This window comes from Chryseobacterium sp. CCNWLW53, from assembly GCF_037083525.1.
GTDB classification, from domain to species: domain Bacteria; phylum Bacteroidota; class Bacteroidia; order Flavobacteriales; family Weeksellaceae; genus Chryseobacterium; species Chryseobacterium lathyri.
This window is the reverse complement of sequence record NZ_JBAOJR010000002.1, coordinates 403,699-461,369: the sequence shown is the minus strand read 5'-3', so window position 1 is coordinate 461,369 and position 57,671 is coordinate 403,699. Positions and strand designations below refer to the sequence as shown.

The window sequence follows — 57,671 nt, the reverse complement described above, 5'->3', positions numbered from 1 at the left end:
TTCCAAACGATATCTGTGCTGCAGATTAAAACGTCCGAACTTCTGTTTCGTAATAAACTGCTGGAAGATCCTGTGCTCGATATTCTCTTTTTTCTCACCGTTTACATAAGGCCGGCTCAAAATAAAACCGTAACCCAGCAAAACGTTATTGTTATTTTCCGTCAGATCATACCCTATTCCCGTACGGATCAATAGCTGTTCGAGGTCTCCTACTGCATCAAAATTCCGGTACTGGACTTCGTTGTGCCAGTTCAGCTTCTTGCTGATCTTATTATTTCCAAAATACATGTACCATGCTCCTAAATCATTTTTCTGCGCAAATGTCGTTATCGACCCCAGACTTAATACTGTAAATACCAGCTTCGTGAAAATCTTTCTCATGTTATTCAATTACTATTATCTATCGTACAAAACAAAATTAATAATTTAAATCAATAATAGCAAACAATAATGAATGGAGAATTCAATTGAAGATATTTTAAATTAATATAGGTATAGTTCTTAATTAACCGGGAATTTGCCTTAGCAAAATCTCATTGCCTTCTGTATCAAAATAATGCATGTCATGACATTAAGATCCATTTTCCAGCCTTTTATTCCGATCTCTGAACAGTCTATTCCTCCTCTGGAATGGAAACCGTATACACCGAAACTCCAAAATTCTTTATGACCCGGATATACTTCGGAAAATCTGCTCCATTTTTCACTTTTGGGTGCCGCTTTAATCTGTTCAATTGTAAATTTCATCACTGCTTTTTTATTTGTTTTAATTATCCATATCCAGATCTCTTCCTACACTCTAAATTATGTTTTTTTTGGAATGAAAATATAAAATAAAACCGGCAGATCTCTCTGCCGGTTATTTTTAAACTTTATTTCGTATAGAATCTTAAGGATGCTGCTGCATTTTCGCAGGATCATCATAGTTTACCATCCAGTTGATTCCGAATTTATCGGTAAACATTCCGAAGTATGCTCCCCAGAAAGTATCTGCCATAGGCATTGTCACCTGTCCTCCGGCAGAAAGTCCACCGAATAGCTTATCTGCTTCTTCTTTGGATTCTGCATTGATGGAAATAGCGAAATTATTTCCTGCTTTGAAATTGGAAGACCATTCACCACCTGTATCACTTCCCATTAAAATGGTTTCTTTAGATATTGGAAGAGAAACGTGCATAATTTTGTTTTTATCTTCTTCAGAAGTTTCTTTGCCTTCCATTGGAGGCATTTCCCCAAAAGTTCCGATGTAAGGATATTCTCCTCCGAAAACTGATTTATAGAAGTCGAATGCTTCTCTGCAGTTTCCATTAAATGTTAAATAAGTGTTTACTGATGCCATTGATTGTTTTTTATGAGTTAAGTTTTAATGAGTTTCTGTTTAAGGTTTTTCAGATAATTCTTTTAATCTCGAAAGTCCTTTCTGGTAATCTTTTCCAATAGCATCTTCCATATTCATAAACAATTTCATTACTGTGAAAGGATAAGGTATTTTTGAGGTAAATCCCCAGGTGGCTTTGCTTCCACTGCCTTCCGGAACAATTTTTACATAAGCATTGGCCTCACTTTCATACGGTGTTAAAAATTTAATCTCCGTATCTATTCTTTTACCTACTGCATCCACTTTTTTTACTTTCTGACATCCTTTTCCGGCAGCATCTTTTTCACTGTCCCAGCATACTTTTTCACCGGGTTGCCCTGTAGTTCCGGTCCAGTCTTTTTTCATAGCCGGATCCAGATCATTCCAGGGGCTCCACTGATCCATAGCTCTTAATGTATTGGTCTGCTGCCATACTTTTTCAACGGGCGCATTAATCGTTATTGATTTTTCATAGACACAGTCTCCTGAAACCAGAGCAGCCACTACCATCCATAAGATAAGGATAGAAGCCAGGACAAGGATAATTCTTTTTAATATTTTCATAATTTGGTTTTTATCTGTGTTGGTCAATTAAGATCATGTTTCCGTCCGGGTCTTTCAGGAAAATGTGTTCAGGGCCAGAAGTGGTTTCATCTGCTGTTTTTTCAAGCGTCACTTCATTTTCTTTTAAATGTTTCTGAATGTCACGTACATCATCAAAAGATTCCAGGTTCCGGGCATTTTCATCCCATCCCGGATTGAAGGTAAGCATATTTCCATCAAACATAGCCTGAAAAAGACCGATCAGGGTACTTCCATTCTTCATGATGAGATAATTCTGCTCCATACTTCCGCCCATAGCGGAGAAACCCAGTTTTTCATAAAAATCTTTAGACTTCTGAAGATCTTTTACACTTAAACTGATTGAGAATGCTCCTAATTTCATATGTGTTTTATTTTTTTAAAGCCAATTTACTTCCTACCAATACCAATCCCCACACAAAAATTCCTAAGATCCAAAACCAAACCGGAGTAGGCAGGGAGAACATCATATATATAGTTATGAACAGGAAAATAACTCCACAAACTATGGCAGAAGTATGTTTTCCATTGCTAGCCACTTTTGAGGCTGTGAATCCTGAAACGAAAGCTGCCAGCGCATATCCGATGATTACAAAGAAAAGCGCCATAAAGGGAGCATGGGCAACATAATCTTTCATGGCTACCATATCACCACTTGCAGCTCCGGCAGGAGGCGGATACAGCTGATGCCCTATTTTTTCAATGATGGTAATGCAGATAATACCTACAATGAGCCCAGCCGGAACGGCCAGTATTCTTCTTAACATGGTTATTGATTTTTTAAACGGGTTTTAAAGTCCAGTTTTCCGTCATAACTTTTCCAATCTCCAATTAATTCTATATACTGTCCTTCTATTTTTTCAGTTTTTTTATTCCACTTGAAGGTATAAATAAATTTACCTTTAAAAATACCGATATGCTTACCTGTGGGTTCTTCCGCCAGTTCATAATCTCCAAATACTACACCTTTTTTTTTGGTGTCCCTATATTTTGTAATGGTTATTTTACCTTCATATTTTGCATAGCTATCATTCACAAGAGAATAGCCGGAAATAAAGTATTCCTGGTCATTTTTCTTATTCTGTTCAGAAATATTGACCTTGAGTTTCAGTTCCTGTCCGCGGTCTCCTATTGTTCCTGTATAAGGTTTGCTGTTATTCAGCCAGACTGTTGAAATATCCGGCATCTGCCCCCATGCAAAATTGCAGGCAAGAATGAGGAACCATAAAAGTTTTTTCATAATGTGTAATGTTTAAACGCCAAATTGGGAAAGATGATGGTTCAGATGCTTGGCAAACATATTGTTCCATTGCTGCGAAGTTAATTTACCAAAAGAAAATGACTCTTTTCCATCGAAAGCTTCTGCCCCCAACTGCTGTGTTTTTTGGATAAAACCGATCAGCCTTTTCTTCTCTTCGTCAAAGTTTTTCCTTCCGGTAATTAAGAACTGGGGAGCTGTAGGGGAATCTCTTGGATAAGCCTTTTCTCCAACTACTTTAGGTTTTACAAAAGTCTTTAAAATAAATTTTGCAATGGAGCCCGGTTTTTTATGTTTTTCAGGTTCATATACCATTTCATAGGATACGCTGCAGTGGGCAAGCATCTGATCAACCGTCATTTTTCCCCACAAACCGTGGGTATCCTCTACCAGCTTATTTATCCTATCAATATAGTTCTGAGCATCTTTTGCATCAAATACATTTTCCATAATATGTCTAATTATCTGAAAGCAAATATATCAGTTTTTTCTTTTGATTTTACAGGATAATGAAAAAAACGGTGTCGTATTTTCGGAATGTGTTTTTTAAAATTCGGAATGTAGGTTTTAGCATAAGGTTGCCCGTTGTAAGCTGCTGGTTACGATCTCAATTGTTGAACAAAGCTGTCGTTTAATAAATATTTTGACATTATTCTCAATAATTATTATCCCTCTCAAACACTCTCAGCTTCCTTCTTTGCCGTATTTTTAAAAATAATCCAAAGCTTAATCTTTAAGGCAATCCAGCCAAGAACAGCATAAACCAGAAGCAGAATACTTAAATGCTTTAAATAGGGAAATGTAAGCTCTACAGAGCCTTTCTGGATCAGTAAAATTTTAAAGGCCTGCAGAAAGGGAGTCAGGGGAATAATGTTAGCAATGTACTGGACAAAAACAGGCATTGCGCTTAACGGCCATGTAAATCCGCTGATGATGAATGCCGGTGAGGCAATAACCATTAAAATCTGTGTTGCCTTCAAAGCATCCGGGATCAATATACTGATGAAAACGCCTAGAAACGAAGCGGAACCAACAAATACTGCAGTCAGAAGAATAAAATTAAGTATTCCTTCGGGCATCGGAACCCGGAAAATCATATGCATAAAGTAATAGACCCCGACAATAAGAATGGAGAAAACCCATATCGGGATGACTTTGATCAGCATGGTCGGGAAAGCCCATTTTTTCATTTTAATGTATTCTTTTGCAAAGGAGCCTCTTTCAAACTCAGCAGCAAAACTTACCGCCATTGCCAGGAGAATAACCTGCTGAAGAACTACAGCCAGCATTGCGGGCCACATAAAGATCAGATAATTTCCTGTGGTGTTGAAAAGTGTGATATAGTTGGCCTTGAATGGCTCATATTGCGTTGCAGCCTTTGTAGCGGGCATTCCGGCTTTCTGCAAAGCTTTGATTGATGCCCCGGCAGAGAAAGTTCCTATGGTAAGCTGAAGTGCTTTGGACGCAAAATTGGCAGTAAGAACATTTCCTGTATTAACGTACACATTCAGTTCGGGATATTTTTTCTGGAGCATATCAGCTTCAAACCTTGACGGAATAATCACAACAGCCGCTGCTTCATGCCGGATTACCTCGTCTTTTATGCTTAAAGGTTCCTGAGCATATTTAATGATGCTGATGCTTTTATTATCATCCAGCATATCGGTCAGCTGGCTGGACAAAGGTGTATTATCCCTATCAATAACAAGTACCGGGGTATTTTCTACTTTTCCGCTTTTGTAGACGAAACCCAGCAATGTAGCATAAAATACCGGAGCCAGAAAAAATACGGTCCTCAGGGTAGAATTGCCGATAAAAAGCTTGAATTCCCGTTTTAAAAGCCGAAAAAATTCTTTCATGATTATTTCAGGATAACGTTAGCATTTACCAATATACTTTTAGCCTTATTCATGTCTGCAGGCTTTACTTTGATCTCGTAAACAGCATCCTGCAACTGGTAATCAGGATAAGCGGTTGTAATATCCGCATATCTTGTAAGCTGTTTGATGTATACAACTGTTCCGGTGAGGATTTCCTTATTATAAACGACCTGCATACTTACCTCCTGCCCTTTCTTGTATCTGGCAATAGCACTTTCAGGAACTGTAAATCTGAAATAGGTGCTTTCGGGGATATATCCGTTAAACAATGCAAAACCAGCTGTGGCCAACTCACCTGTATTCAGGCTGATGGTTTCTATTTCCATATCATTGGTGGCAATAATATATCTTTCGGAATAGGCTACATTAGCTTCCTGAAGGGCACCTTTGGCCTGTGAGGCCTGTCCTGCCGCCATTTCCACTTTTTCGAAGCGGGTTCCTCTTTTTACATCATCCAGTTCAGCGACAACGGCATCATACTGCGCTTTAGCACCCTGAAGCTTGGCATATACCTCATCATATGCCTGGGGAGACATGAGACTGTCACGGTACATATTATTAGCTCTTTTAAAAGATTTTTGGGCAAATTCATACTGCTCCTTCAAGCCTTTATATTTAGCCTGAAGCTGCCTCAGCTGATCTGCCGTAGCTCCGTTTTTTGCCATCTGTTCCTGAGCTGTTGCAGCACTTACTGCTCCCTGAGCCTGTGCAATTTTTGCGGAAACCTCCGGGACATCAAGTAACGCAAGGGTATCTCCTTTTTTCACAGTCTGGCCTTCCGTTACATATATTTTGAGGATTCTTCCGGTGACTTTAGGTGCAAAAGAGATCACATCTTTTTTGGTCTTTCCTTCGGAATCATTCAGATTTTCTTTTTTTTCGCTGCAGCTCCCTACTAGAAAAAGAACAGCAAAGAGTATGAGTATATTTTTATGCATCATTTTAATGGTAAGGATTAATACAATTTAGTGATATCAAGCTCCTGAGTCGATCTCATCAGCTCTATTCCGGCTCTTCTCTGGTTGAAAAGGGCATTTTGGTATTCAAGCTCTGCAACCTCCAGATCATTTTCAGCATCAATAAGCTGTGAAGATTTGCTCATTCCGTATCTGAATTCTTTTTCAGCCTGAACCAGAGCATTTTTGGCCAATTCTTTTTCTTTGGCTTTTAAAGCAATCTGGGCAGTGGCAATATCATAGTTGGTCTGATTGTTAGCCAGATTCAGGGTTAATTTTTTTAAAGCATCTTCTTTTTTATTCTGCAGGACTTCTTTTCCGACTTTTGCGGTTTCTTCTGCGTGTTTTCCTTCTTTTCCGTCAAAGATCTCCCATTTAAAGCCCACTCCAGCCGTCAATAATGGAAGTATATTGATATTGGTAGGTCTCCAGTCCAGTTTTGCGCCTTCATAACCCAAGGCAGGAACTGCAGGAATTACATTTTCGGAAGTTTTGATACGGCTCCCGTAAAGCCCGATATAGTATGCAGAGGCCATCAGCTGTACTTTCGGGATCATCCAGGTTCTTTCGGCTTTTATTTTGTAATCTGCTGCTGTTATTCCATGTTCCAGGGCACGAACCTCAGCTCTTTCCTCTATTCCTTTTTCTGAAGATAAAAGTTCTACGGGAGAAAGCACAGGATCAATCATTCTGAGACGTTCTTTACTGATACCTGTCAGAATATAAAGCTGAGTAAGAAGAAGCTCTTTTTTGCCTTCGTATTCCACCATTTTAGCATTCAAAGTGGCCTGTGCCAGTTCTATTTTTTTATGGTCGTATGGCGTAATCAGGCCATAACCGAGAGCTTTATCTGCTGTTTTCCGGTTAATATCCAGTCTTTTTTTACTTTCATCCAATACTTTTTTAGACTGATGAATCAATGCCAGCTGATCGTATGCCTTGGAAATATTAGCCACCACATCATCTTTGGTTTTTTCAAGGAGAATATCTTCAGAAATTTTCTTTTCTTCATTGGCTTTTTTCAGGTATTTTACTTTTCCGCCTGAATAGAGAAGCATTTTGGCATCTGCTTTAGCAATTCCTGAAAAGCCTGAGACATTGAGGTTATTATTGAAACTTCCTTCGGGAATATTGATAAAAGGTGCAAGGTTAATTTCTGGCGACGTTAATCTTGCGGTCGCATTCAGATATCCCACCTGCCCGCTTACTTCCAGAGTGGGAAGAAAGATGTCTTTCAGTTTGTGTCCGTCAAGATCTGTGAGTTTGTTCTGCGTTATCTGCATTTTGAGATCGGAATCCCGGACCATAGCGCTGTCTAAAAGTTCTTTAAAGTCCGGCGCAGACTGTGCCCAGCAAAAAGCAGGAAAAGCCAAAAAACTAAACGTAAAAATCAATAAATTGTTTTTCATGGTTTATGTTTACAACAAATATAATGCAAAAATTTGTTAAATACACGAAGATAATTCGTCAGTATAGTGAATTTAAAGTAAGTTTAAAAAGCGTTTAGTTTTAATCCTCTATTTATGATCAGGATAGCTAATCTGTTTAAGATTAATTTGAGGAATGTTTTAATTGAAAAAAGTTGAATTTTCTTTTATTCATGGGGATTTGCCTTTCTAATTTTATTAAATTCTTTTTTTAAACCTTCACTCATCTTAATGGTTCAAAGCTTTCAACATATCTGTGATAAAAAGCTCTCGTTTACAGCATCATACCTGTTGTCACAAACAAAAACTCCCCACCAATGTGAGGAGTTGTTATTTAAAAATCATTCAGGTTATCTCTGAACCGCTGATTTCATTTTAGCATCAGGACGTAAAATTCTGTAACGAACTTCAAGGTCTTTCGGCACGTAGAATACCAAAGGCAGCTTGCTGTTGTATCTTACGATTTCAGGCTTAAGCGTTACAAACTTCTTAGTTTTCTTCTGATCCGGGCAGGCCATTAATGTACCTCCTGCTTCACCGTTGGACTCTACTTCATAATAGTTATAGCCCCAACCCTGAAGATCCTGTGTTTTCACCTCTCCCATCAGGAAATATTTATTACAGTCCAGCATCTTTTCAGCGCCTACAAAAAACTCTACTTTTAAATCGTTTTCGTTTTTTGCAACAGGCAGCTGAATATATACCTGCTTAAATCCTTCTTTAGCTTTTGGGAACATCTCAATTTCCAGCTTCTCAAACTTTTCTGCCTTCTTTTGTGCGAAAGCATTTACACCTGCAAACATAATCAGTCCCGTCATTAAAGTTTTTGAAAATCTCATCTTATTTTATTTTAAAAATTTTTACTACTTCCCTATAGCCAAAAATCATTCCAAAATCTGAACCTGGGTTCCTTTTGTATGGGCATTCATCTGCGGAGCATAGTAATTCTGCATCGTAGTGATCCCGTTGGAGAACTTACCGGCTGCATTGGAAACAAGGTCATATTCAAAAACATATTTTCCTTTCGGCATGTACTGGATATAGAAATTCGTGGAAGCATCTTTGGTAGACTGATAATAGCCTAAGCTGTTTTTCCACTGGTATCCTGACATCGCATCAGTTGGTTCAAATCCTGCTGCACGCATATCTTTAATATGAATAAATTCCATAGCTCTGTCTGTATTCAGGATCATTCTTACGGTTACTTTATCGCCTACTTTTAAAGGAGTGTCTGCTGAAATTTTCTGAAGTTCTTCTCCATTCACTGTTTTCACTTTTTTGTAAAGTTCCTTGGTGATAGAGATATAGTTTTCAGAAGATTTAATCTTGTCTAAATCTTCATAATACTGCCAGAATAATCCGCCCTGAACAATTCCCGGCCCCGGTTTGGTAACGGTAACAGTTCCTAAATTCTTATTTACTGCATCGGTTTTCACTGTTGATTTCACATAACCTGTAGCCTGGGTTTGTGGAACCAATTCTTTTCCACCCCAAACAATCGTTGCTTTATCACTTTCAGCACTTGTCCATGATTTCCCTGAGTTTAAGATCGTGAAGATCACTTCTGAAGTTCCCCTTGAGCTTCCCCATGAGTTGACTTCTTTCTGTGTGATCAGCCAGACCTTCATGTCTTCAATGAACTTCTGATCATTGGATTTTAATGTATTGAATGCTTCTAAAGCTCCTGCATGATTTACTACTTTAGATCCGAACCAACCCCAGTCGTTTAAGTTCTGTTTCCAGTAAACGCCCTGAGTTTTGGTATCGGTAGAGGTTTCTTTCAGGTAGTTCATTAATTTATCTGAAACGTCTTTTAAGCCGTAATTATTCATCAGTAAAGCAGTACGGTGAAGTCCGAAGAAAGTGAAATCCGTGATTTTAGCCGTTTTTGCTTTCTGTTTCACCAGTGTTTTCAAAGAAGCTCCTTTTCCTTTGAGAGGATATTCTTTTTCCCAATAGTTTCGGGTATCAAGATAATCAATGGCCCAGTTGTTCCAGATATTATCCTTTTTCACATCCCAGTATTTGTCGATCTCGTTGTCTACATACTTAACCAGTTTGGTTACAAACTCCTTCTGTTCTGTTCCCTGATAATCTTTAGCATTATCTTTTAACCATTTGTTGATCTTACCCAGGTTTTTAAGGATGTACAGCGATGTTCCGTAAGAACTTGGATATCCAGGATACCATGAGAAGCCTCCATCAGGATTCTGAAGCTTTCTAAGATCATCCCAGTCCTGACTGATTGAATTTCTCATTGTATTGGCATCAAATAACAGAGCCAGTTTCTGCATCTGCTCGCCTTCGTTTTTACTTTCCAGCACCCAAGGAGTCTCTTCCAGTAAAAGCTGTTTCAGTTCCTGATTTTTTTCAAGATTTGAATTCAGCAGTCCTTTATTCTGATATTCTTCGAAAACAGTTTTCATTTTCGGATTGGCTTTGAATATCTCAGAAGCCAGTACATCTGCGAACCATTTGTTGAAGATCACATCAGCAGAGCTGTTCTGATCATTTTTCAGACTTGGTAATGCAAACATGATTTCCCAGATCGGATTGGTGGTCAGTTCCAGGGTATTGGAAACATTCGTGATGGTCGCAGAGTTTGTATTGGTGAGGTTATCCAGAACAAATGTCTTGGTTTCGCCTTCTTTCACAAACACAGGTACCGCATCTGTTACCAGCATTCTGTTCGGAAGTACAGCAACCGCCTGCTGCTCTCCATCTGAGTAAGCTCCGGCTTTCGCCACCACTTTTAAAATGATGGAAGACACATTATTCGGAACTTTAAGCTTCCATGTTAATGCACTGTTTCCTTTTTCATTTAAATTAAAATTCTGCGTTCCTGCACTGATTCCAAATTTAGACGAAATATTCTCATTCGTAAAAGCGTCTAAGATCTGTAGTTCTGCTGACCCGCTTAATTTTTTATCGGTAAGGTTAGAAAGTTTTGACTGAAGATTCAGCTCATCGCCTTCTCTTAGGAATCTCGGATAATTTGGTGTTACGGAGAATTCTTTCTGTGTTACTACCTGCTTTTCCAATACTGCTGCTCTGGCATCTTTGGTGTGAGCTAAGAACATCAGTTTCCATTTCGTTAATGCTTCCGGAGAGGTGAATTCAAAGCTTACATTTCCTTCTGCATCTGTTTTCAGATCGGGATAGAAGAATGCGGTTTCGTTCAGGTTTTGACGTACTGGAACTTTTTCCAGATCTTTTTTCTCAACTGTCATTTCATTTAAAGATACTGCTGCATCAGCCTGAGCTTCCTGAGAACCTGCGTTTGCACTCACTTTCATTGATCTTTTTTGTACAGCTCCAATCATTACAACTTCTTCTGCCGAAGATGCTTTTGCAATAGGAGAAGGAGGTGATGCTACCATATTTTCAATCTGTAATCCGGCCACTCGTCCACCTAATCCATAACTACTATAATCACCATCAAACCAATTAAAATTCGGTATATCTACATATTTTCCATTGTAATATTTCAATCTTTTCTGATAGTATTGCTGAAGCAGATACTGTCTGATATCATAAGAAGTTACGATAGAATATGGCGTATATAAATTCTGCCAGCTAAAACTATTCACAGCAAACTGATCCAGTGACATATCGTACATATTGGCCAATACTTCAGCATTGACTTTTTCTTTATCGTTTCCTGAAACTTTCACCATCCATTTTTCCTTTGAGTTCGGCTCCAGCTTATCTCTGAAAGTAACGGTTTCAATTTTTAAAGGCTGCTCAGTATTTTTTATTTTTAAAGTAACAGTCTGGGTCTGCACATCATTGAATGCCGCAATCTGGAACTGGATATTCAGTGCTGTCACGCCCTTGTCTTTCGGAATATCTGTTGTGTACTCTAAAACTCCGTTTTTCAGCTGATGAACCTGTGAAACCGTTTTCCCTGATCCGTCCTGAATAAATACATTCACCAGTGCATCGGGAATTGCAGAATACACATATACTTTAGCCTTCTCCCCTCTTGAAAATTCATTTTTAGGTTCAATAACTGTCAGGAAGGTTTTTTGTGAAGGTTTTAAAGCTACTTTATCCCAGATACTAAAATTCTGAGAAGATTTTATCGTGTCTTTTCCTTCGATATTATACAGTTCTAGCTGGTAATCTCCTGCTTCCAGTTTTCCAAGGTCTAATTCTGTAGAAGGCTGCTGTTGTTTTTCAGAAAGTACTTTCTCTGTTTTCCAATTTTTCGTTTCGTCATTTTTATCAAACAGGTCGTGCGGAAATTTGCTGATGAATTCTTCTTTGGAATATTTTGGAAGATTCTGAACTTCTGCAGCAAAGTTATCCCTGAAAATCCTGTTCGGTACCGCCAGTTTTGACAGTTTTACGTTGTATGATTTTTTAAGATCCTGCTCATTGTAATTCAGGGTTTCTACTTTCAATTTTACATTTTCATCACTGAATGTATTCTTGATTCCCTCAGCTTTAATATAGTGAGAAACTGAAGCTACTTTCAACTGTGTATTCGCAGACTGGGTTTCCCCATTAATATCCGTTACCGAAGCATTGATTTCATAGTTATCAATCTGGATTCCTTCCAGTTTTTCATCTTTTTTAAGATCAAGACGGATCACAAATTCTCCTTTCTCATTGGTTTTAGCTTCTCCAAGAATGGAATTTTCATTATCGTCACCCTGAGGGTACCACCAGAAATACCTCCACCTGATATTGTGCTTCCTGATCTCGTAGTTAACGGTTGTATTACTAAGAGCTACTCCTGAGAACATAGTTGCTTTTCCTTTCAGTTCTATGGTTTGTCCGTATTTGTACTCTTCTTTTACCGGATCAAAAGTCACTTCAAATTTCGGTCTCTTGTATTCTTCAACCCTGATGTCTTTATACCCTTGGGATCCCTCGTCTGTTCTCAGGTAAAAAACTCCGTTCAGCTGACCTTTAGGAAGGATAAAGCTTCCATGGTAAGAACCGAATTCATTGGTTGAAAAATTCTGAGAAGAAACTTCCTGACTGTTGGCATCCAGAAGTGTGATTTTCTGTTTTAAACCTGAAATTACAGCTTCTGTTTCTTTATCTATCTTAGTATTGATTACTTTGAAATAAACAGTCTGTCCCGGTCTGTAGATCGCTCTGTCCGTAAAGATCTGTGCCAGGGTGCGGGTCTGCTTGTTTGGGTTATAATCTTCTGCATTTCCGTTATTTCCATACACCTGCATGATCTGGAAATCGTTGGTCTTTGGCTGGCGGATCAGGAAAGTTCTGTAATATTCTTTGCTGTCCGTGGAAGGGAATTTGAAAACGCCGTTCGCATCAGTTTTTCCGTCAATTTTATTTAAAGTTTTATTAGCAACAAATTCATAGAAAGTAAGATTTTCATTCGCTGCAGGTTTACCGTTTTCACTATTGACCAGCTTCAGCGTATTAGAAAGTTGGTTTCTGTCTGTTTTTGTCTGGTAAATTATTCTGTTTCCGGAAACCAAGAAGTAGAAATTCTGTCTGGAATCACTGTCTTTCACCTCAGATCCTGCGACAGCATATTCCACAACGTAAATTCCAGAAGGCAAAGGTTTGATCTCCAATGAAGTTTTATGAACCTGATAGTCTTTGGAATCGCCAAGTTGAAAGGTTTCTTTCCTTACCAGACTTTTTTTAACCTTTCCAAAGGTATTATTGTAAGAATTCTGTACATACTGCATTAATGTTGTAAAATCTTCTTTTACTTCATAGATATTCAGTGAAAATTCTGCCACGTTTTTATGGTCCGCTACAAAATGGATCGGTACATTATTTTGAGTCTGCTGCTCATATTTAATGGTAAGAAACGGATTGGTAATCTGGTTTTCTTTATTTTTTATATTCTCAATGAATGGAGATTTCGGATACTGATTCTTGGCCTGGGCTGCAATGGCCAAAGCTTCTTTATCTTTCTTTTTAGCAATAAGTTCATTCATAACATCTTCCATGATGAGCACTTTATAATCTCCTTCTGTATCAGACTTTAAAAGGCTCTGAAGCTGTTCAAGCTTATCTTTACACTGACTGTAGTTACAGTTTTCAGTAAGTTTTTCCCTCATAAAAAACAGCTTGGGATTTCCGCTGTTCTGCGCAATCAGTTCATCAAAAGTAGCATTGATCTGTGTTCTGTTCTCAGTAAGTTCATTTTTAGTAAAAAGTCCATTTTCAGACAGGAAACCGATCTTTTTCATAGAATACCATTCAAGTAAAGTCGGGAAATAAGTGATATCCTTGATCTCTGTAAAAATATTTTTGTACTTCACCAGAGCGATTTTCTTCATATCCGGTTTCTGCTGATCAAGAGTCTGATAGCTTTTTGTCAGATAGTTTTTAAAATCCAGTTTGCTCCAGGTTTCTATTTGAGACAGATCCTGAGAATTAACATTCGTTCGTCCCTGTATTTCCCAAGAATTCTGGTTGTAATAATCCATAAAGAATCCGTTCAGAAGAACGTCATATACGAGTCTTTCTTCGCCTTTAAGCTTAGTTTGGGCATCTTTAAGTTTGGTGAAAAACTGAGAGGCTGCATCATTTTTATCGTCATCTCCGGTGAGATTCACAATACTGAATTCTGCCTTCAGGGAACGGATAAGCTGGATCGCATTATTTTCTTTCATTGCGTGGTTTTGGATGTCTAAAATAATGGGTAGATTAGATTTATAAGCACCTTTGGTACTATTTTCACCGACTTTCTTCCATTGGTCGTCATAATATTTCTGTGCGGAGACCGCCGAAAAGCTCAGCATTAGAAGCAAAAGCATAAAAATCTTGGAAAATCTTTTCATAAATGTTATTTTTGATAAATGAACTTCTTAAAAATACTGAAAAAAACTGTCATTGACAGCCAAATTTATGTCTCCATTATGGGAACTTTATTTGCAGTATTTTTCATGAAAGAGCAAAACACATTCCGTTTCCCCACTATCTTGTTAATTTTCATCACTTATTTCAGCGGTTATCTTTACACGAAATACCAGTATACCAGACACTTTTTTAAAATACTGATTCTGAATGCAGCAGCAGGCATTGTCTGTGCTTTTCTCATCATTCATAATCATAATGAAATAAGACTTCTGAAATGGTTTATTATTGTGGTCCTGGGATTACTTTACAACAGTTTTTTCCTGGAGGTGTATATCCGGAAGATTCCATTGCTGAAAGTATTTTATGTTGGTCTGGTCTGGGCATTGGTCAACTGCTGGCTTACACTGCCGGAATTCAGTTTTCCTATTTTTCTGAGCAGCTTCTTTTTTATAACAGCACTCGTCCTGCCTTTCGATATCCGGGATATGGAAAGTGATACGGTACAGACTTTTCCAAAGCTGATAGGCGTTCAGAATACAAAATACATTGCCTACGTGCTTGTCTTTATCAGCATGCTTATTGCCACATTTTACCTTAGACCGGTTTACGGGACTGCATTTTTTCTATCGGGAATTATGACCTTTATTTTGATCTATTTCTCTGAAAATAAAAGAGATGACGCATATTTTTCTTTCGGGATAGAAACCTGTTCTGCACTTCCTTTTTTATTTTTACTAATAATGGAGTATTTTTGACGAATGATTATCAAAAAGCTTTCCCTTTACAATTTCAAAAACCATTCGGAGAAGAAGTTTGAATTTTCTCCGCAAATCAACTGTTTTGTGGGAAACAACGGCGCCGGAAAGACCAATATCCTGGATGCGCTGCATTATTTATCGGTAGGCAAGAGTTTTTTAGGGAATACTGATTTTAACAACATCAAAAGGGAAGAAGATTTTTTCACTATTGATGCTGAAGTTCAGAATGAGGACAGTGAAGATACTATCAAGATCTCTCAGCCCAAAGAGGCTAAAAAGATCATTAAAAAGAATGATAAAAGCTATGACAGGCTTGCAGACCATATCGGCTATCTGCCAAGTGTAATGATCTCACCATATGATTCCAACCTGATTTCAGATTCGGGGGAAAGCCGGAGAAGATTTCTGGATTCTATGATATCCCAAACCGATTCGGAATATCTTTTTGACCTGATTCAATATCAGAAAACGGTACAGCAGAGAAATGCATTGTTAAAATATTTCGCAAAAAACAGAACCTGGGACAAGGATTCTCTGGAAATCTATGATGCCCCGATCTCAAAATTCGGGACCAATATTTTTGAGAAAAGAAGAAATTTTGTCGAGAAACTGGGGCCTATTGTTCAGAATTTTTATAAAATTATTTCCGGAGGAAAAGAAATGGTTTCTGTTTACTATCAGTCTGATTTAAGTGAAGGCTTTGACTCCGCTCAGCCTGAGAAAGCTTTTCAGACACTTTTAATGGAAAGCCTTGAAAGAGACCGGATGCTGACTTATACTTCAAAGGGAATTCACAAAGATGATCTTCTGTTTGAAATGGATCATGTGCTGATCAAAAAAATAGGTTCACAGGGACAGCAAAAATCTTTCCTGATCTCTTTAAAGCTGGCACAAATGAGTCTTGTGAAAGAATTGACAAAAAAAACTCCGATCCTTCTTCTTGATGATATTTTCGATAAGCTTGATGACACACGTGTTTCCCAGTTGATCGAGCTGGTTAATCAGGAAAGTTTCGGGCAGATTTTTATTACAGATACACACAGGGAACGTACCGAAAGTGTGGTGAAGAAAATTAATGAGGAAAGTATAATTTTTGAGGTTTGATAAAGTTTTAAGATTATTTCTCGAATATCAGATGCCAAGCCCCAAACCCAGAAAATCACCCTATGAAGAAGAATAAAAAACGTGAATTTCAATCCTCAGAACTTGTAAAATCTTTTGCAAGGATTCATGGTTTTGAACATAAACTGATCGCTTTTGAAATTAAGGATTTTTTGGAAGATTATCTGGATGAAAGCCTTTTTAAGGAGATCAAGAGCGTTAATATTGAAGATAAATGTATTATGATCAGGATTGATTCTCCTTTGCTTAAACATGACTTTCAGATGCGGAAAAGTTTTTATCTTAAAAAGTTTCAGGATAAGTTTGGAGAGGATAAATTCAATGATATTCGCATTTTATAGGTTATTTACCAAAAATATAATTAGAACAACCCGTTAATTTTAGAGCATTTGCTGCGCATGCTGGACACAACTTCCAACAAAGTGTCCAAGATGCTTTAGTCAAAAAAATTAGTGTTCTTCCGGTTTATTAGCAATGGTATTGCTCATCAAATCATCTGCTTTTTTATCCAATCCTGAACTTAAAGGTAAGAAAAACTTAAACGGATGCTTTACAAAATACCTGAAAATCTCCCTGTAAATTTCACTCACCTGTCCAAAGTTCATTTTTCTTGATCTGAACGCTAAAAACATAGACAGACTAAAGCTTACCAGAAAATTGAAGAATCCAATCAGGAAAACTGTGAAGAACGATATCCAGAAGGTATAGGAATCCACTGAAAAGTCTTTTCCGTAAAGTCCTAAAGCAAAATTTCCGGCAGCAAAAGTAATATGCCTGATATCAAGGTCCAATCCGAAAAACAACCCCACCGGAGCTGTTGCCCCTAAAAATACCCCAAACCAGAAGTTGGAAACGATTCCCGGCCAGTTTTTAGCATAATATTTAGATAAGCTTTTCGCAAATTTCTTTCCTAAAAAGCTTCTGATAGAAAGATTTTTTGCAATTCTTTCCGGAATCTGGTAAAATACGGAATTGTTTCCTATATTCCCTGAAATGATCCCTGAAATAAACAGGTAAAATCCAGCAATACTGGCATGTAATATAGCTTTTGACTTAAACGGATCAAGGTCTTTTAATAATTTATCTGATCGTTCTACAGCTAAATTCTGAGAGAAAAAAACATCCAACCCATAAATGATCGCCAGCGCAATCGGAAATGAGAGAAGCACGTTGCCCACAAAGGCAATGAACTGGCTCCTGAAAAGCTTTGATACAAGATGGGCAAATTCAGTATTATTACGTTTGCTGTTGCCCTCTTCTGACAAGACTTTGGTCATCGTAGCAGCAGTCATTGCGGGCTGTTTTGTTGCCAGCGTAAAACCCATCAGATAGATCATGATGAACCCCATAGCATAGTTCATCGAGTATAAAAATGCATGTGAAAAATCGCTTCCGGGAATATAACCGTAAAGCATTTTCAAAACACAAAGCGCACCAACAATAATTCCACCTCCACTGGCTTTATAAAACATGGTCATATACTCCTTCCGGGTAGATGTAATGTAATGGGTACCGGTTTCTGCCGTATGATTGGTAATAAGATGTGAGAGCAGACGTGTGCTGTCGTTAATCAGGTCTGCAATATTATTTTTATGGGATTTATAGTTAAGTATATTAAAGATCAGCTGTTTAGATTTTATAGTAATATCCTGTTCATTATCAATCACTAAAAGCTGTACGATCTCATAGATCCTTTCGGTCTGCTGACGGATCTTCAGCAGCGACTGATTGATCTTTCCGGAAATCCCGTATTTAGCAGAATTTTTAAAAGCAATATTAACAAATTCATGACAGTGCTCTGTATAGATCTTGATCTGCTTGTAACGGCTGTCTTTGGAATGAAGCTGCAGCCCCGGATCATTTTTAAGGTCTTCGGTGAGTGCTTCCAGCTCATTCTGAAGTGCCAGAAAAGGATTATCCAGGTTTCTGTACTGGGGCGCCATTCTTACGACCTCAACTTCCATAGCCATCCCTGTAACACGCCAGGAAAGAATGCTCATAGAGAAGATCAGTTCTTTCTTGACATTCGGTTTAATGATAAAATCTGTAGCTCCAAGAAGATTTAAAAACTCATCAATTTCATTCTCCGGCAGGTTGTGAAGATATTTCAGATCACTTTTGGGCCTGAAACTCACGTTATCAATCATGTACCACACCGTTTTTTCATTTTCTACGGGTGGAAGTATTTTATTAAGGATTCTTTTTTTAAGTTCCGGAAAGAAAGCATTTTCTGACAGAATATTGGCTTCAGTAAGGGAAAGGTTAAAAGGTCTTCCTTTGAAAATATTATGGATGTAATGTTTAAAATTCTCAGCAAAATCCGGATTATTTTTCAGAAAATTAAGGACATCTGTAAAATCTGCCCTTTTAATGCTCTCTAAAAACTCGGCAAATGGTTCTAAAGAAATAGTCTCGTTCTTAAAAGAGAAATATTTTTTAAGAACTGACTCAAAATTTGTGCTGGAATTAAAAAATTTCATTGGGGCAAAGATACTATTTCAAACTCACATTCCTCATCTGTCTCATGATCCAATTGTGTTTCTTTCTTAAATAAGGGGATGGATTTTTAGGATCATATTTCTTTGGATTAGGCAATACGGCAGCAATCCATGCTGCATCCGAAGCACTTAAATCTTTGGATGATTTTCCAAAATAATACTGAGCCGCAGCTTCTACTCCAAATACGCCCTGTCCCATTTCGATGGAATTCAGGTATCTTTCTAAAATGATATCCTTACTCCATACTTTCTCGATAATGAAGGTATAAACAGCCTCCAGCCCTTTTCTGAGCCAGCTTCTTCCCTGCCAAAGGAAAATATTCTTTGCAGTCTGCTGGGAAATGGTGCTTCCGCCACGGATCTTCTTTCCTTTCTCGTTATTCTTCATTGCCTTCTCAATGGCTGTATAGTCAAAGCCGTTATGAGTAAAGAATTTCTGGTCTTCTGAAGCAATGACCGCTTTTTTAACATTATTCCCCATTTCATCATAGGAAATATAATCCCTGTGCAGCTTTCCAAATTCAAAAAGACCTCCAATCTGCGTGATGGTAATCGGCGGATTAAAGAATCTGCCCCAAATAATAAAAACTACATTCAGGACAAGAATAATAAAGATAGCCTGTTTAACTTTTTTCCACATAATTTTGTTTAAAAAGAACTGCAAAAATAAGCAATTCGCCCGAGTTATTGAAGCTCTTTCATATAGGTTAACTGATATTCCGGAAGAAGTTCGGGATGGAAGATTCTGATGTAATCTTTCAGGACAAGATCGGCCCGTACAGCACCACTTTCGAAAAAGTCATTGGCTTTCAGTTTTTCTTTTCCGGCAACGGTATAGATTTTTCCTTTGTTGAATACCTCCAGCTTTCCGTAGAAAGGATTGCCGGCCAACATTTCTTTTTTTGAAGTGTGATTTCCTGCATTCACCCAATACTGTACCTGGCCTGATTTGGCATATACTTCTTCAAAGCTCATCGTCAGAGACTTTTCTTCTTTATTATCTTTCATGATGTAGGAAGCATTGGCATCTGTAATATAGTTGGCCACAGAGGTTTTTCCGCCCGGAAGATACCATACATCTCCGTACATTTCATTGGCCAGCACCATAGGTTTTTCTTTTGCTTTCAGTGCCAGCTGCTTCAGGTGATTATAATTCTTTTCAATTTCCTCATATTTAGCTTGAGCTTCTTTTTCTTTTCCAAAAAATTCTCCAAAAATCTTGATATAGGCTGCTTTTTCTAACGGAAGCTGCTCCATATATTCATCCAGAAAAACCACCTGAATGCCATTATTTTTCAGGAGTTGATAGGCGTTGTCAAAACTTGCGATATAATTGGTGAAAACAGCATCCGGCTTCATGGAAATGATTTTTTCCACATCATATTTCTGTTCACTCCCTACATTCTGGATCTTACCCTCTTTTAACAGATTCTGAATTTTCTCTGAATAAATGTACTCTGGACTTGAGACTCCGACAATCAGATTTTCGGCTCCCAATTCAGAAATGTATCCTGCCATGCTCGCATTTAAAAGGATAATTCTCTTAAACGGAGTCTGACTTGATTTAAAATTATAGGTAAAATTTCCTGACTTCAACTCTAAAAGGCCGTCATGCTCTTTAAATTGGGTCCGACTGGATATGTTGGTCCAGTCCGAGGACGATTTTTTTTGTTCTCTTTTACAGGAGATTAGCGCTATAACCGTAAATAAAAGTAAAATTCTCTGTTTCATCTTTCAAAGAAAAGAAAAAAGTGCTATATTTGCAAACCTTAAAACATCAAGGAAACGACGGCCTCGTGGCGCAACTGAATAGCGCATCTGATTACGGCTCAGAAGGTTACAGGTTTGAATCCTGTCGAGGTCACAAGACCGACATTTGAAGATTTCACTCTCTTATGTCGGTTTTTTTTATTTCCTAATCCGTTGTTATACTGGTAGATACACTGAGCAACAATATTCATTTTAGGTGTTTGAAAACTTTTTCCATCAAATTCGACTTTTTGGGGAAATATTAAACACCCAATCGTCCTTTTTGTTTGAAGATCTCCCTGCTGATAAAGGTTTGCAAGGTTTTCCATCCCGTCAAGTGCATTTTCTATTCTTGTTCTGATGTCAAGCTCTTTACTTTCCGAAACCATTTGCTGAAGTTCCTGTTCCAATTGTTCAATTTGTGATTTTGTGATCTTTTTGATCTCTTTATAATCTTCTTCATCTAGTTTATCTTCAAGATATTTATCTCTTGCATTCGCAACCTTTTCATTAAGCAAATTGATCTCTTTTGAAATTGACTTTCTTTTAGCTTCTATATCATAGGTGAATTGTTTATAGTTATCTAAAAGTATCTCCTTCATAAGTTCTTTGATGATCGGATTGTATTCCAGTTTAGAAATTTTAAGCTCAAAGAGTTCATTTAACTTGTCAGAATCAAACCTGAATCCGCATTTATAATGGCAATGATAGTAATAATAGGTTTTAGACTTTCCTTTTGCCCCACTGGCCGTAAGATTCTTTCCACACCTTGGACAGATCAGAAGGCCTCTAAGGGGAAAACGCTCGTTTCCAAGAACTCTTCCACCGGGGCCTTCCACTTTTCTTTTTTTGTCCATAATGTATTGAACCTGCTTAAACAATCGTTCGCTAATCAATGCCTCATGTTTCCCTTCAATGTAATATGCTTCCTCTTGTTTATAGTCTTCAATATAGATCTTTCCACAGTAAACCGGGTTTCTCATCGCTTTAGCGAAAGCACTTCTTGACATCGATACTCCCTCTCTTTTATTCATTTGTAGCCTTACATGGTCAGCGGGAATATAACCTTTGGAAATCTCATTAAATGCCCAAATAATATTGGAAGCCTCCGGATCCTTAATTGCAATATATTTTTTACCATCTTCGTAGCTTCTGTTGATATATCCGTAAGGAGCTATTCCCATCAGTCGCCCCTCTTTTTTTGCTCTTCGCATTCCATGGAAAGTATTTAATGCTCTTCTGTCATTTTCCACTTCAGGAGTTGATAAATAAATAGCCAACATTAATTTATTTTCAGGAACTGACATATCCAAAGGCTGCTCAATCGCCTGAGGAATGATATGATTTTTTTGAAGGAGACTGATCATTTGATAGGCATCACCGGTATTGCGGCTAAATCGATCCCACTTTGTGAACAGAACCAAACTGCTTTTATGGCTCTTTTTTTTGATTTCGAGAAGATATTTTTTCCACTCAGGACGTTCAAAGCTTTTAGCTGAATGGTCTTCATAAATTATTTTGTTGATCGATATATTGTTGTTAGCACAATACTTCCGTAATCGCTCATCCTGATCTCTTTGTGAATAACCTTTTTCAGCTTGTTCATCGGTTGATACCCTTATATACAGATCTGCAATAACCATAATAGTAATAATTTCGTTAAAATTGAGTTAGATTGGCATCAAGACAAAACTGATATGGTAGAAATTCATCATTCCGATATATTGCTAAGATACAAATTATCAGTCAGATGTAAAAAATTCTTTTAAGGTAAGTTTTACAATAATATATAAATTCCATTATTTCTTCGGATTGCTCTTCATTAATATCGTAGCCAGCTTTTCTTAGCAAATGCAATGCTTTTTGAGGAGAAATCTTTTTTAATTCAATAGATGGGATATATTTTTTACTCTCAGAATATAGAACTTTATTGTTTTCTTTATGATGATGTTTCATAATGATTGGCTTAATGATTATAAATCACCATTAATTTAAAATCATCATTCCTGGAATCTTTTGAAGTGTCTTCATCGTGTACTTGATGGCCTTCTTTTACAGTTATTTAACGACAGTATTTTTTATTATAAACTTCTAATTTTTGTACCTTTGAAAATATGAAAGAACAACATCTGGAGCCTAAACAAGAACTTTATCATTCTATTGCCAAAATTATTGTCGATTCAAAATCAAGTCTTTACAGAGCGACCAATACAATATTATTAAATATGTATTGGGAGATCGGTAAACTTATTGTTCAGGATGAGCAAAATGGCGAAAAACGTGCAGGTTATGGAAAACACATACTTAAAAACTTAGCGAACCAGCTATCTCTTGAGTTTGGCAAAGGTTTCAATGAAAGAAATCTGAATAATATGAGGGCATTCTTTAGCTCTTTTCCAATTTGGAACGCAGTGCGTACCGAATTGAGTTGGACTCATTATAGGATTATTAGCAGAATTGACAACCCTGACCACAGAATATTTCTGACCATATAAAAGCTGAACTTTTAGCCGCAAAAGTTTATGAAGAAGGACGTGGAATCAGGATTGAAGTCAGAGACAGATCAAATTTTAAAGACATTAAAAAACTAATAAAAATAAAGATTGATCACTGACATCTTAATAAAAAAAGCAGTAATGGGTTTCCGTCCGTTACTGCTTTTTTATTAAGTATTTTTAATTCCAATAACAAACCCATTTCTAGTTGGTTACAGAATTGTACTTCTCCAGCCATTCCTTTATTCCTCCGTAATAAATTTTTACGTTCTCGAAACCATATTTCTTTAAGATAGAATAGGCAATGGCAGCCCGGTCGCCGCCCTGACAATAGATGATCACCTGCTTTTCATGGGAAATCATGTCGAGATGATCTTCAAGCATTCCAACAAAAAAGTTTTCTGCATTGGCGATATGTCTTGCTTCATATTCAGTTTTGTTTCTTACATCGATCACCTGAACGTCTTCTCTGTTCAGATAGGTTTTAAATTCTTCAAGATCAATGCTGTCAACGCTCCGCAATTCCAATCCCAAATTTTCGGCACTATCAATGTAGCCCATCATTTGATCCATCCCGATTCTCATCAGTTTCCGGGTAAGGTCTTCCATTTGTTCCTCTTGAGCTAACAAAATAAAAGGTTCTGAATAGTTGACCGTCCATCCCATCCAGGTTGAAAAAGAATTATTCCCCTGGATATTGAGGCTTTTCGGAATAAAACCTTTTGCAAAATCGACTTTATTTCTGGTATCAATCACTTTTACTCCGCTGTTGTAAGCCGTTAAAAACTCCTTCTTGGAAAGTTTTTTCTGTATCGGAACTTCCATCAATAAAGGTCTGTCTGCTTTATTCCACTTTTTCATCATTGCAAAATATTTCGGCGGTTCCGGCTGACCTTCCAACAGATACTCGATGAAACCTTCCTCATCATCTTCATACTTAAATGCCCAGTTTCTGATTTTCTCGTAACCGACCGTAGAACTTGGGACAGCACCCAAAGATTTTCCGCAGGCCGAACCTGCTCCATGTCCCGGCCAGACCTGAATAAATTCGGGGAGTTTGACAAAGTCCTGCACTGAATGGTACATTTCTTTCGCCCCCTTTTCCTGAGTTCCGGTCAATCCCGCTACTTTTTCCAGTAAATCAGGTCTTCCGATGTCTCCCACGAAAACAAAGTCTCCGGTAAAAATCATCACCGGTACATCCGCTGCAGGATGATCGGTCAGTAAAAAACTGATACTTTCAGGGGTATGTCCCGGAGTGTGAATTACTTCCAATGTAAGACGACCTACTTCAATGGTATCCCCATTGATTAAACCAATATGCTGAAACTGATATTGCCAATCCGCTCCGCCTTCATCAGAAAGATACAGCTTCGCACCTGTTGCTTCTTCAAGCTCACGGGAACCTGAGAGAAAATCTGCGTGAATGTGTGTTTCGGTGATATGGGTAATTGTCAGATTATTTTCTTTGGCAAGCTGAAGATAGGTATCGATATCTCTTTTGGGATCGATAACAATCGCTTCTCCGACTGCCTGACAGCCAATTAAATAACTCGCCTGCGCAAGACTTTTATCATAAATATGCTGAAAAAACATAAATGATTTTTTAATGTTGAACTTTAAATTCGAGGAATGCTCTTTAAGCATACCCATGTCGTTATCATCAATAAGATTAAAATAAATTGTAACAACGAGCGCTATGGTTTTGCGATTTCCAGAACCATTCTACCGCTGATATCACCCTTTTTCATCTCATCAAAAACGGTATTAATATCTTCGAGTCTGGCTGTTTTTACAGTTGCCTTCACCCTTCCTTCCACGGCAAAAGCGATGGCTTCTTCCATATCTTTACGTGTTCCTACAATAGAACCACGGATAGTAGTACCATTGATCACTGTGTCGAAAATCGAGAGATCAAAAGTACCTGCAGGCAGTCCATTTAAGGAGACCACCCCTTTACGTCGAAGGGCACTGAGCGCCTGATTAAAGGCAGTTGTCGAGGGTGCTGTCACCAACACGCCGTGCATACCTCCTGTCTCTTTTTTAAGGAATGGTCCCGGATCTTTCGCCTTGGCATTCACGATGATGTCTGCCCCTAAGTCTTTTGCCAGTTTTAGTTTATCATCAGCAATATCAATAGCTGCCACATGCAGTCCCATAGCTTTGGCATACTGTACAGCAAGATGTCCCAATCCTCCAATACCGGAAATAGCGACCCATTCACCAGGTTTGGCTTCAGTTTGTTTTAAACCTTTGTAAACGGTAACCCCGGCGCAAATGATCGGTGCCATTTCTGCAAAGTTGATACCTGAAGGAAAGCGGGCAACATATCTTGAATCGGCAACAACATATTCAGCAAAACCACCATCTACACTATAACCTCCATTTTTCTGACTTTCACAAAGGGTTTCCCAGCCTGTATAGCAATAATCACAACATCCACAGGCACTGTATAACCAAGGTACACCGACAATATCACCTTCTTTGACGTTTTTAACACCACGTCCTAACGCCACAACATAACCTATGGCCTCATGTCCGGGAACCAAAGGCATTTTTGGTTTTGCAGGCCAATCTCCCTCACAGGCGTGAAGATCGGTATGGCATACACCACAGGCAATGACCTTCACTAATATTTCATTTTCGCCCGGTTCTTTCACCGGCATTTCTTCAATATGTAACGGTTCTCCAAATGCGTGGATGACCGCTGCTTTCATTTTTTTTGGTATCATAATTTTGCATGGTATTTGGAGCGGGCGGTCTTAATGAATAGTACAACCACACCCCGATGAATTAATAAAATAAGAAGGTCCACAGTTTGGCAGTGAAGTCTTAAATAATGTTTCCATGATGAAGGGAGTATAGCCCCAAAAAACGATACAGTTTATTAAGAATGATTTTGCTCACTGTATTCCTTAATAAAGTTGCTGATAAAATTATTCCTCAAGCATTTTTTTCATCTCTTTATATTCTTCTTTGGTGATTTCTCCCAAGGCATAACGTTTTTTTAACAAATACAAAGGAGTCTCTTTTTTGCTTCTTTGCCCAGGAATGTCATACGGGGTAACGAAGATCCAGAAAATCAGGATGATCCAGATCAGCCACCATATCAGATTCATCCCCCAGAACTGGTAGTTGTAATTATCGCAAAACATTTTTTATTTTTTTAGATATGATCGTAGAAACCAAGCCATTTTTTCATGGGTCTGCATAAGACCTGTGATGAAATCTGCCGTTCCCAAATCCTGAAACTCATCGCCAAAACTTTTAATATGCCCCCGAAGGATCAAGATAAGGCTCTGGTGATCTGCCAGAAGTTCCCTGATGAAACCCTGACTGTCATTCTTTTCTAGAGTTTGTTCCGTGAGATGTGTAAAACTTAGATATGATTTTAATGTTGCCGGCGCATAATGCCCTATAGTCCGGATTCTTTCTGCAACACTGTCAATCATTTTATCCAGTTGCACATATTGGCTTTCAAAAAAGACATGCATATCATAAAAATCCGGACCTTCAATATTCCAATGGGCATTTTTACTTTTTATATAAAGGAGGTTTTCGTCTGCCAGGATTCTAATCAACTCATCGGCAACAGCCTGGCTGTTGGCTTCTTGTATTTCTGTTTTTGGGTTCATGTTTTCAATTTTTATTTAAGGTTCTTTTGATTTTAATTGTATTTCAAACCTCTTGATAGCTTGAAATTTATAAGTAAAAGTTTTTAAATTAATGCCACAAAGGTATAAGGGGAATCTGTCTCACACTATGACAGTGATCTCATTTTATAATGATCGTAATCACTAAATCCTTTTTATTTTAATGATTTGAATGTTCCTGGCTCTGAAGTATCAAGTTTTTGATTTTCTATAATTTATAAGCATTTGCTTTAGAATCTGTGTTTGGTTTTCAACTCATTCAAAATATATGAAAGTCATTCTTGGCTGCGTGACTGCTATCTATTAAACGAGCAAAAAAATCTCTGTGCTCATGCCCCATTATTAACATATCAATATCTTTATCTTTCAATATGTCTAAACCATCATCTATATTCTCACTGTAAATACAGTTATAACAGATGTTCCCGTCTAGATTTTAAAAAAAGTTCTTTTTTATGCTCATACGATTTGTCTTCTATAATATCATTGACATTCAACGAAATATAAGTAATCAAAAGTTCAGCGTTAAAGTACTTGGCAAATTCTATTAATGACTGGGCTGTTTTATGTCCTTTTTACTCAGATCTGTAGAAAAAGCAATTTTTTTCAAACCTTTATATTGATGGTCCGGAGGAATTAAAAGAAGCGGATATTTTGTGTTTTTAACCATTTTAACACTGTTGCTCCCAAAAATAGCGCGGGTAATCATTCCTGCTCCCTGCATGCCCATCACAATCAGCAAGACTTTTCATGATCTGTAATTTAATACTGTAAATTTCCTAAGTATAATAAGCATAAATAATGACCACAGTCACAAAAAAAAATGATTTAATTAAGCGATATATGGCCATAATCGCTAGTATGGTGCATTGATAACAAGTTAACTCTGTCTAATTTAATTACAAATGCTTCGTCAACTTGGTATTTTGTCAGGCTGCCTTATCATGATATTCTAATTTCTAGTTAACCAATATCATATTTCATAGTAATATCTGGATCGAAGGACTTTGAAGAATATTAAAGCTCCTTACTAGTACAAATGTTATTGTACTTTATCTTAAGCAAGATCTGAAACTTAAATTTGGAGAAAGTGTCTATAGAAAGAAAAAATTTTGTAATTCTCAATAAAATAGAAACATCAAAACACTTTAACACAAATAATCATCATTATGTGTGAAATAATTTATATTAATTATTAAAATAAAGTTTATATTAGTAAAAAACTAAACCAAAACTCACACAATATGGACTATGAAAATTTTAGTACCCTTGAACTGCTACGCCAACAGTTCAGGTACCCGTTCCCTACACTGAAAATCTCTATGCCGATCAATTACAACAGATTACCGAAAATCAATGGATTGATGGGGAATACCTCTGGTTATATGAGCAAAATCCCGACCTTAGGAAGAAGCTTGTATTGAAGATTTACGTCTTTACAATGAAGATCTGAAAGAATTTTTAGAACTATAAGCCAATCTTCCTGATTTTGGGGTCTGGCAGGATGCAGTGATCAACTGGGTACATTATATGAGCATGGTACTGAGCGGATGGAAAAATATATCTACAAAACTAGATCGTTATACCGCAGCTGAATTTCCTGGAGCAGCAGAGCTAAAAGCAAAGCTGAATCAGATTCAATAATACTTTTTATAAGAATATTTTTAATTTAAAATATCCTCTCATAATAACAAACTATCAAACATCAATTTATCACTTTAATTTAAAAAAAATGAAACCAGAAGATTACAACCCGTCGAATTACCTGCCTCAAGGTTATTACCCTTGGCCAGATAAAATCAATCCGAATGTGGAACAAATGGGTATTGATTACAGAAACTGGATTGATACTGATTATGTATATTTATCTGAAAATATACGTGAACGATACAAGAGCATGAACCTGCACAGGTGTTCGGCAAGAATGTATCCTTATGCAAGCTATGAGCGCGTAACCCCTATGCATCGGTATGTTGTTTTTCATACCATATTTGATGATCAACTTGAGTATTCAACCGAAGAAGAGGTCAGTAGATATTGCGACCGACTCGTAGCAATATTCAGAGGAGACAGCCTTACTCCGGAAGACCCCGGTTATTTCATTCAGGCCGCCAAAATCAGAGATGAATTTCGTGCTTTTATGCCTGATGAATGGATGAAACGCTTGGCAGATACTTTTTACACTGTTACAAGATATGGTGCTCAGGAAGAGGCAACTTACAAGGCAACCCAAACAGTACCTTCACTTGCATTGTTTAAAGTACTCCGTGAATATTCAATTGTAATATTTCCTTATTTCTATCTGGTTGATGCAGAGTTTCATACCTTTTTAACAGAAGAAGTAGAGCGACATCCTGTGATACAGCGTGTTCGATCCGTATGGTCCAGAATTATTGCCTGGCAGAATGATATCCAGGGATTGAAAAAAGAATTAAGTAAGGATACCGAAGTTATGAATATCGTTATCGTCTTACAGAGAAACTATAACTTGTCATTAGAAGATGCCATGACTGAAGCCATGAAAATTCATGATGATGATCTTGCAGAACTTGTTGCTTTACAGGAAGACCTTCCCGATTTTGGTAAGTATCAGGAACAGGTAAAACAATTGTTCCTAGGCTGGGGCAGTCTGATACAAGGGCTGAATACTTTTTACCTGGTAGATACGAATCGCTACGATCCTGAATGCTTTGCATGGCCAGATAGGGAAACTGAAGATACATCACTTTAGATTATAACTGATTCCATCACAAAAATTTAGGAGACGTAAAAGTGCGAACACCGAATTCTATCGATTGTTCTTAAACTTCAGAATCTATCAGTTTTCACATATTATCTATGCAGGTGTGATGTGATCATACTAAACAGCTAAAAGGCATTATTATCGATGCCGAGGTCGAGTTGATTGTTCTGTTTTTACTAACAATCAACTCTTCCTTATTTAAGCACCTGTCCGGATTAAAACATTCCCATGGTCTACATATGATACGTTATAATAGATTATTGGAATGGATGTCTCCAGTTAGATATGTCGCCTATATATACAAATAGAGTTGTTATAAGATAGTTATTGTATATAGACTTTAATCTTGTGTAAAACTGTATGTTGACTAGACATTAATAAGATGTATAATAATGTATTATTGGGCAAGTTTTGTTATAGAAAACCCTCCATAATTCACAGTATTGTTGGTTGTAGCATTGCAACTGAAACGTACTCGTACTTGATCTCCTACATTCAGGAAGCCTGTCCAGTATAAAGTATTTCCATTATCTACAATTGCTTGCTTACGAATGATGAAGGACCATCCCTCCGAAGAAAGGATAAGTAATTGCAATAAATCACTTTAGAAATTAGAGACAAAACTGAGAAAAATTAAAACTTAGATATGAATTTGATTTTCTTTCACAAAATAGATGCAACACAAATTTACAACGCTTTACATTGATTATTTATCAATGTAAATTTTTGGTATTCATGGGAATAGAAGCGATAAAATCAATGCTATTATAGAAAAATATTTTAAATTTGGACAAATAATATTCCAAACTATTTTGATGGAGAAATCAATTTTATAGTGTTCCCGGAATAAGGTAAGTATTAATCCCATATTATTAGCTCTTATAATGAAAGGGTATCTACGACCTAAGTATTTTCCACATTGTACCAATCTGCTTCAAGCTGTCTCAATTTAAAAACCAAAATAAAAAACTAATCATACCTAAAAAAAATAATCATATTTCCCCCATGAGAAAAACACTTTATCTATTCCTTGTCCTTTTCAATTATATAGTATCGGCGCAGAGTACTGCAGAAGAGACCATCATTTCGAATAAACTAAGAGATTTGACTAAGCCTAATATTGATCGAAAGTATAAGGAAGCTAGTCTACTTCAATTAAAAGCGGAATCTGAAAAACTAGGGTATGATTTAGGTATTCTGATCAGTGGTGATTATTTAATGTTGTTATATGGTGAAAGTAACAGACATCAAGAGGGACTTGCATTGGGAGAACAGCTAAAAAAAGTAGCGAAAGGTAAAAAAGATACCCACGGCTATATAGCAGATATCTATCGGATGAATGCACTTGCATTAGGTTATTTGGGCCTGAATGATGCATGCTTAAAAGATTTAAAAAAAGCACTTAATTATGCCAAGGATATCAAAGACAGAAATACAAGGGTATATCAGTTGTCCACGTGTTATCTGAACATGGGATTACATTATAATCTCAAGCGATTTGAGGATAAAAGCTTAAGAGATTCATTATTGTACACTTATGAAAAAAGTCTTGAACTTGCAAAGCAGATTAATGATAACAGTAAAGCAATACGCAAGGATGTAAAATACGATCAGATTGCCTTTACCGAAATGCGTTTGGGAATATTCTATCTGGAACAAAACAATATCAAAGGAAGTTTAGAATTGGCTGAAAAATATCTTATTGATGGGTTAAAAATTTATCAGGACAAAAAATATAATCTATCGCCATTTAATAAGATTATGATACTGAATCAGGTAAGCTGGTTGTATATGGAGAAAAAAGAGTATGTAAAATCAATAGAGTACGCAATAGAGGCTTTAGAACTTGAAAAACGCTATAGAGAACCATACCACCGAGTAGAATCGTTTGAATTCCTTGCTGATTGTTATAGCGAAATAAATGAAAAAAAGAAGTCAAAATTCTACATGAATGAATATACCTATCTTAAAGATAGTCTTGCAGATGTTGATAGAACACATGCAAATATTACAATGAAAAAATTGGTAACTAAATTAGATAGTGAACAAAAGCAAAGTTCAAATAAACAATGGCTAATCACCGGTATTATAGCTCTTATTGCAGGTGGGTGTACCCTTATAGCATGGAAAAGAAGAAGTAAAGCCCTTCTCAGAAAGTATGAACAGATGATAAAAAAATTAAGAGAAGAGCCTACTGAGCAAAAAAAACAAAGTATTATTACCAAAAAAGGCGAGATTTCAAATGAAACTGAAGAAAGAATTATTAAACAGTTGGATACATTCGAAGATTCTGAGGAATTTCTCAGGAAAGATCTCACAATCGGTCTACTCTCAAGCCAGTTGAATACCAATTCTAAATACCTTTCTGAAATTATAAAGAACAAGAAATCTCATAACTTCAGCAGTTATATCAATTATTTGAAGATTAACTATATTGTCCATAAACTATATAATGAACCTAAATATCGTGATTATAAAATCAGTTATCTGGCAGAAATCTGCGGCTACTCCTCACCACAGGCTTTTTTTGTAGCTTTTAAAAAAATAAATGAAGTAACGCCTGCTTATTTTATTCAAAAACTAAATGAAGATGTTATGATTTAGTTCGATTGATAATTTATAAACCGTTTCATAACTGTGTAAGTTATAAAATGTGGAGTTTCAACTGGACTTCATATTTTTTGCATCATTACAACAGTATGATTCACTCTAAACCACTATTAAAGGATAGGATTTCAAAAAAGAGTTATAGGGGATTATTCGAGCTAAAATTGTTTTTCCTCAAGTTGGGAACTTATAGTATCGCAGAAGTTTGAGGAAAAAATAGACAACAACTTTCGCTATGACAAGCATTAGCCCAATGATCACTAAAATTCCCACAATATACATGTTGGTAAAAAAGTTCTTTGCAATCTGTGATCTTTGGAAATTCAACTTCCAATGATCATAACGCTCCATTTAATCCGACCATCATGTCAAAATGCAGCATAGTTGACAATATCACGAATCTATCGTTTCCTTAGGATGAATATTCCAAACATCTAAAAGATGGTGCGCGATGTTTACGTTGTTGAACATTATCCATTGACCATCTTGGCGATTGTCAACCGTGTAACGAATAACTACATGAACTGCCCGTCTTTTCAAGTTTTCCACTTTCTATACTCTGGAAAACATTTTCTGTCCAAAATTATTTGGATACTCTTGTAATTTTCACCAATAATTTTGTCGCCTTTTCTCTATCTAAAAATAAATTAGTATTAAATATATTACTAATTCGAGAGATCGCAGTGATTTTTATCAACATGTTATGAATTAAATCATTAACTCTAATTACCTAATATTCACATATTTTAAATTGTAAAATAAAAAAAATTATCAAAATTTCTGAAATACTGATAGCATTCTTTTTTTTCATAAATAATGTCAGTGTAATATTGCCTCTGTTTACATAAAAGATTTACCCTCAATTTTTTTTAGTAGAAATAAAAAACAAAAACCATTGATAATGATCAAAAACAAAATCCTTATTTTGGAAAATATGATACCCCGTTGTATCATGTGTAAATTAGGATCTCTTATTTCATTATTACTGTTGTTGTTTTACGCAAATGTTTTCGCTTCTGAAAATTCCCGCTTAGTAAATACTACAGATTCTGAACTGATTAGTCAGGAAGAGAAAGAGCCGCCAACTGTACCTGTAATTCATATAAATGAAGGTACTGTTGTATATGGAATGGAAACTATTTCTCTAGATGGCCAACCCATAGATGCTGAAGACAAGAAATGTACTCAGCAAAAGGTATCAAAGAAAATTACAAAACGGGCAGTTCCTGAGAAAATTTTGAAAAAAACAAAAACGGAGCAAAGTACAAAGTTGCCTGAAATGAATGCTCAACTGTCTTCCCATCATTCTGAAGATAGTTTTAAATCATTTAAAAGACAATTTAGAGTAGCAACCCTTACCAACATTCTTTTAAAAATTGCTATTCTAAGCTATACAGCTTATCATCAGACCGTATTTTCATCCAACACAAATTCCCTATATACATTTTCTTTTTTTCTTAAAGGGGGCATGTCCAATTCTGCATTTTTTACTCGGCCCCCTCCTTTTGTTTAATTCATTTTTTAGAGTATTACGTATTGCGTTCGAAAAGTACATTACTACGAGACCAATTCCTTAGAAAATTAGTTTACAATAGCAAGATGCTCTTATTCTACAGCCAAAACCACTGTCCCTCTGTAGAATTATTTACCATAAACATGGTATATCAAATATATTATAACAATAAAAAATTGAAAAATGATGAAAAAATGTAACCATGTCTCACATGACTGCCCCCTCGGAGCAAAAACTGATTATTGAGTCTTGCCTTCCGTAGAATAACCAGTGGCAAAACAATCAATATAAGATGACATTTCAAAAATTAAAAACTAATGTATGATGAGAAAAAAGAAGCAAAAAATAATTATGAAACTCACAAAAAATCTCTTTTTATTCTTATTACTTTTTCTTGGTAATATAATAATTTACGCCCAGTGCAACATCAATGCAGGAGGGAATACCACGATTTGCGGTACGTCCTATACCTTGCAGGGAAGCTCATCTGGCAGTACGAGCGGAACACCGGTTTGGACACTTGTTTCCAAACCGGTCGGTGCACCCAACCCCACAATAAGTAATGTTAATTCCCTGACGCCCAATGTCACAGGAATGACATTTCCTGGAAACTATGTATTTCAGGTAGAGCAAAACTGTAGTTCGGGTAGCACAGTAACATCACAGGTAAGTATTTTGGCACCCGGTGAAGTTTCATCTTTCACTGCAGGGCCGGATATTACCAATGTAAATGCTACAACAGGTACCGTTACATTAAACGGTGTTGTACCTGCAGGATATACTGCTTCATGGTCTGCTTACAATATTTACAATTGGGAAAGAAACAACGTTAAAAATTCACAGAATGCAGGATTCAGCTCTACCACTTCGGCAACGACTACCTTCAGTCTTATTAAGAAGGCAGACCACGATGTAGATCCTGCTTATGTTGTAACTTTGAGAGTAACATCCATTAATAACCCGAATTGTTGGTATGAGGATACGGCTATTGTACGTTTTATCCCGAATCCACAGATACTGCCTACAATGTCAAGTACTAAATGTGTTTCTAGCAGTGGAAATCATTTTATTTCACTTCAGAGTATATCACCTAAGTTCTCTCAGGGATATTCTTTCACGCCAGGCTCTTCAGGAAACTTTGGCACAGCTATTACCATGAACGTTACCAGCCAACCGGCAGGGGGAAATATCGCATATTCGAATATTTATGATGATAATATAAATTTTACCGGTGTCAATGTTGTGGGAGTCTACAAATTTACTTTGACTGTTACTAATGCCAGCGGAACCTACACAACACCGGAAATCACCTATACTTTCAATGGCACACAGCCTAATCCGGTAAATTTTCTGATATCTTCAAGACCCGAGCAAATGATGATTTATAATAGCGGTAATTCAGGTGGGGAAGTTCATTGCGATTATGCAGGGCAGTCTATACCTATTACATTTTATTATACTATTCATCCTGCCGATAATCCTGCTACGATAAATACAAGTGCAGCTATATCAGGAATTATTCCTCCCGGAGGGGCACCTGTTGTAACAAACGGTGTAGCAGGTACAGCAACCAGAAGCGCTACCATAACACCGCCCTCAGGAGGTTGGCATGTAGGAACGTATAGGTTTACAATAACCAGAAACAGTGCTGGAGCATGCCCAGCTACACAATCTTACTTTATCCATATCTCTGATGGCAGCCGCCCTAATGTAACAGTACCTAATACTACAGTATGTTTCCCGGGGTCAGGTATTGTAACAGCAACAATTCCGCTGCCTGCAGTGTATAAAGGTAATGTAAATACCAGCTATTTCCAGGAGTTTGATGGACGCTACAGATTAACATTGATTTCAAAACCTGCTGGAGCTGCAGATCCGGTATTTGAACCTTATAACAATACATTATTTACCAATACTACAACTACAATTTCCAACCTGAACATGCAGGGGGAATATGTATTTAAAATAAAAGCAGATAACTATAACGCAAGTGTGGGAGCATTTTTAGATAAAGAATACTCTTGCTCGGGAACTTCTTTGGAAAGTACTTTTTCGGTATTAGTATCGGCACAGGTAGGCGCTAATGCCGGATCTTCCCAAATATTGATAGGAACCTCCCAAACGAATTTCAATGCCAATAATCCGGGAGTTGCGACTGGTGCATGGACACTATTGTCAAAACCTGTTGGAGCCACCGATCCGGTAATTGCAACACCGTCGGCATACAATAGCAATGTTACAGGATTTAATTCTCCCGGTACGTATACTTTCAGATGGACAGTGACTACAGGTACATGCAGTAGCACGAGCGACTTGACAGTAAATGTTATCAATGCAAGTGCCGGAGGTGTTTCCGGAGCAGATTTCTGGGTAAAATCTGATGATGCGGGAACTATTGCCACAGCATGGAAAGACCAATCTGTCAATGCTGACAATATCCCCAATGTAGGTGGAGTAACGCTGTCTCCTGCAGACAGAGCACACAACTTCCATCCTTATACGACAGGATATTCTGCTTCAAAATTCTTTTATAATACAAATAGTGAACTAAATACGACTAATAACTATTTGGACCCATCAATGAGAAGTTCGGTATCTGTTTTCTCAGCAGTAAGGCCAACATCTACGAATGGAACAGGTCGTATTACAGGTATTGACGACGATACGAATGCATCCGAACCAAGTATTTCTATTAATTCAGGAATGCCTCATATATACAAATATTTTGGAAATGGCGTAGCTCAAGCAAATAGTAACACGATGAGTGCTGCTAATGCGTTTACTACAAATAAAAGTTCAGTATTCTCTGCAATTCAAGATCAGGCACTTAATTCGGGAAGAGGAGAAAGAAGACTTGGGTTAGACGGAAACTACGAAGTCTTTAATTTGGGTAGTACAACAAATACCTTTAATGTTCTTGGAAAACACTTAAGAATAGGTTATGCTGGTTGGGATTCTCCAGGCGCTTTTCCTGGTGACATCATGGAAGTCCTGTGGTACAAAAGAGCACTTACACCTAACGAGCAATCCAGAGTTAACTCCTACCTTGCTGTAAAGAATGGTACTACATTAAATGAAAATTACCTTTCCACAACCAGCAATGTAGTTTGGGACATAACCAATAATACCGGTTACAATAACAATATTTTCGGTATTGCAAGAGATAATATTACAGCATTGCACCAAAAACAGTCAGGAAGTACAAATAACGGACAGAAACTTGTAATCTCCACCACCGGATTTGCAGACAGCAACATTGCAAACGCAACAGGTTTAGACAGCGATTTACAATTCCTGATGACAGGAGATAATGGTTTAAAGCAAAGCCTTACAACGCCATTGAGTTACACTGCTGGTTCTAACGGAGCAACTAATTACCGTTTTGAATCGATCTGGAAAGTACAGAATACAAACACTGTAGGCACTGTAACAATTGCATGGCCAAAAGGTGTGAAAAACTTGTACTTAGTACAGTCACCTGATGCGACTTTCGATGGCACAGATACTTTTACACCGATGGCTACAGAGATGACTATAAATGGTGTAGTGTACAATACAGCAAATGTAACATTAGCTAATGGGCAATACTATACTTTTGCAGGTTTTGTACAGGCTCCGGGAGGTGTTTTAGGTCCTGATTTTTGGGTAAAATCAGATGATGTGGGAACTATTTCTACTGCTTGGAAAGATAATTCTCCCAATGCAGATAATATTCCGAATGTAGGAGGAATTACCCTGTCTACAGCAGATAGAAATCACAACTTCTATCCATATACCACAGGATATACTACTGCCAAGTATTTTCATAATGATACTTCGGTAATGAATCCTCTGGGGAATATAGAATTACCTAATACAAATACTTCTATTTTCTCGGCAGTAAGACCTACTTCTGTTACCGCCGGACGTATTATTGGAATTGATAATGATGCTTCCAATGGTGCTGAACCTGGGGTTTCTATTACCTCGACAGGAAGACCAAGACAGTTTGAATTCTGGCAGGGAACAACGTCATCAGATTTTTCTACGACATTCAACAATGGAATTTCGAATGTATATTCGGCAATAGCTAATAATAACACTGCAAACGGAGGAACTTCAACAATAGCGGGAGGAGAAAAAAGATTAGGACTAAATGGTTCTTATGAATCTTTTTCAGGTTTTGGAGCGACGAATAAATTCCAGATTTATGGTACTAACCTAAGATTAGGACATGGCACATACGATTCTTCAGGTCCTTTCCCTGGTGATATTATGGAAATTGCTTGGTACAACCGTACATTAACAGCTAATGAGCAATCTAGAGTAAACTCTTATCTTGCGGTAAAGAATGGTGTTACATTAAATGAAAATTATCTTTCTACCAACAGCAATGTAATATGGGACAGAACCATTAATACGGGTTATAACAACAATATCTTCGGTATTGCAAAAGACGAGTTTACAGCATTGAACCAAAAACAGGCAGGAAGTGTAAATAACGCACAAAAGCTTGTGATTTCCACAACAAGCTTTGCTGATAGTAATGCAGCCAACGGCACAGGCTTAGCTACTGACCTGCAATACCTGATGACGGGAGATAATGGTCTTGAGCAAAAGCTTAAAATACCATTGGCTTACACTTCAGGTTCTAATGGTGAGGCTAATCACCGTTTTGAATCGATCTGGAAAGCCCAGAACTCCGGTAGCGTTGGAACTGTAACGGTTGCCTGGCCAAAAGGAGTAAAAAACCTGTATCTGGTACAGTCTCCGGATGCTGTTTTTGACGGAGCCGATACTTTTACCCCAATGGTTACAGAAGTAACTGCAAATGGGGTAGTTTATAACACAGCAAATGTTACCTTAGAAAACGGACAGTATTTTACTTTTGCAGGCTTTGTTGGAGATTATTGTACAACAGGATGTAACGACAATACCTTCCTCAATGCAACAGACCCTAATACCATCGAATATGATAACCTGGTTGCAAGTGAGACCGCTGTTATAGCAAAAGAAAAAGATGGAACGTTTAAGATTTGGGGGTATAGAGCGGGACCGACCAGTATACCGGCTAATATCAATACATTGACAGATCTTTTAATCCCAACGGCTATTACACCCGCAAACGGTTTCAATTATACGGGTACACCATTAAAAGCTACAGTAGCTGGAAATAATTCCACTACAGGCGCTCTTTTATTAACCACAGATGGCCTTTATGGCTGGGGGGCTAGAAACGTTCCATACACTAAAACAACAAATAATGCCAACCCACAGTTTGGTAAAATAACCATTAACGGCAAAACCGACGGTTTGCCTCCGGGAGTTTCACCAACAGATGTTAAAATGTTGTTCCAAACTTATAACTCACTGGTTATTGTAACCTGTAAAGGCGAAGCCTGGACAATGACAAATGCTGAAGATAGTTACCTTTATGGAGACGGTAGCCCAGGCAGTCCGGCTAATAGTGCGATCTGGCACCGTGTAAAAAAATCTGCAACCGAAACGCTGGACAATGTAGTGACAGTGCGTGGTTCAGCTGGAGCTAAATTGGTTTTAACCTCTGAAGGTAAGCTTTATACATGGGGTAGAGAAACTTACATTGGTGATGGTACTGACAATGCTCTTAATGGAACAAATAGAATTTTTGCAACAGAAGTTGTTGCTCCAGCCGGAGTAACTCCCAAAATGATCGGGATGACCGAGGCTGAAGGAGTTGGTAATCATGCTTATTTTCTCTTGACAATCAATGGAAAGCTTTATGCTATGGGAAATAATACTGAAGGAATATTGGGTGACGGTACAGGTACTTCACGCAACACATGGCAAGAGGTAACAGCTATTTCCGGCAGTAATACATTGGGCGGAAACATCGTGTGGATTTCCCCAAGTGAACATGGTCGTGATACGGAACCAACAATGAATGTATTGACCAGCGATAAAAAACAATGGGGATGGGGAAGTAATTTTAACTATAAGTTAGGTCAGTCTGATCAGACAGGTGCTACCATGTATTCTACTCCTATCTATATGCCGGGCAATACGACCAATGCAAACGGGATGGGTCTCAATGATGAGATCATCGCTGTAGAAACAGGGGGGAAATTTACCATAAACTATAAAAAAACGAGTCAGTATTTTGGCTTCGTAGGAACAAGCGAATATGGACCTATAGGAAATGGAAGTACGGGTATTACTACTCATAACAAATATACCTATAACACAGGTCTTGTAGATATATGTGGTTTGCTTTCATCAGGTGTTTGCTACAAACCAGGCATTACAGTAGGAACAACATTAGATACCAAAGTAGGAATTACGTCTCTTAACAGAGCGGGAGCTACAAACAGTGACAATTGGCCTATGACCCGTAAAGGTGGATGGATAGCACTAGAAGCTAAAACCAAAGGTTTTGTACCCAACAGAGTAGCATTTGATGCATCAGGAAATCCAGTGGGCATTACCCCTGCAAATTTTGTAGAAGGGATGATGGTTTATGACACTACCAATAAATGCATGAAGATGTACACCTTAAAAGATGGTGATACATCTATGGCTTGGCATTGTATCTCTACCCAGACCTGCCCGGATTAAAGTTAATCTTTAGTTGCGAACCGGCAATATTAATTGTTAACCGTTGCCGGTTTGCTAACTATTAAACAAAACATGAAAAAATGAAAACAACCTTAATAAAAACATTTATATTGATGTTAGCTGGTATAACAGCAAAATCACAAATCGCAATTGGAAAACAGAGCGTAGCTAATAATTCGGTTTCATTAGAATTTGGCAATACCGAAAATAGAGGCTTTATCCTACCCTACATAACCGACAAAAGCAATATAACGGTAGAAGGGAGTATCATTTATGACACAACAGATCATAAAGTAAAATATCTGAAAAGCTTGGGAATATGGACTAACCTCAGCGAAGATGACAACACAACAGCTACTATCGGGGCAGTGAATCTGTCAATACAAGGATTGGATAAAATTGAAAAAGCAACAGCAAAAACAGCTATAGGGGTAAATGGAGCAGCTGATACAACAGACGGTATTCTAGTTTTAACCGACACTGACAAAGCTATGATTCTCCCTCAAGTTGTAAGCCCCCATATAAATATTATTAATCCGGCATCGGGAATGATGGTTTACGATACCCTCAAAAAGCAGCTTGCTGTATATAATGGTACTGTATGGAGTTTCTGGAAGCCTTAATAATTTACAAAAAGTAGAGAAAACGGTCGTGCATCTATTTTATAGATTTACTTTAAATGCCAATTTATGCACCTAGATGGTATCAAAACAAAAATTTAAAAAAATGAACTTCAAAAATATTCACATAGGACAAAAACTAAGAGCAAGAGTTGCAGAAAGCGGGATTGAAATATCCCGTATCTGCAATTTTCTAAAATGTAGCGTAGAAGAAATAGAAGAAATGTATAAGGCTAAAAGTCTTGACGCTGAAATTTTGTTAAAATGGAGCAAACTTCTGAAATATGATTTTTTCAGATTATATTCCCAACACTTAATTTTCTATGCGCCACCGACCACAGCAGAGGATAAGGTAAAAATTAAAAAGTGTTCACTCCCAACATTCCGGAAAAATATTTATACCAAAGAAGTTATAGATTTTATGATTGAACAGATAGAATCAAACAAAATGACAAAGGATGAGGTTGTGATAAAATACAAAATTCCTAAAACCACTTTATACAAATGGATAAGTAAATATAAAAGCTGATAAAGATGCTGGGAGGAAAACTACATTGTCTCAAGAACAGAATGCCAAAGGATAAGATGAAACTGTACTTGGGTAGAAAAACCTACGGTGACACAAGAATGATGAAATACACTTCAAAAAAATTATTTTTCGTGATAGTGTCTAGAAAGCATGATCTGTTTCCCACAATACCAACGTTAAATACTTTCACATAATGTTTCACTAATCTTATATTAAAATGAATCACAATACGAATACCAAACCAGACTACAAAGCTATCTACAGAGATATACTGTATCAGAAATTTCCACATAAAATAGAGGAATGCCTGCCACTAATCGAGAAAAAGCATTTGGCTGCCATAGATATCCTCGTGCTTAATCAGAAAATCTTTGGTCAGCTTCACGAAGATTCTAAGAAAATAAATCAGAAATACCGGTCCTATAGCAAATCGGATATTATGCAAATCTTAGATTATCAGAAAGAAAAGAACCTCAACAATAAACAAGTAGCAATGCATTTCAACATAAGCAGAAACTCAGTTACTAAATGGAAAAAAATATTTTTGGTCTGAGGAATTATTTAACTTACACTGAAAGACAGTTCTACAGATAAGCTTCCAAAGATGGGTAATGATGGCAAATAGGCCCAACTGCAAGGAACTGTAAATCTTACCGGCCTCCTTATTGACATAATGGTTAATGCCTTGATTTTTACCCCATAAATATAAATTGTTTTCAATATCAATATGAAATAACTTCGATAGCATACTGTCAAGTTCACTAAACGGAAGGTTCTGAAGTTCACCTTTAAGATGTGTTTCATTCATAAGCTGCTAATAGATAATGATTACGCATAATGTTATTATATTGTGACGACTCTATCCTTTCAAGTACCCAAACGCTATGATACACCGGATAATTCGGCATGAGCCAGTTTGTAAATGGAAGATCAATTGGATTAAAAACCAGCTGGTATTGATATATAATTACCCTATTAAATTATTGCACCCGCTGTATAGTCATTCTTATATTGTGATAATCAGAAGGCCCTGGTGCTGTTTGAGTATCAGATACAGAATAAAAATCGACTCTATACCAACGGATTTTATTAATAGTAAGATTCATTTTTATTACCCTGGATGTATGGGGGTTCCAACTGGCTGTATTTCCCTGACCTACGTCCAGATAACTATTGTTGGTAAGAGTTCCTAATGTTGAGACAACAGATCCTGAGCTGTAACCTTCAATCTGCCAGCCAAGATTCAATGTATTTGAGGTAGTGTTATATAAATACGGAGCATATGTAAACCCTCCTACTACTTTTTTTAAATCTATCCTTAACCCTTCAATAACCGGGAGGTCTGATAAAAATATACTGGCGTATTGCCCATCGGTCATTGCTGATTGCTGAATTTTGTTGTAATATCCATAGACCTGCCCTATACTCATTATTTCCCCGGTAAGGTTTGCGATACAGTTTTGATTTAGAAAACTAATATTGAAGTTGGCTGGGCTTGGAGAAGATTGAGAGGGTGTTCCTTTTAAGTCATAGACTAATTCGCCGTTTCCATTGGCTAAATAACCCGGCCGTAATTTTACAGTTAATCCAGTATTTCCAGTCGAAAGTATTGGTATTCCTGAAGGATATGCTCCTCCATTTCCACCAGAATACGGAACAATCATAACTCCATTATATGGCACTCCAGCTGTAAACACAGGAGGATTGAAAGTTGCATCTGAACACTGAAGCCCTTGAATTGATGGGGAGATTGTTGAAGATGAATTGAAAACCCTCCATTCGTTTCCGTTCCAATAATGATATCCTTCAGTTTGAAGCCCGCCTGTTCCAAGATTATATACCAATAATCCTAAAGCTGGAACAGGGATTGTAATTTGATCTATTGATGACTTTAAGGCGACTTTTGGACCTAAAAATCCTTTCTTGCCATTATCAGGTAATGAGGCTACATCCAAATGCAAAATAGATGAAGGATCCGGACTACTGGTTCCAATACCAATCTGTGCCAAGCAATTTATAGAGCATATGGATAAAAGTAAAAAAGAGTTTTTTTTCATGGATAATAATTTTCAATTAGCTGCAAAACAAGAAAATATAAAACCCTAATACAAATTAATTGTAAAATTAGGAGTGACAAATTGTAAATTAAAAAGCAATATCTTGAGTATTAATAAAATAATTATATTTGGCAATCTTTTTAAAGAAATAAAACATGCCAATGAGTAGTAATAATACTCTCTTTTTCTCATCAGTTATAGCATCTGCATTAATCTGTAGCACATTTTTAATATATTCTTATAATAAAAATTATAGTAAAAGGGAAAAGAATATTGTTAGAGTTTTAATACTGTATTTTGGGGTGAATATAATTTTTGGATTTTTTTTCATACTTCGTGACGTTGGCCTAATTCAACCAAGAGGCAAAGCATATCCTTTTATAATCACTTACCTGGCTATTGTTAAGGTATTGTTTTTCCATTTTATTTACCTTATAACCAACAGAGATCAAAAAACCGTTATCCCTGTTTTCCACTACATACTTCCTTCCGCCCTGTTTGCAGTTACGTTTTTTTTCTTTTATTTGCTATATCATAAAATAAACCAAATCAATGAATTAAATCAATACATGAAACCATATTGTTTAGTTTATTTTCTGATTTATCAGGTATTCTATAGTTATTTATCTATGAAGTATATCCTACTTTACAAAAAAGAAATCAGAGAAAATAGTATCTCAACTGATATAAAAAGTAAATACACCAGCTGGCTTATGAGTACAATGGTAATTAAATTCTGTTTCATTGTACTGATTATAGCATTATTATTCCTGGGTTCAGAAACTCATTATCTCCTATTATCTATATTTTCAATCCTGATTTTCTTTCAGTATATCATTATTATATTTAATGTTTTAGAAAGAAATTATTACTTTTTAAATTATAGAAAAAACAATATGGCACTGACACGTTCCGGGCATATTTACCCTGAATCAGGATTAGCTAATAATGAGCTGAAAGTACAGGAAAAGATTGTGATCCATCAACAAGATTTCGAAGATTATTTTCATAATCATAAACCTTATCTTATTTCAACCTTAAAAATAGAAGATTTAGCGATTACTTTTAATACGAACAGGCAATATTTGTCGAAATTTATAAATGAAGTATATAAGGTAAATTTCAACCAATACATTAATTCCTGGAGAATCAGTGAGGTAAATCAACTTACCTCTTTGAAAGACAATCAGCACAGGAGCATTGAAGAACTTTCTCAAATGGCAGGCTTTGGAAGTGTTCGAAGTTACTGGAGGGCTAAAAAGCACATTTCTTAGCCGGATATTATCAATATTTGAATCATGATTTTACGTACATTAACTTTTTTATCTTTCTGTATTCCCATTTTTGCAAGTGTATTTTGTACCTGCTTATTTTTGGGAAAGCTGATCTATACAGGGAGACAGCTTAGCAATAAAAAGGTATTTACAATTGGAATTTGCTTTCTATTGATGCTTGCTATATTTCATTCTATAAACATCCTTTCCGTTCTATATTATGACTCATCTGCTGGAAGTAAAGTACGGAGTGGCTTATTCTGCTTAACCGTTTTGGCAATTTTACTTAGCTTATTCATTTCTTTAATAACCAAAGAAAGAATCAAGGGGAAATACTTTTTTACTATGTATTGCATCTTACCTTTAATCTTTGTTTTAAACCTACAAAGTCCCGGCTATACTATCTATAATTTTATCTGGCATAAAAAACGGGTGGAATTAGAATTATATATAAGTGTATTTATAATTCTAATGTATCTTTATTTATCAATCAAATATACCTTGGATTATTATACATTTTATAAAGAATCTTTATGGTTGCTGAAAATAATTGCTTTATTTACCTGTCTGTGTATAATCTACTCCCTTTTAAATACTGCTTTTTTAAAAATTCCGACAATTTATTTCTCAGGAATAATTTCATTGAATCTCCTCTCTTTTTTATTGTGCTCTATTCTTTCTTTTAATGTATTTACTAATAACTATTGTATTTCAATTAAAATTTCTAATACAGGAATACAGGAAGAATCAGATCCTTCTGGCAGTATTGACAAAATGAGATTTGAGAAATATATGAAAGAACATAAACCCTATTTGAATAGCGAATTAAAAATGTCTGATTTTACCAAATATGTTGGAACCAATAGAACATATTTGTCTCGCTTTATTAATAAGAATTACGGAATGAGCTTTCGAGCTTATATCAACATGTTAAGATTAGAAGAGTTCAGAGAGCTTAAAATATCTTTACACCATAAAGGTCTGTCAGAAGAAGAAATGGTATATATGGCAGGCTTTAAAAGTTATAAAAGTTATAAAAAAATGATTGAAAACCTTAAATAGGTGCTTTATCTTTCTAACAAAACATTTATTGTAAAAATTTTAATGTTAAGCGTTTTAATGTTGGTTATGCGGATATTTAAAGTGATACAGAATGTATTATTAATAAACAAGTCATTGGCTATTTAATATTGAATTACTTGTACATTTAACATTAATATCTCGTCTTAATTGAAACCGTTTAGTGTAAAGCTATTTCAATTAAGAAGAGATATTCCAGCTGCTTTTTGATTGCTACTTGGTTACCTGTTTAGTTTGAAACTTACTTTTTAATAATCTTATTTTGAAGTGTTTTTCCATCTTCAAAAGTAAATTCTACGAAATAAATTCCATGAATCAATCTATTCATATTTACTGAAGTAATTTTCTTGTCCTGCTCAGATTGCACCAGCTTACCATCAGCCGCATAAATATTTACTTTAACAACATTCATTTTTGAATTAATATTCAGAATATCATTTACTGGATTTGGATAAAAATTAAAATCCTTATTGTTAGAAGTTTCGTTTACGGATAGGCAATTTGATAAATTCACAGTAACGGCTAATCGGGTAGCACTTTCGCAGGCTCCTACAACTTGAGAAGCATAATATGTTGTACCCGTAACTAACGCCGTTGTATTGGGAAGTAAATTTCCACCCGTTGAAGCATCATACCATTGTATATTTGAACCCGTGACCACAAGGTTTGCCAACGTCTGTGATGAACAAAAATTCTGTAGTGAATTTCCTGTAGGAGCAGCAGTACTTCCATTACAAATCTGAAAAATCACATGATCTAAAAAAGCAAAATTTCCAGCCTGATTAACATTATTTTTTACTCCTTTAAAATTTACTCTATTTGTACCCGCAGGGAGAAGTATATTTTTGGTAACCCATTGACTGGCTGTAGGTGTAAAAAAAGAAGGAATCGTCCCACCAGTATTTAATTCTCCGGTTTTTCCAATTTCATAATCATGAATTAGAGTATACGTTTGCCCCCCATCAGTTGAATACTCCAGTAAAATGTGATCATCTGCGAAAATGGTCTGAATAGCTGCAGGCATGGTATATCGATTAGCCGCTGCAAATTGAAATGAAACCCCAACAGGTTCATTAGTGGGATTATTTAAAACCGGCGACTGAACGTTATAAGTAGACAGCCCCATGCTGTTAAAAAAATTATACATTAGACTCCCGCCTGCTCCTCCATTCGGAGAATCAACTGACATATTTTCTATGACAATTACTGAAGGATTAGAATAGTTCCATTGAGATTGAGTTGGGCTGCCTCCAAAATTTTCAGTATAAGGAAGACTAACTTGGGCTCCAATTACGATCGGACAGAAAGTTAAAAGTTGCAAAAAACGAAAATAGTTCTTTTTCATATATAGTTAAATTGATTTTAAGAGTTCAAATTGATAACGGTAAGAGAAATTTTTAATAATTAAAATAACCGTATTATTTGTAATTGTAAAGCAAAAAAACATTAAGCAATAATTAGAAAAAAAAGTAAAAAATACAACTGACAAATTAGCAACTATAACGCAACATTCTTTATGTCAACCAATTAAATACAATGTTTTTAATAAACATATAAGTATAAATTTTGACATTATCGAAAGTACTTATCGTCTTTAGCACTGGTATGAACAAGGCAATGCTGGCTATCTGTCATCCTATCAACTCTATTTCCGTTATACTATGATCCATCCGCTGGAAGTAAATGCGGAGTAGTTATTTTGTTTACCTGCTTTAGCAATTTTACTTAGCTCGTAGAAATCACAAATTGGCCCAATGGCGCCAACTGTCTTTAGTTGGCACCATTTTTTATTATAATCATCTACGGAATTACCTTCCATTTCATGTTTTCTGAAAAACAAAATCATAAACATCCTTAAATAAGAAATTTAACATAAAAACTGTCATTTTACAACCAATCTCAGTAGAAACCTGATATAAAATAAAAAGTTAAATAGTGACTATTTTGTTTAAGGCTTTTCTTTTAAATGCCTGCTATCAGAAATAATTCATTAATTTGTACATCATATTTACTTACTAATGAGAAAGACTATATTTTTTTTATTCTTTTTTATTCAGGCTTTTGCTCAAAGTCCGGTAGAAAATCTGAAAAAATTATCTGAAACCGAACCTGATAAAGCATTAAGCATCTGGGAAAATGTATACCGTAATGCAGATGAAGCAGGAAAAGTAAAAGCATTATTATCTGTTTCTCAAGCTTACATTCTAAAAGGTGACCGTAAAAATTGTTTTTACTATTTTGAAAAAGCAGAATTGAGAGAGCAAGAAATTGATACTCCTTTATTGACAAGTGAAGTACTTCTTAATAAATCTGGTCTTTATCTTGTAATTGGTCTCTATGAAGAAGCTGAAAAGTATGCCGGTGAGGGAATAAAAACAGCAGAAAAAATTGAAAATAGGAAAGATAAAAACTGGATATCTGCGGATCTTTTCTATTTATTGGTAACGATAAGGTCACTTAATAAAAAAGAAAAAAATCCGATTCCTATCTTTAAAAAAATCACCAATCTTTACCTTGAATCAAATTTATCAGAAGAAGAAAAAGATAAAAGACTCCTTGTCACTTACCATAATCTTGGAAGCCTGTATTTTGACAAGGCTCAAGTAGATTCAGCGGATTATTATTTTAAAAAAGCTTTAAAAAATAGAGGAATTGATGATAATCCATTTGTAAAAGGACTTACTCATGAAAAAATAGGCGAGATCGCCTACCAGAAAAACAATATTGAAGAAGCCTTGCAGCATCTTAATAAGGCAACTCCTCTACTGGTTAAATATAAAGACCCTAATTTAAGAACTAATTATGCTTTACTCTCTAAACTCTTTGATAAAAAGGGAGATCAGAAGCAGGCGTTAGAATTCAAAAGCCTTCAGAATGAATTCAATAGCAAACTGAATAGCTCAACACAGGATGCATTAAAACTAGCTTATTATTCTCTGGAAAAAAATAGAGTAAAAGCAGAATCCAAGGCAGAAAACATTAAAATGCTATTGATTATTTCCAGTATAGGATTTATAATTGTTCTAGGATCTGTACTCTATTATTTTAAGAAGAAAAAAGAAAAACAAAGAGAGCTCTTTCAAAATATCATTTCAAAATTTGAACATAAGCTGAAAGAAAATAGCAGTAATCTTACTGTTGTTGAGTTTTCAGACAAAAATCAGGGTCAAATTGAGCCTATAAAAGAAAGTTTAATTGAGAAAAATATTCCAGACAATATAGAAAAAGAACTCTTCTTATTCCCGCAAGTCTACTATTATTTGCCTTATGGTATGACGGGTTATTATTCCGGTACTATCACCTGAAAAGAAAACTGAGATAGTTTTATTTTTTCTTGTTTTAAATATTTTGAAAAATATAATCAACGACAGGTTAAGCTACTTTATTTTCATGTCCAACAGGAACAAAAATATAAGCTATGACATTTTCCAGAGTAGGGAAAAAGTTAGCGGATCTCCAAAATCAAATGGAGGAGCTAAAAGATAATCCTTAAGTCTGAAAAAACTCCTTTAAACTTTTTGAATATCATGAAAAATTTAACAATAAGGATGAAATTCCGACATTAGATCAATTGAAAGAAGCCCTAGGTGATACTTATAACCTAGGGCAAAGCCTTGAGAAATTCACTCATCAACATGACCACAATTCGAAGTCAGAATGGCATTTTTACGGCGAAAAATTTGGATGGAGTCTGCGAGTTAAAGATAGAAAACGGGTTATAATATATCTTTTGCCAAGAGAAAAATTCTTTAAAGCAACATTTCAGACAGTATAAAAACTGAACTTATAGCTGCAAAAGTGTATGCAGAGGGACGTGGTATAAGGATTGAGGTCAGAGATTAATTGCATTGTAAAGATATTGAAAAACTAATTGAAATAAAGATTGCTCACTGAAATCTTGTTCCAAAAAAAGACTATAAAGGGATGACCACCCATTACAGTCTTTTTTACCAAGCAGTAAAATCATTATAGTTGTAATCGCAAAGACTTTGCAACATCTACCCAGAATCGCGATCAGATTATTTTCTTCTGTAATCTTATGACATCAATAACAATGGCTTTACCCTTTGCCTGACCACCGATCAACTAGCTCGCCTGTGCAAGGTTTTTATCATCAGAACTAGGTTGAAGCCGTACCACTACTTTTGTTATATAAAGCTTTTTTAAATACTATCAATGCGGCAGCTTGTCTCTGAAATATCCGTAAACCCAAGTTCCGAAAACAGCACTCACCAAAGTAATAATAACCGCAAAAGCTCCAGTCCCGATCTGCGCAAAAAGAGGTCCCGGACAAGCACCTGTAATGGCCCAGCCAAATCCGAAGATTAAGCCTCCATAAATTTGTCCTTTGTTAAAAGTTTTAGGAGCAATTGAAATTTTTTCTCCGTAGATGGTTTTTATTTTAAATTTTTTGATGATCCAAACTGAAATCATGCCAGTCACAACTGCGCTTCCAATCACGCCATACATATGAAATGACTGCAAACGGAACATTTCCTGAATTCTGAACCAGCTGATGATCTCAGCTTTCACAAACACGATTCCGAACAAAACACCAACTATTAAATACTTCAAATTGTGATACCATTTGTGCCGAAGATGGTTTTCGTTGGTACAAATGGTATCTTGGTGACTTATATCTGTTTCTTTTTTCATTATTAAATACATTTAGAGTGAAAGAATGATGGGCAAAATCACATTTGCCATTAAAAAACCGCCAATCATAAAGCAGATTGTTGCCACCAAAGACGGCCATTGAAGATTGGAAAGTCCCATTATCGCGTGTCCGCTTGTACAACCTCCGGCATATCTTGTTCCGAAACCTACGAGAAATCCGCCTACAAACATCAGAATAAATCCTTTTAACGTCAATAAACTTTCAAAATTCATCAGTTGGGTCGGAACAAGATTACTGTAATCCGTGATCCCATAGGTTGCTAATTCTGCTTTAAGATTTGAATTGACTATAATTTCTCCGGGGTTCATCAGAAAATGGGCAGCAGTCATTCCTCCGAAGAAAATTCCAAGGACAAAGAATAAGTTCCAGGATTCTTTTTTCCAGTCGTATTTGAAAAAACTCACATTCGCCGGAATACAGGCTGCACAAATATGTCGCAATGACGAACTGATTCCGAAAGATTTATTGCCTAAAGTCAGCAAAGCCGGAACAGTAAGACCAATCAGTGGACCTGCAACATACCACGGCCAGGGTTCTTTTATCATATCTAACATTAATTTACTTATTTAATTCAAAATTACTTCAAAACTTTACTTTGACAAACGAAATCACTTTTGGGAACCTCAGTTTGTGCAATTGCATTAAATCCACCTTCAATTTCGGTAAAATTACGGAAACCTCTTGCCTGAAGGATACTCGCCGCCATCATACTCCTGTAACCTCCTGCACAATGAAGATAAAAATGTTCGGTCGGTTCAATACGGTTCATCCATTCATTGATATATGCTAAAGGTTTGTTGTAAGACCCATCCACATGTTCCGCCAGGTATTCGCTTTCTTTTCTTACATCTATGGTTCTTACATTTTTATCCTTGATTTCATTTTCAAACTGCTTCGCAGAAATTCTATTTACAGTATCAGTTTCTTTTCTGCTGTTTTTCCATGCTTTAAAACCTCCTTCCAGAAAACCTAAAACATTGTCAAATCCTACTCTACTGAGTCTTGTAACCGTTTCTTCCTCATTATTTTCATCCGTAATTAATAAAATCGGTTGTTTTACATCTACAATCAAAGCACCGACCCAAGGTGCAAAATCTCCATCCAATCCGATATTAATCGATTGAGGAACAAAACCTTTCGCAAAATCTTCATTATTTCTAATATCCAGAATCAAAGCTCCTGAATGTTCTGCCATTTCCTCAAATTCTTCGGGAGAAAGTGCGTGGAGACCTTTAGATAAAACCTCATCAAAACTGTCGTAGCCTTTTTTATTCATCGCTACATTCATCCCAAAATACGCTGGCGGAGGAAGAAGCCCTTCTGTAACGGCCTTTATAAAGCTTTCTTTATCTTTTTGATTGAGCGCATAATTGGTCTTCTTTTGATTTCCCAACGTATCAACCGTTTCTTTCTGCATATTTTTTCCGCAGGCAGAACCAGCTCCGTGAGCGGGATAAACGACAATTTCATCCTCCAGAGGCATAATTTTTTGGTATAAACTTTCATAAAGAAGTCCTGCTAACTCTTCCTGAGTCATATTCGCCGCTTTCTGAGCTAAATCCGGGCGACCGACATCGCCAAGAAACAAAGTATCTCCACTGAAAAGTGCTTTTTCCTTTCCGTTTTCATCGATTAATAAAAAGGAAGAGCTTTCCATTGTGTGTCCCGGCGTGTGCAGAACTTTTATTTTGATTTTTCCGATTTCAAAGATCTGTCCGTCTTTAGCAATGATGGCTTCAAACTCGGGCTTTGCCGTTGATCCGTACACGATTGGCGCACTAGTTTTTTTACTTAAATCAACGTGACCACTTACAAAATCTGCGTGAAAATGGGTTTCAAAAATGTATTTTAATTTTACATTGTCTTTTTCCAGTCTCTCTATGTAAGGTTGAGTTTCTCTTAAAGGATCAATAATCACCGCTTCACCGTTTGAAACAATGTAATAAGCTCCCTGAGCGAGACATCCTGTATAAATCTGTTCTATTTTCATTTTGATATTTTTTATTTAATTTTAATTTGATACAAATTTCCGGGTTTGAATTTTGTTGTACAGCTACTTTTGTTACACAAGAGTATTAATTAATTATCTCCTATTTTGAAACACCGAATGATTGCAGCCCGACTTGAACGGAGCTCTTTTTGTGAGGAGGAACGACGAGCAAAAAAGCGGGAGTGGAAGGCGGATAAAGCTGCCCAAAAATTATTGATTGTTAGATATTTAAAAGAAAAGTTCCTTAATGATAATGTAAATTCCCATTACTAAAATAAACCATCCGAATGCAGGTTTCAGTTTTTTGCCATCAATTTTCTTTGATAATTGCGAGCCAATGATAATTCCAACGATGGCAATTGCGGTGATGGTTGCTAATAAATTCCATTCGATTTTGACGTGATTCATTGATGAAAAAAATCCGATCAGAGAATTTAAAGAAATGATGACCAAAGAAGTTCCGATGGCAGTTTTCATTGGCGTTTTCAGAAGATTGACCAAGGCAGGAATGATCATAAATCCGCCTCCTGCTCCTACCAAACCTGTCAGAATACCGACTACAGAACCTTCAGCTACTGCCAAAGGTGTATTGTTATTTTCTGAAGGGATTGTTCCTATTTTTAATTCCACCCTTTTCCGTATCATTTTGTAGGAAGCGGTAATCATTAATCCAGCAAATAGCAACAGAAGAAAAATGTCTTTGGTCACAATGAAATTCCCTATTCTAAAGACTTCATCAGGAATTAATGGAAGAAGAAAATTTCGGGTAAGAAAAATTGAAATGGTTGATGGAACACCAAAAATAAATGCCGTTTTGAGATCGACCAATCCTTTTTTAAAGTAAGAAAACGAACCAACCAAACTGCTGATTCCGACAATGAAAAGTGAATATTCTGTTGCCAAAAAAGCCTCAATTCCGAAGAGATAAACCAACACAGGAACGGTAAGAATACTTCCGCCACCACCGATTAATCCTAAAGAAATACCTATAAAAACCGATGCGATATAACCAAAAATTTCCATTCTTCAACTTTTTATGAAGCAAAAATGGAAATATAATAGAAGACATACCGCTACTTTTGTTACATAGGGAAATTTATATTGGATCCAAGAGTGTAATCTTGTTTCTTCCTAATTTCAATTTACCGGAATCTTCCAGCTGTTTCAGAAGTCTTGACACAACTACTCTAACTGTTCCCAGTTCATTGGCAAGCTGTTCGTGAGTGATTACGATGGTTTTAGATTGGGAGATTTCAGATTTTTTATAGAGCAGATTGAGTAATCTTTCATCTACTTTTTTGAAGGCAATCGCATTGATAATATCGAGCAATTCTTCAAAACGCTTGTGATACAGCCTGAAAATATAATCCAGCCATTCCGGATATTCTTTGATGAATAAGGTAACTTTATCCATTGGTAAAAACAAGATCTCTGAATCTTCCTCCACTTCGGCCTTTACAATACTTTTCTCATTGTGCATCCCACCAAGAAACGACATAATGCAACTTTCACCTGCCTTGATGTAATAGAGTAAGATCTCGCGACCGTCTTCTTCTGTCCGGATGACTTTTAACAATCCTTTCATTACAATAGGTATTGAGCGTATGGACGCATTTTCATCCAGAATGATTTCGCCCTCCCGATATGTTTTCAAGATACCATTTTGATAAAGCCTATCAGTTAATTCCTTAGAAGAACTGAATTCGGAAGAAATTATATTTGGGTTCATTATGTGAAAATATGCTACGAATTTACATTAATTTATAAATTTTCGATTTTACATCAATTATTTTTTCTTATAAATAAAATATATCGTAATATTGCAATATTAAATTATTATGGGAGCTACAAAGACGGATCACTTTACAGATCAACAAAATAAAATAGCAGTGATAGCAAAAGCATTGGGACATCCTGCCAGAGTTGCTATTATAGAATACCTGCTCAAGGTAAATACGTGTATCACGGGAGACATCGTTAATGAATTACCCTTGGCACAACCCACCATATCCCAGCATTTGAAAGAACTGAAAAATGCCGATTTGATAAAAGGCAACATTGAGGGAAATTCAGTATGCTATTGTATCGATGAAAATACTTTCGAGATCCTGAAAGATTACTTTTCAAAGATCATTAATACCGTTACTGATCAGAAATGTTGTTAATGCATTTTTTTACTTTCAAATATCGCAATATTGCATTAGTACAATATATTTTTAGACTTTCAAATCGCTCTCATTAAATTAAAAAACAATTAAAACAAAATAATATGACACTAGAACAAATAAAAGAGATCTTGCCAACATTGGAGAATGTAGAGTTTCAATTGGAAGACGGGACTTTTGTGCCTGAGCATTTCCACGTGACGGAAGTCGGACAGATCAATAAAAGATTCATCGATTGTGGCGGAGTGATTCGTGAGGAATCAGTGGTCAATTTCCAGTTATGGAATGCAGACGACTACGAGCATAGGTTAAAACCCGGAAAACTGCTTAATATTATCAAACTTTCTGAAGAAAAATTAGGGATTGAAAATAATGAGATCGAAGTGGAATATCAAAGCAATACCATTGGCAAATATGATCTGGAATTCAATGGGAAAGTTTTTGTTCTGAAAAGTAAGACCACTGCTTGTCTTGCTCAGGATGCTTGCGGAATTCCTTCGGAAAAACTTAAGAAGAATCTGGCGGAATTGCCTGTTAATAGTGCTAATACGTGCAAACCTGGAGGAGGCTGTTGCTAAATCAATTTCTATATGGAAGCATTCAACAAAAGATCGCATTGGGAAAACATTTACCAGAACAAACATTTGGAAATAGTAAGCTGGTATCAGCCTGATCCCGAGACCTCTTTAAAATTTATCCATCAGCTCGATCTGACCAAGTCCGCTAAAATCATTGACGTTGGCGGAGGCGACAGTTTTCTTGTGGACCATCTGCTTGAGTTAGGGTATGAAGATATTACAGTGCTTGACATTTCCCATACAGCAATAGAACGGGCAAAAGCAAGGCTAGAAAGCAAAGCCGACAATGTGCAGTGGATCACTACAGATATTTTGGATTTCAGACCAACAGAACTATACGATTTTTGGCACGATAGGGCTGCCTTTCATTTTTTGACCGAAGAAAATGATGTGGATCATTATATAGAAACTACAGGAAATGCGATCTCCAGAAATGGAATGATGGTGATTGGTACCTTTTCGAAGCTGGGTCCAAAAAAATGCAGCGGTATCGATATTAAACAATATTCAGAACAAACAATGACAGATCGGTTTGAGAAATATTTTGAAGCGATTGAGTGTTTTTCTGTTGATCATAAGACACCTTTTGAAACCATTCAGAATTTTGTATTCTGCAGCTTCAAAAGAAAAAACATCATTTCTGATAATGCTAAAGCTTAATATTACTGGCAACAGTAAAACCACCATTTTGATCCGTATGGAACTGCTGCACAGAAGCCGAACCGACTGGGCGAGGCTTTTGGGAAGTATTTTTTTGCTGATCAAAGGTGCAGGTTGTTGGTCATTCGATAAAAAACTGATCCCAAATGGAAAATAAGGTCAACACCAAAGAGATCATTCTCCTTTTTCTCAAACTGGGCATTATAGGATTTGGCGGTCCTGCTGCTCACATCGCAATGATGCAGAACGAGGTGGTGGTCAAAAGAAAATGGATGGATGAACAGCATTTTCTTGATCTGCTAGGAGCGGTCAACCTTATCCCCGGTCCCAACAGCACCGAAATGGCAATACACATCGGCTATGACAAAGGCGGATGGAAAGGTCTACTGGCAGCCGGCTTGTGCTTTATTTTTCCCGCCGTTTTGATCACAGGAACATTCGCTTTTTTATATCATCAATATGGACAGCTGCCCCAAGTTCAACCATTCATTTACGGTATCAAGCCTGCGATCATTGCGGTGATCATCGGCGCAGTGTATCCATTGGCAAAGAAGTCGATCAAATCTACATTCCTGGCTTTGGTCGGTATGGCTGTATTATTAGGTTCCTTATCGGGAATCAGCGAGATTTATCTGATGTTTGGTGCGGGCTTCTTGGCCATAGTTGTATTCTCGTTTCAGAACATGAATAATGGTAACACTATGCAGGGTTTTGTTCCTTTATTATTTTTCAAGGTTGGTCAAAATGAATTTCTTTCAGAAACAAATGTGAAATTGTTCTGGATCTTCCTGAAAATCGGTTCAATACTGTATGGGAGCGGATATGTTCTTTTTGCTTTCCTCGATACAGAATTGGTTGCAAAAGGCTTAATCACCAGACAGCAATTAATGGATGCGATCGCTGTGGGACAGTTCACACCGGGACCTGTCTTTTCTTCTGTGACCTTTATCGGTTATCAGATCAATGGATTATCAGGTGCCATCCTTTCGACTATTGCCATATTCCTTCCGTCATTTATTTTCGTTGCATTGCTCAATCCGCTAATGAAAAGGATACGCAGATACAATAGCTTATCGGCTTTTCTTGATGCCGTCAATGTAGCTTCTGTAGCAATCATAGTTGCCGTCTGCTTTACAATGGGTAAAGAAGCCGTCACGGATTGGCGAACGATCACTATTGCATTGATCAGTGCATTTGTTATTTTCAAATACCAAAAGATTAATAGTGCGTTCATCGTTTTAGGAGGTGCATTATTAGGTTATATTTTAAATACCATCTAATAAATATTATAATTAAAAAGTAATCTGTTTATCGATATTATTAAAAATAAATAAAAATGAACCAAACCATTTCAAAGATTATAGAATCAATTTCTATAGACTCTATTACCAAGGAAAGAAAAACTGTTTTGCAGCCATTAGCAGATTACATCCAAAGTAAATCGGAAGCAGATCAGACAGTCAGACTGAATTTTATCTGTACCCACAACAGCCGAAGAAGTCACCTGTCCCAGATCTGGGCGCAGACCATGGCTTTCCATTTTGGTATTAAGAGCGTGTACTGTTATTCCGGAGGTACAGAAGCGACCGCAATGTTCCCAAAAGTGGCTGGAACATTGGAAAACCAAGGGTTTCAAATTCAGATGCTGAGCGACAATGAGAATCCTGTCTATGCTGTAAAGTATGCAGAAAATGAAGCTCCTATCATCTGCTTTTCGAAAGAATACAGCAATGATTTTAATCCCAAAAAAGAATTTGGTGCAATTATGACGTGCAACAATGCCGATGAAGGCTGCCCTTTGGTTATAGGCGCAGAGGCAAGATTTCCTATTAAGTACAATGACCCCAAATCTTCAGACAACACACCAGAACAGACGCAGATCTACGCTGAGAGAAGTTTGCAGATCGCCACAGAGATGTTTTATGTTTTTTCGCAGATAAATAAATAGAATGGAAATAATACCAACAGACAAGAAGCATTTTCCAGACATAACGGAAATATACAGGCAAGGGCTTGAAACAGGCAATGCCACATTTGAAACCACTGTTCCGACTTGGGAGGAATGGGACAA

The 57,671-nt window shown here is 36.6% G+C and carries 54 protein-coding genes and 1 tRNA gene (2 of these 55 only partly in view); 25 read left to right on the top strand and 30 right to left on the bottom strand.

The window, feature by feature from the left end; genetic code table 11:
* The 13 genes from V6R96_RS07035 to V6R96_RS06975 form a co-directional block, all read right to left on the bottom strand.
* Nucleotides 1–381, bottom strand: partial view of a DUF2490 domain-containing protein gene (locus V6R96_RS07035; RefSeq protein WP_111954759.1) — the 5' portion only. Its footprint begins 297 nt before the window's first position; only the first 381 of its 678 coding nucleotides appear in the window; the start codon lies at nt 379–381; its stop codon lies off the left edge, out of view.
* A gap of 233 nt (nt 382–614) precedes the next feature.
* On the bottom strand, nt 615–707 hold the full coding sequence (locus V6R96_RS20755; RefSeq protein WP_407934752.1) for a hypothetical protein: 93 nt from the start codon (nt 705–707) through the stop codon (nt 615–617).
* Nucleotides 708–889: 182 nt separating this feature from the next.
* Nucleotides 890–1,339 carry a VOC family protein gene (locus V6R96_RS07025; RefSeq protein ID WP_111954755.1) on the bottom strand — a complete coding sequence of 150 codons (450 nt, stop codon included), beginning with the start codon at nt 1,337–1,339 and terminating at the stop codon, nt 890–892.
* Between the two features lie 39 nt (nt 1,340–1,378).
* On the bottom strand, nt 1,379–1,921 hold the full coding sequence (locus V6R96_RS07020) for an SRPBCC family protein (RefSeq protein ID WP_336378484.1): 543 nt from the start codon (nt 1,919–1,921) through the stop codon (nt 1,379–1,381).
* 10 nt (nt 1,922–1,931) lie between these two features.
* Nucleotides 1,932–2,303 (bottom strand): VOC family protein, encoded by a 372-nt coding sequence (locus V6R96_RS07015; RefSeq protein WP_223559159.1) that lies wholly within the window; start codon nt 2,301–2,303, stop codon nt 1,932–1,934.
* 7 nt (nt 2,304–2,310) lie between these two features.
* Entirely contained in the window at nt 2,311–2,706 is a 396-nt protein-coding gene (locus tag V6R96_RS07010; RefSeq protein ID WP_336378483.1) for a hypothetical protein, read from the bottom strand.
* Nucleotides 2,707–2,708: 2 nt separating this feature from the next.
* A complete protein-coding gene (locus V6R96_RS07005) occupies nt 2,709–3,179 on the bottom strand; it encodes a hypothetical protein (protein ID WP_336378482.1) in 471 nt (156 codons plus the stop codon).
* 12 nt (nt 3,180–3,191) lie between these two features.
* On the bottom strand, nt 3,192–3,647 hold the full coding sequence (locus tag V6R96_RS07000) for a DUF1569 domain-containing protein (protein ID WP_111954747.1): 456 nt from the start codon (nt 3,645–3,647) through the stop codon (nt 3,192–3,194).
* A gap of 224 nt (nt 3,648–3,871) precedes the next feature.
* The gene (locus V6R96_RS06995; RefSeq protein ID WP_111954745.1) at nt 3,872–5,056 is read right to left on the bottom strand and encodes an ABC transporter permease; all 1,185 of its coding nucleotides are present in this window, start codon (nt 5,054–5,056) and stop codon (nt 3,872–3,874) included.
* A 2-nt stretch (nt 5,057–5,058) separates the two neighbouring features.
* The gene (locus V6R96_RS06990; protein ID WP_111955071.1) at nt 5,059–6,015 is read right to left on the bottom strand and encodes an HlyD family secretion protein; all 957 of its coding nucleotides are present in this window, start codon (nt 6,013–6,015) and stop codon (nt 5,059–5,061) included.
* Nucleotides 6,016–6,032: 17 nt separating this feature from the next.
* The gene (locus V6R96_RS06985; RefSeq protein ID WP_336378481.1) at nt 6,033–7,442 is read right to left on the bottom strand and encodes a TolC family protein; all 1,410 of its coding nucleotides are present in this window, start codon (nt 7,440–7,442) and stop codon (nt 6,033–6,035) included.
* A 368-nt stretch (nt 7,443–7,810) separates the two neighbouring features.
* The gene (gene eco, locus V6R96_RS06980) at nt 7,811–8,299 is read right to left on the bottom strand and encodes a serine protease inhibitor ecotin (RefSeq protein ID WP_111954741.1); all 489 of its coding nucleotides are present in this window, start codon (nt 8,297–8,299) and stop codon (nt 7,811–7,813) included.
* Nucleotides 8,300–8,344: 45 nt separating this feature from the next.
* Nucleotides 8,345–14,239 carry an alpha-2-macroglobulin family protein gene (locus V6R96_RS06975; RefSeq protein ID WP_336378480.1) on the bottom strand — a complete coding sequence of 1,965 codons (5,895 nt, stop codon included), beginning with the start codon at nt 14,237–14,239 and terminating at the stop codon, nt 8,345–8,347.
* 18 nt (nt 14,240–14,257) lie between these two features.
* On the opposite strand from V6R96_RS06975, the gene V6R96_RS06970 reads away from it, so the two are divergent.
* The 3 genes from V6R96_RS06970 to V6R96_RS06960 all read left to right on the top strand — a co-directional run bounded on the left by V6R96_RS06970 (nt 14,258) and on the right by V6R96_RS06960 (nt 16,479).
* Nucleotides 14,258–15,013, top strand: a complete 756-nt coding sequence (locus V6R96_RS06970) for a hypothetical protein (RefSeq protein ID WP_336389747.1) — start codon at nt 14,258–14,260, stop codon at nt 15,011–15,013.
* 3 nt (nt 15,014–15,016) lie between these two features.
* Nucleotides 15,017–16,120: a DNA replication/repair protein RecF gene (recF, locus tag V6R96_RS06965; protein WP_336378478.1), complete on the top strand. Its 1,104-nt coding sequence runs from the start codon at nt 15,017–15,019 to the stop codon at nt 16,118–16,120.
* 62 nt (nt 16,121–16,182) lie between these two features.
* The gene (locus tag V6R96_RS06960; protein WP_111954733.1) at nt 16,183–16,479 is read left to right on the top strand and encodes a DciA family protein; all 297 of its coding nucleotides are present in this window, start codon (nt 16,183–16,185) and stop codon (nt 16,477–16,479) included.
* Between the two features lie 108 nt (nt 16,480–16,587).
* Here V6R96_RS06960 and V6R96_RS06955 read toward each other — a convergent pair whose 3' ends face one another.
* From V6R96_RS06955 to V6R96_RS06945, 3 genes are read right to left on the bottom strand one after another with little or no spacing between them, the layout of a single operon-like run.
* Nucleotides 16,588–18,618 carry a recombinase gene (locus tag V6R96_RS06955; RefSeq protein ID WP_111954731.1) on the bottom strand — a complete coding sequence of 677 codons (2,031 nt, stop codon included), beginning with the start codon at nt 18,616–18,618 and terminating at the stop codon, nt 16,588–16,590.
* A 13-nt stretch (nt 18,619–18,631) separates the two neighbouring features.
* Entirely contained in the window at nt 18,632–19,276 is a 645-nt protein-coding gene (gene mtgA, locus V6R96_RS06950; protein ID WP_111954729.1) for a monofunctional biosynthetic peptidoglycan transglycosylase, read from the bottom strand.
* Between the two features lie 44 nt (nt 19,277–19,320).
* On the bottom strand, nt 19,321–20,367 hold the full coding sequence (locus tag V6R96_RS06945) for an ABC transporter substrate-binding protein (RefSeq protein WP_407934743.1): 1,047 nt from the start codon (nt 20,365–20,367) through the stop codon (nt 19,321–19,323).
* A 59-nt stretch (nt 20,368–20,426) separates the two neighbouring features.
* On the opposite strand from V6R96_RS06945, the gene V6R96_RS06940 reads away from it, so the two are divergent.
* Nucleotides 20,427–20,500: transfer RNA gene (locus tag V6R96_RS06940), tRNA-Arg, on the top strand.
* Here the strand turns inward: V6R96_RS06940 and V6R96_RS06935 are convergent.
* On the bottom strand, nt 20,466–22,028 hold the full coding sequence (locus V6R96_RS06935; RefSeq protein ID WP_336378476.1) for a recombinase family protein: 1,563 nt from the start codon (nt 22,026–22,028) through the stop codon (nt 20,466–20,468). The genes V6R96_RS06940 and V6R96_RS06935 overlap by 35 nt on opposite strands.
* Before the next feature lie 471 nt (nt 22,029–22,499).
* Between V6R96_RS06935 and V6R96_RS06930 the strand changes: the two genes are divergently transcribed.
* Together V6R96_RS06930 and V6R96_RS20750 are read left to right on the top strand one after the other, a co-directional pair.
* Nucleotides 22,500–22,880, top strand: a complete 381-nt coding sequence (locus V6R96_RS06930; protein WP_336378475.1) for a DUF1016 N-terminal domain-containing protein — start codon at nt 22,500–22,502, stop codon at nt 22,878–22,880.
* Nucleotides 22,865–22,999, top strand: coding sequence for a DUF3788 family protein (locus V6R96_RS20750; protein ID WP_407934751.1), 135 nt, complete (start codon nt 22,865–22,867; stop codon nt 22,997–22,999). Before V6R96_RS06930 ends, V6R96_RS20750 begins: the two co-directional genes overlap by 16 nt.
* 85 nt (nt 23,000–23,084) lie before the next feature.
* Here V6R96_RS20750 and V6R96_RS06925 read toward each other — a convergent pair whose 3' ends face one another.
* From V6R96_RS06925 to V6R96_RS06905, 5 genes are all read right to left on the bottom strand, one after another.
* Complete coding sequence (locus tag V6R96_RS06925; protein ID WP_336378474.1) at nt 23,085–24,476, bottom strand: MBL fold metallo-hydrolase; 1,392 nt, start codon at nt 24,474–24,476, stop codon at nt 23,085–23,087.
* Between the two features lie 101 nt (nt 24,477–24,577).
* Complete coding sequence (gene adhP, locus V6R96_RS06920) at nt 24,578–25,597, bottom strand: alcohol dehydrogenase AdhP (RefSeq protein WP_336378473.1); 1,020 nt, start codon at nt 25,595–25,597, stop codon at nt 24,578–24,580.
* A gap of 219 nt (nt 25,598–25,816) precedes the next feature.
* Nucleotides 25,817–26,035, bottom strand: a complete 219-nt coding sequence (locus V6R96_RS06915) for an SHOCT domain-containing protein (protein ID WP_336378472.1) — start codon at nt 26,033–26,035, stop codon at nt 25,817–25,819.
* Between the two features lie 3 nt (nt 26,036–26,038).
* Nucleotides 26,039–26,515 (bottom strand): DNA starvation/stationary phase protection protein, encoded by a 477-nt coding sequence (locus V6R96_RS06910; protein WP_336378471.1) that lies wholly within the window; start codon nt 26,513–26,515, stop codon nt 26,039–26,041.
* 565 nt (nt 26,516–27,080) lie between these two features.
* Complete coding sequence (locus tag V6R96_RS06905) at nt 27,081–27,263, bottom strand: hypothetical protein (protein ID WP_336378702.1); 183 nt, start codon at nt 27,261–27,263, stop codon at nt 27,081–27,083.
* A 514-nt stretch (nt 27,264–27,777) separates the two neighbouring features.
* Here V6R96_RS06905 and V6R96_RS06900 point away from each other — a divergent pair.
* On the top strand, nt 27,778–27,957 hold the full coding sequence (locus V6R96_RS06900) for a hypothetical protein (RefSeq protein ID WP_336378470.1): 180 nt from the start codon (nt 27,778–27,780) through the stop codon (nt 27,955–27,957).
* A gap of 308 nt (nt 27,958–28,265) precedes the next feature.
* Nucleotides 28,266–29,264, top strand: coding sequence for a terpene synthase family protein (locus V6R96_RS06895; protein WP_336378469.1), 999 nt, complete (start codon nt 28,266–28,268; stop codon nt 29,262–29,264).
* A gap of 409 nt (nt 29,265–29,673) precedes the next feature.
* On the opposite strand, the gene V6R96_RS06890 is transcribed toward V6R96_RS06895, so the two are convergent.
* A complete protein-coding gene (locus V6R96_RS06890; protein ID WP_336378468.1) occupies nt 29,674–29,871 on the bottom strand; it encodes a hypothetical protein in 198 nt (65 codons plus the stop codon).
* Nucleotides 29,872–30,281: 410 nt separating this feature from the next.
* Between V6R96_RS06890 and V6R96_RS06885 the strand changes: the two genes are divergently transcribed.
* The 6 genes from V6R96_RS06885 (at nt 30,282) to V6R96_RS06860 (ending at nt 41,671) form a co-directional block, all read left to right on the top strand.
* Nucleotides 30,282–31,880: an AraC family transcriptional regulator gene (locus V6R96_RS06885; RefSeq protein WP_336378467.1), complete on the top strand. Its 1,599-nt coding sequence runs from the start codon at nt 30,282–30,284 to the stop codon at nt 31,878–31,880.
* A 904-nt stretch (nt 31,881–32,784) separates the two neighbouring features.
* Nucleotides 32,785–33,396 (top strand): hypothetical protein, encoded by a 612-nt coding sequence (locus tag V6R96_RS06880; RefSeq protein ID WP_336378466.1) that lies wholly within the window; start codon nt 32,785–32,787, stop codon nt 33,394–33,396.
* 351 nt (nt 33,397–33,747) lie between these two features.
* On the top strand, nt 33,748–39,969 hold the full coding sequence (locus V6R96_RS06875) for a hypothetical protein (RefSeq protein WP_336378465.1): 6,222 nt from the start codon (nt 33,748–33,750) through the stop codon (nt 39,967–39,969).
* Nucleotides 39,970–40,049: 80 nt separating this feature from the next.
* Entirely contained in the window at nt 40,050–40,592 is a 543-nt protein-coding gene (locus V6R96_RS06870; protein ID WP_336378464.1) for a hypothetical protein, read from the top strand.
* 103 nt (nt 40,593–40,695) lie between these two features.
* Nucleotides 40,696–41,118 (top strand): transposase, encoded by a 423-nt coding sequence (locus V6R96_RS06865; protein WP_336378463.1) that lies wholly within the window; start codon nt 40,696–40,698, stop codon nt 41,116–41,118.
* A gap of 217 nt (nt 41,119–41,335) precedes the next feature.
* Nucleotides 41,336–41,671, top strand: a complete 336-nt coding sequence (locus V6R96_RS06860; RefSeq protein ID WP_336378462.1) for a helix-turn-helix domain-containing protein — start codon at nt 41,336–41,338, stop codon at nt 41,669–41,671.
* A 427-nt stretch (nt 41,672–42,098) separates the two neighbouring features.
* On the opposite strand, the gene V6R96_RS06855 is transcribed toward V6R96_RS06860, so the two are convergent.
* Nucleotides 42,099–43,127 carry a hypothetical protein gene (locus V6R96_RS06855; RefSeq protein WP_336378461.1) on the bottom strand — a complete coding sequence of 343 codons (1,029 nt, stop codon included), beginning with the start codon at nt 43,125–43,127 and terminating at the stop codon, nt 42,099–42,101.
* Between the two features lie 944 nt (nt 43,128–44,071).
* On the opposite strand from V6R96_RS06855, the gene V6R96_RS06850 reads away from it, so the two are divergent.
* Both V6R96_RS06850 and V6R96_RS06845 read left to right on the top strand, forming a co-directional pair.
* On the top strand, nt 44,072–44,449 hold the full coding sequence (locus V6R96_RS06850; RefSeq protein WP_336378460.1) for a hypothetical protein: 378 nt from the start codon (nt 44,072–44,074) through the stop codon (nt 44,447–44,449).
* Between the two features lie 24 nt (nt 44,450–44,473).
* A complete protein-coding gene (locus V6R96_RS06845; protein ID WP_336378459.1) occupies nt 44,474–45,511 on the top strand; it encodes an AraC family transcriptional regulator in 1,038 nt (345 codons plus the stop codon).
* A 259-nt stretch (nt 45,512–45,770) separates the two neighbouring features.
* Here the strand turns inward: V6R96_RS06845 and V6R96_RS06840 are convergent, their stop codons facing one another.
* Complete coding sequence (locus tag V6R96_RS06840) at nt 45,771–46,874, bottom strand: T9SS type A sorting domain-containing protein (RefSeq protein WP_336378458.1); 1,104 nt, start codon at nt 46,872–46,874, stop codon at nt 45,771–45,773.
* A gap of 673 nt (nt 46,875–47,547) precedes the next feature.
* Between V6R96_RS06840 and V6R96_RS06835 the strand changes: the two genes are divergently transcribed.
* A complete protein-coding gene (locus V6R96_RS06835; RefSeq protein WP_336378457.1) occupies nt 47,548–48,834 on the top strand; it encodes a hypothetical protein in 1,287 nt (428 codons plus the stop codon).
* Nucleotides 48,835–49,082: 248 nt separating this feature from the next.
* Nucleotides 49,083–49,304, top strand: a complete 222-nt coding sequence (locus V6R96_RS20745) for a DUF3788 family protein (RefSeq protein WP_407934750.1) — start codon at nt 49,083–49,085, stop codon at nt 49,302–49,304.
* Nucleotides 49,305–49,702: 398 nt separating this feature from the next.
* On the opposite strand, the gene V6R96_RS06830 is transcribed toward V6R96_RS20745, so the two are convergent.
* The 5 genes from V6R96_RS06830 to V6R96_RS06810 all read right to left on the bottom strand — a co-directional run bounded on the left by V6R96_RS06830 (nt 49,703) and on the right by V6R96_RS06810 (nt 53,926).
* Entirely contained in the window at nt 49,703–50,185 is a 483-nt protein-coding gene (locus tag V6R96_RS06830; protein WP_336378456.1) for a DUF6691 family protein, read from the bottom strand.
* 12 nt (nt 50,186–50,197) lie between these two features.
* Nucleotides 50,198–50,761 (bottom strand): YeeE/YedE thiosulfate transporter family protein, encoded by a 564-nt coding sequence (locus V6R96_RS06825; RefSeq protein WP_336378455.1) that lies wholly within the window; start codon nt 50,759–50,761, stop codon nt 50,198–50,200.
* Between the two features lie 23 nt (nt 50,762–50,784).
* On the bottom strand, nt 50,785–52,197 hold the full coding sequence (locus V6R96_RS06820; protein ID WP_336378454.1) for an MBL fold metallo-hydrolase: 1,413 nt from the start codon (nt 52,195–52,197) through the stop codon (nt 50,785–50,787).
* A gap of 228 nt (nt 52,198–52,425) precedes the next feature.
* The gene (locus V6R96_RS06815; protein ID WP_336378453.1) at nt 52,426–53,220 is read right to left on the bottom strand and encodes a sulfite exporter TauE/SafE family protein; all 795 of its coding nucleotides are present in this window, start codon (nt 53,218–53,220) and stop codon (nt 52,426–52,428) included.
* A gap of 73 nt (nt 53,221–53,293) precedes the next feature.
* On the bottom strand, nt 53,294–53,926 hold the full coding sequence (locus V6R96_RS06810; protein ID WP_336378452.1) for a Crp/Fnr family transcriptional regulator: 633 nt from the start codon (nt 53,924–53,926) through the stop codon (nt 53,294–53,296).
* Nucleotides 53,927–54,035: 109 nt separating this feature from the next.
* Between V6R96_RS06810 and V6R96_RS06805 the strand changes: the two genes are divergently transcribed.
* The 7 genes from V6R96_RS06805 to V6R96_RS06775 all read left to right on the top strand — a co-directional run.
* Nucleotides 54,036–54,362 carry a metalloregulator ArsR/SmtB family transcription factor gene (locus V6R96_RS06805; RefSeq protein WP_336378451.1) on the top strand — a complete coding sequence of 109 codons (327 nt, stop codon included), beginning with the start codon at nt 54,036–54,038 and terminating at the stop codon, nt 54,360–54,362.
* A 104-nt stretch (nt 54,363–54,466) separates the two neighbouring features.
* Nucleotides 54,467–54,940 carry a DUF6428 family protein gene (locus V6R96_RS06800; RefSeq protein WP_336378450.1) on the top strand — a complete coding sequence of 158 codons (474 nt, stop codon included), beginning with the start codon at nt 54,467–54,469 and terminating at the stop codon, nt 54,938–54,940.
* Between the two features lie 12 nt (nt 54,941–54,952).
* Nucleotides 54,953–55,600, top strand: coding sequence for a class I SAM-dependent methyltransferase (locus V6R96_RS06795; protein ID WP_336378449.1), 648 nt, complete (start codon nt 54,953–54,955; stop codon nt 55,598–55,600).
* Nucleotides 55,587–55,757, top strand: coding sequence for a hypothetical protein (locus V6R96_RS06790; RefSeq protein ID WP_336378448.1), 171 nt, complete (start codon nt 55,587–55,589; stop codon nt 55,755–55,757). Before V6R96_RS06795 ends, V6R96_RS06790 begins: the two co-directional genes overlap by 14 nt.
* Nucleotides 55,747–56,880, top strand: coding sequence for a chromate efflux transporter (chrA, locus tag V6R96_RS06785; protein WP_336378447.1), 1,134 nt, complete (start codon nt 55,747–55,749; stop codon nt 56,878–56,880). Before V6R96_RS06790 ends, chrA begins: the two co-directional genes overlap by 11 nt.
* Nucleotides 56,881–56,936: 56 nt before the next feature.
* Nucleotides 56,937–57,548, top strand: coding sequence for a protein-tyrosine-phosphatase (locus V6R96_RS06780; RefSeq protein WP_336378446.1), 612 nt, complete (start codon nt 56,937–56,939; stop codon nt 57,546–57,548).
* 1 nt (nt 57,549) lies between these two features.
* Nucleotides 57,550–57,671 carry the beginning of an N-acetyltransferase family protein gene (locus V6R96_RS06775; protein WP_336378445.1) on the top strand. 370 nt of this gene lie beyond the right edge of the window, so the window shows 122 of its 492 coding nt (coding positions 1–122); it begins with the start codon at nt 57,550–57,552; its stop codon lies beyond the right edge, outside the window.

Bases quoted from the DNA above. Each gene is read 5' to 3' on its own strand.
- V6R96_RS06850 (WP_336378460.1), top strand. From the start codon at position 44,072: ATGGCACTGACACGTTCCGGGCATATTTACCCTGAATCAGGATTAGCT.
- V6R96_RS06905 (WP_336378702.1), bottom strand. From the start codon at position 27,263: ATGGGCATGCAGGGAGCAGGAATGATTACCCGCGCTATTTTTGGGAGC.
- V6R96_RS06860 (WP_336378462.1), top strand. From the start codon at position 41,336: ATGAATCACAATACGAATACCAAACCAGACTACAAAGCTATCTACAGA.
- V6R96_RS06955 (WP_111954731.1), bottom strand. From the start codon at position 18,618: ATGAAATTTTTTAATTCCAGCACAAATTTTGAGTCAGTTCTTAAAAAA.
- V6R96_RS06825 (WP_336378455.1), bottom strand. From the start codon at position 50,761: ATGTTAGATATGATAAAAGAACCCTGGCCGTGGTATGTTGCAGGTCCA.
- mtgA (WP_111954729.1), bottom strand. From the start codon at position 19,276: ATGTGGAAAAAAGTTAAACAGGCTATCTTTATTATTCTTGTCCTGAAT.
- V6R96_RS06820 (WP_336378454.1), bottom strand. From the start codon at position 52,197: ATGAAAATAGAACAGATTTATACAGGATGTCTCGCTCAGGGAGCTTAT.
- V6R96_RS07015 (WP_223559159.1), bottom strand. From the start codon at position 2,303: ATGAAATTAGGAGCATTCTCAATCAGTTTAAGTGTAAAAGATCTTCAG.
- V6R96_RS06985 (WP_336378481.1), bottom strand. From the start codon at position 7,442: ATGAAAAACAATTTATTGATTTTTACGTTTAGTTTTTTGGCTTTTCCT.
- V6R96_RS06945 (WP_407934743.1), bottom strand. From the start codon at position 20,367: ATGAAACAGAGAATTTTACTTTTATTTACGGTTATAGCGCTAATCTCC.
- V6R96_RS06830 (WP_336378456.1), bottom strand. From the start codon at position 50,185: ATGAAAAAAGAAACAGATATAAGTCACCAAGATACCATTTGTACCAAC.
- V6R96_RS06875 (WP_336378465.1), top strand. From the start codon at position 33,748: ATGAAACTCACAAAAAATCTCTTTTTATTCTTATTACTTTTTCTTGGT.
- V6R96_RS06800 (WP_336378450.1), top strand. From the start codon at position 54,467: ATGACACTAGAACAAATAAAAGAGATCTTGCCAACATTGGAGAATGTA.
- V6R96_RS06805 (WP_336378451.1), top strand. From the start codon at position 54,036: ATGGGAGCTACAAAGACGGATCACTTTACAGATCAACAAAATAAAATA.
- V6R96_RS06835 (WP_336378457.1), top strand. From the start codon at position 47,548: ATGAGAAAGACTATATTTTTTTTATTCTTTTTTATTCAGGCTTTTGCT.
- V6R96_RS06895 (WP_336378469.1), top strand. From the start codon at position 28,266: ATGAAACCAGAAGATTACAACCCGTCGAATTACCTGCCTCAAGGTTAT.
- V6R96_RS06995 (WP_111954745.1), bottom strand. From the start codon at position 5,056: ATGAAAGAATTTTTTCGGCTTTTAAAACGGGAATTCAAGCTTTTTATC.
- V6R96_RS06900 (WP_336378470.1), top strand. From the start codon at position 27,778: ATGGACTATGAAAATTTTAGTACCCTTGAACTGCTACGCCAACAGTTC.
- V6R96_RS06960 (WP_111954733.1), top strand. From the start codon at position 16,183: ATGAAGAAGAATAAAAAACGTGAATTTCAATCCTCAGAACTTGTAAAA.
- V6R96_RS06810 (WP_336378452.1), bottom strand. From the start codon at position 53,926: ATGAACCCAAATATAATTTCTTCCGAATTCAGTTCTTCTAAGGAATTA.
- V6R96_RS06880 (WP_336378466.1), top strand. From the start codon at position 32,785: ATGATCAAAAACAAAATCCTTATTTTGGAAAATATGATACCCCGTTGT.
- V6R96_RS06885 (WP_336378467.1), top strand. From the start codon at position 30,282: ATGAGAAAAACACTTTATCTATTCCTTGTCCTTTTCAATTATATAGTA.
- eco (WP_111954741.1), bottom strand. From the start codon at position 8,299: ATGAGATTTTCAAAAACTTTAATGACGGGACTGATTATGTTTGCAGGT.
- V6R96_RS06780 (WP_336378446.1), top strand. From the start codon at position 56,937: ATGAACCAAACCATTTCAAAGATTATAGAATCAATTTCTATAGACTCT.
- V6R96_RS06870 (WP_336378464.1), top strand. From the start codon at position 40,050: ATGAAAACAACCTTAATAAAAACATTTATATTGATGTTAGCTGGTATA.
- V6R96_RS06795 (WP_336378449.1), top strand. From the start codon at position 54,953: ATGGAAGCATTCAACAAAAGATCGCATTGGGAAAACATTTACCAGAAC.
- V6R96_RS06790 (WP_336378448.1), top strand. From the start codon at position 55,587: ATGCTAAAGCTTAATATTACTGGCAACAGTAAAACCACCATTTTGATC.
- V6R96_RS07025 (WP_111954755.1), bottom strand. From the start codon at position 1,339: ATGGCATCAGTAAACACTTATTTAACATTTAATGGAAACTGCAGAGAA.
- V6R96_RS06845 (WP_336378459.1), top strand. From the start codon at position 44,474: ATGATTTTACGTACATTAACTTTTTTATCTTTCTGTATTCCCATTTTT.
- V6R96_RS06935 (WP_336378476.1), bottom strand. From the start codon at position 22,028: ATGGTTATTGCAGATCTGTATATAAGGGTATCAACCGATGAACAAGCT.
- V6R96_RS06815 (WP_336378453.1), bottom strand. From the start codon at position 53,220: ATGGAAATTTTTGGTTATATCGCATCGGTTTTTATAGGTATTTCTTTA.
- V6R96_RS06865 (WP_336378463.1), top strand. From the start codon at position 40,696: ATGAACTTCAAAAATATTCACATAGGACAAAAACTAAGAGCAAGAGTT.
- V6R96_RS06925 (WP_336378474.1), bottom strand. From the start codon at position 24,476: ATGTTTTTTCAGCATATTTATGATAAAAGTCTTGCGCAGGCGAGTTAT.
- chrA (WP_336378447.1), top strand. From the start codon at position 55,747: ATGGAAAATAAGGTCAACACCAAAGAGATCATTCTCCTTTTTCTCAAA.
- V6R96_RS06975 (WP_336378480.1), bottom strand. From the start codon at position 14,239: ATGAAAAGATTTTCCAAGATTTTTATGCTTTTGCTTCTAATGCTGAGC.
- V6R96_RS06910 (WP_336378471.1), bottom strand. From the start codon at position 26,515: ATGAACCCAAAAACAGAAATACAAGAAGCCAACAGCCAGGCTGTTGCC.
- recF (WP_336378478.1), top strand. From the start codon at position 15,017: ATGATTATCAAAAAGCTTTCCCTTTACAATTTCAAAAACCATTCGGAG.
- V6R96_RS07020 (WP_336378484.1), bottom strand. From the start codon at position 1,921: ATGAAAATATTAAAAAGAATTATCCTTGTCCTGGCTTCTATCCTTATC.
- V6R96_RS06915 (WP_336378472.1), bottom strand. From the start codon at position 26,035: ATGTTTTGCGATAATTACAACTACCAGTTCTGGGGGATGAATCTGATA.
- V6R96_RS06930 (WP_336378475.1), top strand. From the start codon at position 22,500: ATGAAAGAACAACATCTGGAGCCTAAACAAGAACTTTATCATTCTATT.
- V6R96_RS07000 (WP_111954747.1), bottom strand. From the start codon at position 3,647: ATGGAAAATGTATTTGATGCAAAAGATGCTCAGAACTATATTGATAGG.
- adhP (WP_336378473.1), bottom strand. From the start codon at position 25,597: ATGAAAGCAGCGGTCATCCACGCATTTGGAGAACCGTTACATATTGAA.
- V6R96_RS06970 (WP_336389747.1), top strand. From the start codon at position 14,258: ATGAACTTCTTAAAAATACTGAAAAAAACTGTCATTGACAGCCAAATT.
- V6R96_RS06840 (WP_336378458.1), bottom strand. From the start codon at position 46,874: ATGAAAAAGAACTATTTTCGTTTTTTGCAACTTTTAACTTTCTGTCCG.
- V6R96_RS07010 (WP_336378483.1), bottom strand. From the start codon at position 2,706: ATGTTAAGAAGAATACTGGCCGTTCCGGCTGGGCTCATTGTAGGTATT.
- V6R96_RS07005 (WP_336378482.1), bottom strand. From the start codon at position 3,179: ATGAAAAAACTTTTATGGTTCCTCATTCTTGCCTGCAATTTTGCATGG.
- V6R96_RS06990 (WP_111955071.1), bottom strand. From the start codon at position 6,015: ATGCATAAAAATATACTCATACTCTTTGCTGTTCTTTTTCTAGTAGGG.